Origin of the sequence: Streptomyces sp. NPDC056373 (assembly GCF_042262425.1) — a bacterium.
GTDB lineage: Bacteria > Actinomycetota > Actinomycetes > Streptomycetales > Streptomycetaceae > Streptomyces.
Genome location: NZ_JBHJPX010000001.1, coordinates 726,115 through 782,880, shown reverse-complemented (window position 1 = coordinate 782,880; position 56,766 = coordinate 726,115). Strand labels below are relative to the sequence as shown.

Below are 56,766 nucleotides of genomic sequence, written 5' to 3'. Positions count from 1 at the left end.
AGCGCCTGCTGGGTCTGGTATCCCGGCACGGGGCCGGAGTGCTGGACGAGCATGCCGCCCGCTGCCCGGACCCCGCAGACTTCGTCCCACCCGTGCTGTTCGAAGAGGCGGTCAATGCCCTAGACGCCGCTGTACGTGCCTGTGCTGCGCCGGCGTCTGACACACTCGCCCTCGAACTCGCAGATTGCGGAAATGAGTTGATCGCGACACTGGTCGGTCTGCTGGACGCGGCGGAACACGCGCTGCAGAGCGAGGGACTGCCGGGCGATCCTGCTGCCTGGCCGCCCGAGGAGTGGACCACGCGTGCCTTGCAGGACGGAATGGCGGGCCGACGGCAGCAGCTGTGGGAGGGAGTGCGGCAGGCGTCCGCCCGTGCCGAAGACGTTCAGAGCGTCCTTCAGCACACGCCCTTCGCCGTGCTCGACGTACCCGACGTGGCGCTTGCTGAGGAATCACGTCTCATCGCCGCCGGGAAGGACCTCGAACAGTACTTGCGTGCAGGTGGCAAGCTGCGCAAGTTCGCCCCGAGGTCGGTCCAGAAGGAGGCCCAAGTCCTTCTGCGAGACTGCCGGGTGGATGGGCGGCTGCCCAGCACACCGGACGAGATCTCCGCCTTGGTGGCTCATCTGGCGGCACGCCAGTGCGTTCGGCAGCTGAACGAGCGCTGGAAGAGCGTCGACGCGCCCGAGGCCGAGGGCTCCACACAGGTGGCTCTGTCGGAGCTGCTGGACCGGGTGCCGACGCTCCGCGCGGTGGACGGATTCACCCACTCCGTACGTACGCTGCACGATGTCCTGCTCAAGGCCCGGATCAAGGCCACGGTGCGGACGGCACAGCAGTGGGATGACGTCCGTACGTCGGCAAACGCCGCGGAACGGCTGCTCCGTGCCCGTGAAGCGGAGGAGAGGCTGCGATCCATCTCCGAGCAGCTGCCGCGACCCGATGCCCGCGGAGTGACCGAACTGGCAGAGGTCCACCGGGCTGTCACCGCCCGTAATCCGCGGGCGTACACGTCCGCGATCGACTCGCTGACCGAGGCGTTCCACCGTGAGGCCGATCGTCGGGAGGCCCGCAAACTCCTGGATCGACTGTCCGAGGACCACCCCGAACTGGCGCGGCGCTTCGCCGAGTCCCCAACCGAGGCGGCCTGGGAGGCCCGCCTCGCGAACCTGGACGGAGCCTGGGCATGGCGGCGAGCACGCACCTTCCAGGACACGATGCTGACGCCTGGGAGGGAAGCTCGACTGGAAGGTGAACTGGACGCGGTCGAGACACAGTTGAGGAACACGGTGACTCAACTGGCCGCTAGCAGAGCGCTGTATCACTGCCTGGACCGGATGACGGTCGGCCAGAAACAGGCACTGAGCGCCTATGCGTCGGCCATGGCGAACGCAGGCAAGGGAATGACGAAACTCGGCAAGCGGCATCTGAAGAACGCCCGTTCCGCGATGCGTGAGGCGCGTGCCGCGGTTCCGGCCTGGGTCATGCCGATCAAGCAGGTCGCCGAAATGATTGATCCCGAGCCGGATGCCTTCGACGTCGTCATCGTGGACGAGGCGAGCCAGGTCGGTCTGGACGGGCTGATGCTGCTGTGGCTCGCTCCGAGAGTCATCGTCGTGGGTGACGACAAGCAGTGTGTCCCGTTCTACACGGGTGGTAAGCACGAGCGGTTCGACGAACTCCTCGACTCACTCCTGCCCCATCTCATCGACTGGCAGCGGGACGGGCTCAGTCCAAAGTCCAACCTGTATGCCCTGTTGTCCGCCCGTTTTCCCGAGACGATCCGGCTTACCGAGCACTTCCGGTGCATGCCGGAGATCATCAAATGGTCCTCCACCCAGTTCTATCCCGACAACGAACTCGTGCCGTTGCGACAGTACGGAGCGGATCGGCTGCGGCCCCTCGAAGTCGTCCATGTCCATGAGGGCCACTGCGAGGGACGGGGAGACACCCTGGTCAACAGGCCCGAGGCAGAACGCATCGTCGCCACGTTGCAGAAACTCGCGGAGGACGACGCGTACGCGAAACGGAGTTTCGGAGTCATCGTGCTTCGTTCCGGACACCAGACAAGGCTGTTGGAAAATCTCATCGATACGCGGATCGACCCCGCGATCCGCGAGCGACACAACATACGTGTCGGCACGGCCGAACAGTTCCAGGGGGACGAACGGGACGTCATCCTGCTCTCGCTGGTCATCGACGCCGGCCACACCCGGGCCCTGACCGGCCAGGGGGACGGAAGGCGGTTCAACGTGGCCGCCAGCCGGGCGCGCGACCAGATGTGGCTGTTCACCTCCGTCACACCGGACCAGCTGCGCAGCAGGGACCTGCGCCACTCCCTGCTCACCTATATGCAGGCGCCGCCGGAACTCCAGGGCGCCTCTCCCAGCCTGTCCGCCGTCTCGCCCGACGAGCCGTGCAAGCCGTTCGAGTCCCTCTTCGAGCAGCAGGTCTTCCGAAGGATCAAGGAACGCGGCTACCACGTCGTTCCGCAGTGGAAGGTCAGCGGCAAACGCATCAACCTCGTCGTCGTCGGAGAGGCGGGCCGTCTCGCCGTGGAGTGCGACGGCAGCCCATATCACTCCAATCTTGACGACATCCGTGAGGACTACGAGCGGGAGCGCGAACTGCGGCGAGCGGGCTGGCAGTTCTGGCGCGTGCGCAGCAGCGAGTTCGCCTTGTCCCCGGAGGATTCGCTGGCCCCGTTGTGGCAGCGGCTGGACGCTCTGGGCATCAGCCCCGGAGTCACCGAGGAGGCGCATGGTGACGCGGGGAGCACATGGACTCCGGTCGACATCGACGACGCCGATGACACCGACCTCACCGCCGACGAACTCGACGCAATGCTCGATGAGGATGCGTCCGTCTCTCCCGAAGGAGCCTGACATGAGCGAAGTCTTCGACGACAGCACGCTGACGGAGATCGCCCACCTGATCTGCGGGGACGAGCCGCCGCTGCTCTACCGCAAGGGGTACGAGATCGCCGCGTTCTTCCAACGGGCGGGTTGGGACGACGTTCCGGAGTACGACGGCAGCACACCCAGGCACAAGTGGGCCCGGGAACTCCTCAAGGAACGGCAGGAGGACGGCACGGATGACGCCGAGCGCGCAATACTGCGCCTGGCGAACCGCCTTGAGTACTACAACCAGCAGCACGAGTACCGCGCCACACTAAAGCAGCTCAACGAGATACTCGTGCTCGGCGGACGCCGCATCGGCGAGGACGGAGGCCAACTGGCCCTCGTCCGCTGTGAGGCCGGATTCGAGGACGAAGTACGGCAGCTGCCGCGTGTCGAGCTGAAGGTCTCTGTGACGGAGGTGGTGAGCGACCCGGAACTCGCCGCCACCGTGCAACTCCGGCTGGACGAGGCACGCACCTGCTACGAGCACGGCGCCTACACGTCGGCGGTCATCATGCTGGGCAGCCTCCTAGAGGGTGTGCTCGCGCATGCTGCGCAGGTCCGTGCCGCAGGCGTACCCATGCCGAAGCCGTTGCGGAACATGGGGCTGAATGACTTCTTGAACTTCGCGTACGAGAACAAATGGATCGAGTACGACGCCAAGCTGACCTCGGAGCTTATCCGGCAGTACAGGAATCTCGTCCATCCCCTGGCAGAGAAACAGAAGGGACACAGCCCGAACCGCGACACCCTCGACATGTGCTGGCCGGTGGTGAATGCCACGCTGAACGATCTCGCGGCGACGGCGGCAGCGCCTCCTGTACCGCCCACTCCGCGTGCGCCCACAGAACGAGGTCGTGGTCGTAATCCCAATGCCTCCGCACAACGCCCAACGCCGGCCTCTGTTGCTCGCCGCCGTCCGGGCGGTGGAACAACGGCGGGTACATGAACCGGGGTGCACTCGATCCAACGTGGGCGGAGAAAGCGCGGAGTTTCTGATGGCGTCTCCTCCGCCTGCGCAGAACATAGAACACTGAGACTGAAGGGGGGTTACGTCGAGGCGTCCTCAGTGCTCGTGCTCTTCCTTAAACGCAGTAGGCGCATGGCCAGGACTGTTCCGTCTTCTTGGATCGAGACAGGGCCTCCCCAGTTCGGATCCCACGTCTGTCCTGGCCAGGTGCCGCGTCTTGCGTAAATTTCACTGCGGTACTCCTCGGCCTTCCCAGCTGAGAGGAGGGCGAAGAGATCGGCTGCGACGCCGGAGAACGCCTCTACACGCTTGTTGTTCAGCCGGAAGACGTGATCCGTGCCGACGAAGGGGATGCCGAGAAGCCTGTACGTCGCGTCTTGGACGCTTCCTGATGCCGCATGCGCGACACCGGCGTCGTAGCGTCGACTCCCCTGGTCGGTGGTGAGGTAGCGAGCGGTTGTGGCGCCATCGCCTGCGAAGGCAGTTGTTCCGGCTGTCGCTGTTCGTGCCACGACGTGCTGGAACCATGCTGAGTCCTCGGACTGGACATGGAAACCGGGCTCGGACTGGGGAACCCGGTCACCGCGCGTGGGAGGCTGGATGCCCGGCACGATGTTCCCTTTTTCGGCGGGACTGTTCACGCTTCGCAGCGGATGCTCGGGCGAGCCGTATAACCAGCCGTCCTCTCCTCGTGCGTGCAGGACATGGACTGTAACGGGTCCCTCCGAAGGGAACTCCGTACTGAAGACAAGGCATGGTGTTTCGTTCCACGCGCCGATGTGCATGGCCTCGACATGGGCTGAGCATGCGGCGAGTTGGGAATAGGAGGGTTTGGGGCCTCCATGGTTCCCCGTGGTCGCAATCGGGAAGACACGTGACGGCTCGCCCGGCTTCCAGACTTCGGCGAAAAAGTCGGGCCGGTAGGCGTAACCGACCGATCCCTTGGACCATCCAGCCCGTATGACTACATCGGCGCTGACGAAGGATACGAAGCGGTCTGGATATCGACGTAGGAGGGCCTGCCGTGCCAGGGCAAGGGCGAAACCCTGCCCCAACTCCCGCGACTGCAGACGCTTATAGTCCCGGGCTATCCCTTTGGCTTCGGCGGACAACTGTATGTAGCTGTCCGCTACCGCATCGAGCGCCTGGCTGTACTTGAGGCTTCCCCAATGCTCGGCGAGACCACGCCCAGCGCCTTGTCGAGAGAGGGAAAGAGCCTGCGCGAGGTCGTGCAGTACATGCCACGGAGCCAGCTCTACCGACTGTCCGAGTTCCGCCCTCGGGAGAGCCCCCAGGCCGCTCTTCCGTCGGAGCGAAGTACCTTTCTCCGCACGCTTCTTGTCATCCTTGGCCACGGCCACCTCGACGCTGCCGACCAGCGCCGAATCCGACTGAACGGCTACGTTCGACGGACGCGCGAGGTCCCGTAACACGCCTTTCGTCACCCTTGGTTTCGCCTTCAACCTGCACGCCCCCAGTATCCATGCGATCTGTACACGTCAAGACGGAAGCTATGTGCCCCGTACGGGGCGCACGCAAGTGCGCATGTCTATGTGATGGGGGCACGCGGAACTCGGTGCCGTGAACATCGCACTGCCAGCCGAACTGTCAGCCGTGTAGAGCGGCTCGGTAGGTGCTGAGTTCGTTGTTGTAGCGGCGCTCCCGAGACATGAACGCTGCGGTTCCACCCTCCAGGATGTCCTGGATGTCATGACGGACCTTCGTCACTTCGATGGGGCCCACGTGCTCCTGATCGTGGTACCCCTCAGCACCTGCCACCGCAGCGCTGGTCTTGATTCGGATCCGAGAGCCGTCGTTCTCGAGGACGATCACCCGCTCCGCGTCAGCATTCACAGGAATGTTGGCATTGTGCGTGATCACGATGACCTGCCGGTGCCACCGGCTCTTCCTGATCTCCGGCACAATGAGCTGAGAGATCCACGCAGTATCCAGGTCGTCCTCGGGCTGGTCCAGCACGAGCGGTTCCGTCCCATGGTGTAGGACGAAGCTGAGCATTGCCGCGCTGCGCTGGCCTGGCGAACCGGTGGTGACCGACTGCCAGTCGGCGTCGTTCTCGGCCTTGCCGCCGTCCTGCAGGAAGAACATCACCACGGCGTCGTCCGGGAAATTCATTGCGAGACGGATGCGTTGTGTCGACTCCAGCTTCGCCAGCTTGCTCCACCAGGTGGCTTTACCGCCGGCCTCTTGACGTAGTTGCGTGAAGTCGCACGTCAGCAGGGACCGGCGCCAGAGTTCCTGACGGCGCTGTCCGTCATTGAGTGGCGCGCTCCAAAGCCACTCAGCTAGGGCGGGGATGTCGTCGACGAACCCGCCGGATCGGACTCCGAGTTGACCACGCACGTCCTGTACCCAGCTGGTGCAGTTACCGTGCGGGACCACCTCGAAACGCAGTGATCCGCTGCGCTTGGCTACTTCTGCAAACAGCGTCTCGCGACGTCGACGCCGGCGTTCGTAGGTGCGCTTCAGGTCGGACCATGCCGCTTCCTCCGCGCTGCGTAGCCCAGGGGCAGCGGCTTCGTCATCCTCAAGCTCCCGCAGGACTCCCTGCACGGAGTTCAGTGCCTCGGTAAGCGCGAGGTAGGCCGTGGGCTCCACTCCGAGCAAGCTCAACCGTTGCTGGAACTCGATGATCTCCCTGTCCGCACGCTGCACCCGATCGGCCCAGACCCCCGTCTGCTGCCGCTGGCGGTTCTGCTCAAGTGCTTCCTTCGCCGCTATGACACTGGCTCGGACAGTCCGGTTGAGCTCGTCACGGATCTGGGCAAGTTCCGCATACAACTGCTGAGGCTCCTCGTCCAGCCCTGCTGGAGGCTTTGGCAGTGCTGCTTGCAGACGCTTGATCGTTGCCGCGCCAAGTTCGTCCACTGCGGCCTCGAACCGCGCGGCGTCGGCGCCGAGTCTGGCGTGGTCGCGTCTAATCCGCTCGCTCTCCAAACGGGAGCTCTGGCTCTCAGCATCCCCGAATGCTTCGATCTGATGGAGAAGTTCGCCGTGCCGGGCCATCTGCGAGGGGCGCTGAGCGAGCCGCGCTTCGACGCTGATCCGCTTGGCGACTCTCGTCAGGCACTGGGTCCGTGCTGCATCCAACTCGATCGCGAATCCGCCCGGAGCGGCTGCATCAGCCTCAAGGGCCGCGTCAACGAGGCTCAACAGGTGCTTGGATGCGGCAAAACGGTCCGAACGGTCATGTGCGGTCCGTTCGAACAGCTCCTTCTGGCTGAAGACACGCATCGGGAAGTGTGTTGGCAACTGCACGCCGTTGCGCTCTGTGCGTGAGCCCAGCGCGGAGCTCCACAGAGCAGTCTGCTGCTCCCGGGAGATGGCGAGTCTGTGCTGTGCGGTCAATCGTGCTTCGCTGAAGACGCCATCGACGAATGCGGTCGCCTCGTGCTCGATGGAGTCCGGCAGACTCTGGGTGCTGCCGTATAGTTGCCGCAATGCGGAGACCACGGTTGATTTACCGGCGCCGCGGCCTCCGATAATCACGTTCAGCCGTGGGTCGAAGGAGACCCGTAGCGGCTCTGTGGAGTTGCCCAACGTGCCGCCGAGTTCGATATTCCTTACCCAGGCGTGGTCGACGACATTGGGGTCTGGGTTCGCGATCAGCCGTGGGTCCCAGCTCGGCATGATGCGGGCGTCGTGGTCAAGAAATGCCTGCCGCAGTGACTCCTTCGATGGCGTATCCATTCGGATCCATGTGTAACGCGACCCTAAACCCTCCAGGCTGTAGGCGTCTGACGTCGCGAGAAACGGCATGCGCGCAAGACATGGGAATTCGCCAAGAGCCCGGTTGAGGAACCGGGCCACGAAACTCTTCCCGGCGCGCCGTTCCTCTGTTACCTCTCCGGGGTCCACCGCGCTGAGCCGGTCGTGATGGAGCGCCTTCCAACGCAGATCCCCGCGCACGGTGTTCCCCGAGGCAAGACCATTGTCGGTGAGCACGTGCGGAGCAATCGCCAGCCACTGCTCAGGAAGATCATCCAAGATCTGATTGACCGTCCGGGGAGCTGGTGCGGGGTCATTTGTCCTCGGGTTCAACCTCGGGTGATCGTCGTCGAAGCCGCAAGTGCGAGCAAGCAGCACATTGATGTCCTGCTCCGTACGGTCCAGGTCGCCGATCAGTACCAGGTGAGCCCCGTCCGACCCAGAGGCCGTCGTCACCTCGACGCCGGGGAAGACGACGATGTCGTGCCTCCGTCCCGCGGCCTGCATGACAGGCAGCCACGCACCGGTGTTGTGGTCCGCCAGCGCGATCACCTCGATGCCGGATTCGCGGAGCCTCTCCATGTAAGCGTCCGCGAAGCGGGCCCTGTCCGCCTCCAGGGAGAAGTCGTATGAGCTACCTGGGGGCAGGTTGAACTTCCATGCTGGTGTGGCCACTTGGAGGTCACACTTGTACCAACGGGACGCCTTCATCACCGCTCTCGACGGGGCACATGGACATTTCTGTGCGCCGGGTGGGACAGGAGCCCATTGTGAGGCAGCAGAGGCCGGAGCGCTGCTACTTTTGCGTGATCCTTCGGAGTTGCCTCGCGGACTCCGCCTTGGACTGAAGTGCGACGGTACGCCTGGTAGGTGCCCGAAACCTGCACTGTTCAGGCGAAGACTTGAGAACGGAACTCGTCGCGGACGCGGGTGAGCGGTTCCCGCTCGCGGCTGTAGTAGAGCTTGTTGGTGAGCAGAGTTGCCCAGCGGTCCTTCCTGGGGGCGAGCCACATGCCGGTGCCTGTGAAGCCGTAGTGCACCCAGACGTCGTCGGCTTCCGGCGTCGTGCCAGGTGCTGGGTGCCAGAACAGGCCCCGGGGCGGCGTCAGATCCCCGGTGTGGATCTGGAGAGATTCCTTGATCCAGTTAGTGCCGAATCCGGGTGATGCGCTCAGCTGGTTCGGATCGAGGACATAGCGCAGGAACGTGGCGACGTCGTCGAGGACGGAGAAAGCGCCCGCGATGCCGCACACGCCGCCGAGCAGGCGTGCGGAGAAGTCGTGGGCGAGTCCCTTGAGATGGGTTCCCGTGCTGTCGTCGAGTTCGGTCGGTGCGCAGCGGGCCGCCGCTTCGGGACTCAACGGCCCGAAGCAGGTCTGTGTCATGCCCAGCGGTCCCCAGACGCGGTCGGCCGCGAGCGCATCGAGCCGCTGGCCGGAGAGGTGTTCGGCGAGGTAGCCGAGGATGAGGGCGGCGCGGTCGGTGTATTCCACGGCCTCACCGGGCGGCCGGTGCAGGGCTTCTCGCAGGACGCCGTCGCGGACGTCCTGCGGGTCCGTGCCGTACAGGTTCTTGAGGTTGGCCCGGAGCGGGACGCCGGCGGTGTGGGTGAGCAGGCGGCGTGCGGTTACCTGCGCCAGTGGTTGTTCGCTCACTTCGCACCACAAGTCGCCTAGTGGTGCGTCGAGTTGGAGTTTCCCGTCCTCGACGAGGCTGCCGATGGTCGACCACACCGCAAGGATCTTGGTGAGGCTGGCGACGTCGAAGATGGTGTCGCACTGCATCGGCTCGTCGGGCCGTTCGGGATCTAGGACGCCTGTGCTGCCGCTGGCCTGGGTTCCTCGGCTGTCACCGACGGCCCAGACGGCGCCGGGGTAGATCTTGTCGCGGGCACCGTCGTGGAGGAGTTGGTGGATGCGGTCGGTGTCGAGGTCGAGCGCCATGGTCTCCCGATCGATCGTGGGCCGTGAGATGTCCCGATGGTCAGCGTAGTGAGGGGGCTGGTACGAAACTGGTTGCGGCGCGGGCAGGTCAGATGAGCTGTTTGCCGAGGTCGGCCAGGGCAGCGGCGGTGGCTGTGAGGGGATAGCGAGTGGCGTTGGCGCGGCCAGCGACTTGGAGAGCCGGGAGCAGGCCGGGGGTGGAGCGGAGTCGTTTGAGGTCCTGGGCGAGGGCGGCCGGGTTGGTGAAGTCGGTGGCAAGACCCGTTGCGGCGAGGGTGTCGCTCAGCCCTGGAACGGGCTGGTAGACGACTGGTAGTCCGCAGGCTTGGGCTTCGAGAGCGACCAGGCCCATGGCTTCGAGGGTGGTCGAGGGCATGACGAGGGCGTCGTGGTCGGCGAAGGCTTTCCACAGCTGTGGACGGCTGAGCCAGCCGAGGTAGCGGACGTGGACCTTGAGCAGGCGTAGGAGCGGGGTCAACCCATGGAACTGGTGACGCGGCGCCGCGATGCTCAGTTCGACGGCCTGGGCTACGGGCATCGCGCGCAGGAGCGCCTCGATGCCCTTCTCGGCGGTGAGGCGTCCTGCGTAGAGCAGACGGAGGTGTCCGGTCGGTCGGCGGGCAGGGCGCGGCGGTGGGGTGGTGAGCAGGTGATCGGGCACACCCCAGGGAATCTTCTCGATCTTCCTACGCTCCATTGTGGGCGCGATCTGAAGGAGCCGATCCGCCATGGCGCCCGTCGGGACGACGATGGCGTCCGCGAGACGCGCAGTTTCCCGCAGGACACGCATCTGGTCGCGATGGGCCTCGGCGAACAGCAGGTCGGTGCCGTGGACGAGCGCGATCCGGGGGCGTGCGGGTAGGGCGCGGATCAGGGCGGGGGTACCGCCGAAGGCGAGATGCTGGAGGTGAAGGACATCGATGCTGGCCGGGTTGATGCCCTGCGTCAGGGCCCGACGCAACGCGTTGACGTACGCCGTGAAAGGCGGCCCAGCGAGGCATTTGCCGGGCACGGTCAGCAACTCCAGCCCCGAAGGTACGTGGGGTGGAGGCGCCTGCGGGGCGAGCATGAAGGCGCGGGCCGGCACCAGCGGGTCCTCGCCGGTGTAGAGGTCGAGAAAGAGCTCGACGCTGCCGCCGGCGCTGCCGAAGGGCAGGTCGAGGACGGTCGCTACCCGAGGACTCATGTGGCACCTCCGGCGAGCTCTTCATAGAGCCGCGAGATGTCGATGCCTGCGGTCGCCGCGTACTTGAGGCCGTGCTGTTGGTAGCTGGCGGGGGTTCCGAGGCAGCGGAGGAAGACGAGCTTGCCGAAGGTCATCCGGGGATAGACGCGGACGGGTCTGGCGGCGCGGATCTCCAGGGTCCAGTGGATGGCGTGGCCTTGGTGGCCGAGGGGCGCGGAGACGTGGACCCAGATGCCGAGCGCGCCGGTGGTGCGATTGCCGTTGAGGAACTGGGCGTACGCCTCCGATCCGGTCCTCTCGTGGGTGATGCCGAGGTAGAGCACGCCGGGGTGCAGGACATATCCGGAGTCCGGGATGGCGGTCTCGGCGTACGGCGTTGGAGAGGCCGCGTCCAGATCGGTGTCGCAGATGCGCAGGGTGTCGCCGAGGCGCCAGTCGTAGGCGTTGGGGGAGAGGCGGGCCGGATCGTACGGGTCGATCACGATCTCGCCTGCGGTTTGGGCGGCGGCGATCGCGGGTCCGGTGAGGATCACGAGGCCACCGCCCGGAGCTTGGTCACGTCGCGCCAGTAGGCGGAGGGCTGCGGGCCGGTCGCTGCCTGGTACTTGCCTTCGTATGGCGAGATGGGGCCGGCGGAGGCGAAGAACATGATCTGTCCGATCCGCATGCCCGCGTAGACGCGCAGGGGGCGGATCGGCGTGAGCATCAGGGTCCACTGGCCGTGGAAGCCGATGTCCCCGATCGGGGCGGTGATCTCGACGAACAGCCCGAGCCTGCCGACGGAGGACCGGCCGAACAGCAGCGGGACGAACACGTCGGAGCCGACCTCTTCGAGGGTGTGGCCCAGGTAGAGCTCGCCGGGTTGGAGCACGTATCCGTCCGGTCCGATCGCGAACTCGGTGGTCGGGTTTGGTTGGTGGGCGTCCAGGACGCCTTCGGCGTAGGCGAGCAGGGTGGGGCCGAGCCTGACGTTGTAGCTGTTGGGGTTGACCTGGTCGGGGGCGAAGGGCGTGATCCGTAGGCGGCCGTCCTGGGCGGCGGCGGTGATCTCGGGGCCGGTGAGGATCACCGTGTGCCTCCTTGAGCGGGCGTGGTGAGGACGTGTTTGAGGGCCTGGCTGAGGAGTAGTCCTGCGGCGTGGGAGCGGCCCGCGAGGTAGTTGTCCGCGAGGTAGTCGGTGGTCAGCACCGTGGTGACGCCGTCCGGCAAGGGGTCCGGCAACACGACGAGAGGACCGGCCTGTTCTGTGAGGAAGGCCAACAGGCCGGGCAGGTCCTGCCAGAAGTCCACTGGGACGCGGGCGTGGACGAGCTGGTTGTCGAAGGGCTCGATGGCCAGCAGATCGCCCAGCGTGAGGATGTCGCCGAGTGGGACGGTCCGCAGCGCGGTGTCGTTGAGGATGATCGCGTCGGCACCGAGCCCGCTCCTCAGGCGGGCGGCCAGGTCGACGAGCAGGCCGCGGCGATCGAGTGGCTGGTGTTGATACGTCCGGGCGATCGGCCCGATAGCCACCGCCAACTCCTTCCTGGCCCGGCCGATCTCCTCGATCGCCTCCGACAGCTCGGCGGCGAGAGCAGCTGGCGTCCGGTCCGGGAAGCTCGTGGAGCCGGCACCCCAGCCCGGCCCGACCGGTGTGGCGACCGCGTACCCGTCGGCGAGTTCCTGTCCTTTGACGATGAGCGTGTCGCCCACGCGCGCCGGGCCGTACTGCTCGGTGTGGCAGTGCCCGGCGAAGATCACATCAAGGAAGGGGCAATCAGCTGCCAGTTTGAGGTCTTCGTCGAATCCGGAGTGGCTGAGCAGGATCCAGCTATCCACCTCGTGGTGGTGGGCGAGCAACAGCTCGCGTAGCGCCTGGACTGGATTGATGACGCGGTGTTCGGCGCGCTCGCCGACGGGAATCGAGTGGAAAGCCTGCTGACCGATCACCGCCGTGATGCCCACGCGTCGGCCGTCGATCTCGACGATCCGCATGCGGCGGAAGAGCGCGTCGCCGGTGTCGGCGTGAACGGCGTTGGCGCAGACGGTGAGCCGGTGGAGATCCGGTTCGAAATGGTGCGGCCAGCCGTGGTTGCCGGGCGCCAGGATGTCGTACAGCTTGAGCAGGATCTTGCGCTCGATGGCGCCGTGGGCGAGGCGGTAGTAGCCGGAGCCTTCGAAGAAGTCGCCGCAGTCCACGATGAGCGAGGTCGGACGGAGAGCGTGGAGGTGGGCCAGGAACGGGGCGGCGTTGTCGAGGGCGGAGTGGACGTCGGTGGTGGCCACGATCTGTCGCAAGGCGCGGGCGGTGGTCATGGGGTGACCTCGCAGACGTCGGCGCCAAGAGCGCGAAGCTTGCCGGGCAGATCGGCGTGGCCGCGGCGGAGTTGGTCGAGGCCGCCGACGGTGGTGACGCCTCGCGCGGTGAGGCCGGCGCCGGTGCGGATGTCGGTTGCCTCCACGCCCGCTCCGGTCAGTTGCTGAGGCCCGGTCAGGCGGCACTCAGTGGGGGCGATCTCCTCGATCTCGGCCCCCAGGCGGGCCAGTTGGGGCAGCAGGTTGCCGTGGCGGCCGGGATTGATCGCGTCGGCGAACAGATGCGTGCCGGGCAGGCCGAGGGCGAGTGCCATCAGGGGCGGTTCGAAGTCAGCGTCCAGTCCGCCGGGGCTGAGGGTGGCGATAGCTCGCAGGGGGCGGCTCGTCGGCCGTGTGTCCTGGGCGTGGACGCGGAGGGCGTTGTCCTCTGCGCTGGCCGGGATTCCGAGGCGGCGGAGGGCAGTTACGAGTGGGGTTACGTCCTTGCCGTGCACGCCGTTGACACGAGCGGTACCTCTGGTCGCGGCGATTGCGCAGGCCAGTGTGCCGGCCTCGATCTTGTCGCCGGGCACCTGCCAGACGACGGCGTCCTTCTGGCCGACAGAGGGCGGGGAGAGCGTGAGGAGGTGCGCGCTGATCTGGGTCTCCCAGCCCACCGAGCGGAGGGCGTCGAGCACGGACAGGACTTCTGGTGAGAGGTTGGGTTCGCCCAGCTGCAGGGGGCGACCGGTTGTCACGGCGCGCAGCACTGCGGCCACGGTCGCCCCACGGGAGCGGAACGGCAGCACCAGGGACACGGTGCCGGTGCGGGGTGTGACGGCCTCGATGCGGTAGCCGGAGTCGTCCTGTGCGCTCCGGTCGCCGAACGCCTCGTACACCTTGAAGTGCAGATCCATGCCGCGAGCGCCGATCCGGCAGCCACCCGGCCAGGGAAGTCGGGCCTCGCCGTGCCGGGCGAGCAGGGCGGGGACCAGGTAGTACGAGGCGCGGATGTGGGCGGCCTGCGGCAGCTCGGGATGCGTGTGTCGGCTCTCGGTCGGCATGAGTACTGCGGTTGTCTGCTCGCCGACGGGACGGGCAACGTGCCAGCCCGCCTGCTCCAACAGGGCCAGCAAGATCTTGACGTCCGTGTTCGCAGGGATGTTGCCCAGCCGCACAGGGCGGCCAAGAGCCCCTGCCGCGGCCAGCAGCGGCAGAGCGGCGTTCTTCGAGCCATCCACGGTGACGGTGCCGGTGAGCGGCGGGCCGGGGCGTACGGCGATCACCTCGGCGGCCCGCGTAGAGGTGCTGGTGGGCACGGTCAACTCCTTTGTAGGGGAAGGGAAACGGTCGTCTTCGTCGCCGGGCGGACGGGCAGGGCGATCTCGGCCCAGCACCGCTTGCCCGTCGGCGTCAGTTCGGCGGCGTACCGGTCGGCAAGAGCGGCGACGAGGAACAGGCCGCGACCGTTCTCGCCGTGCTCGTCCGGGAGGCCGGGCCGAGGCAGCACCGGACTGGAGTCGCGCACCTCAACGCGCAGGACGGCTGCGAGCAGCTGCACTTCCAGCGAGACCTGACCTCTGCCGGCGTACCGGACGGCGTTGGTGACCAGCTCGCTGATCACCAGCTCGGCCGTGTGCACCACCTCGTCGTCCAGATCCACCTCCCAGCCCTGTATCGCCTCCACGGCCTGGTGCCGGACGGAGGCGACCGCGGTGGGGGTAGCAGGTACGGACAGGGTGAGCTGGTGCGCTGCCATGAGCGGCCTCCCGACGTTGGTGCGGCCACTTCACGCAACCAGCTCGTAGCAGTGGGTGGTTAGTCCAGGTGCCAGCGGTGCATCGGTTATGCAGGAGCTGCATCACGGCGAAGTACGGCTGACCTACGCTCGGTTGAGCAGGCAGGATCGGCGACGGCAGAAGGGGCCGTGGCAGATGGCCGAAGCACACAGGGAAGCGAGACGGATCGGCGAAGTGATCCGTCAGGCACGAGTGTTACAGCGGCGCTCGCAGAAGGACGTCGCCGCCGCGCTCGGCTACCACCAGTCCAAGGTGAGTCGTCTGGAGGGCGGCCGTGGCACGGAGGACATCCGTGTCCTGCGTGCCGTCGCGCAGGAACTCAAGATCCCTGCCCAACAGTTGGGTCTTGCCACTGCTGTTCCCGACGCCTCCGCCACCGATCCCGAAGCAGACGACATGCACCGCCGTACCTTCCTCGCCGCGAGCATCGCCGCGCTCGCGCCCCCTGCCGCCTCGGCCGCCGCCCACGACGATCTCGTCCAGGCCCTCCTCCCGGGACTGAGCGCGGCAGGTACCGACGCCCCCTTGGACACGATCGCGCTCCGAGAGCGGGTCGGGACTGCCCGCAAGCTCTTCTACACCTGCGACTACGCAGAGCTGGAGCGCACCCTGCCCGGCCTGATCGCCGACCTCAGACTGGCATCCAGCAGCACGACGGACAGCGATGTGCTGTCCGCGCTGCTGGCCACGACGTACCAGACTTCCACCAGCCTGCTACTCAAGCAGCACGACCAGGGCAACGCCTGGCTCGCGGTCGGCCGTGCGATGGCCGAGGCCGAACGCTCAGGCGACCCCATAGTGTTGGCCTCCAGCGTCCGCGTACAGGCCCACGTCCTGGCCCGCGAGAAGCACACCGCCCAGGCCGTCACCCTCGTTCGCCACACGGCCGATCAGCTCACCGGCTCGTACGACCGCCGCTCTCCGAAGCATCTCGCAGCCGTTGGGCTGTTGCTGCTCCGCGGTGTGACCGCAGCCAGCGGCGGTGGCGATCGCGCGGCCACTGAGGAATTCCTCGCCGAGGCCAAAGAGGTGGCCCGGTACGTATCCCTCGACCAGCCCGATGCCTGGGCCAACTTCAGCCCGACCAACGTCGCCCTGCACGAGCTCAGCGCCCTGGTGGCCTTCGGCGACTCCGGCCTCGCACTCCAGGCCGCCCGCCCGCTCATGCGTCGGCACATCCCGGTCCCCGAGCGGCGGGCGGCCCTGTGGGTGGAGACAGCCCGCGCCTACAGCCAGCAGGGCCGCCTCTCCGACGGCTACCAAGCCCTGCGCATCGCCGAGACCTGCGCCGCCCAGGACGTCCGCCGACCCGCCGTCCGCGACCTGGTCGCCGACATGGCCGCCCGCGACCGCCGCCGTACTCTGCCGGAACTGCACCACTTCAGCCGCCAACTGGGAGTCCCTGCGTGAGTGAGCCGACCGACCCGGAGAAGAAGCCCTTCCTGTACGTCGTCGTCTGCGCCTGCGGCATCGCCGACGACGTCGGCAAACTGATCACCGCTGCGCAGGGGCAGCACTGGGACGTCGGCGTCGTCGCCACGCCGCAGGCACTGGGCTTTCTCGACACCGAGGCGATCGAGGCGCAGACCGGCTACCCCATCCGCTCCGCCTGGCGAACGCCCGGCGAGGCCCGCCCACTGCCGCCCGCCGATGCCATCGCGGTCGCGCCGGCCACCTTCAACACGGTCAACAAGTGGGCGGCAGGGATCTCCGACACCCTGGCACTGGGCATCCTGTGCGAGGCGTACGGCATGGGCATCCCGACCGCCGTCCTGCCCTATCTGAACTCGGCGCAGGCCGCCCACCCCGCCTATCGCCGCAGTCTGGACTGGCTGCGGGAGATGGGTGTGCTGATCGGTTCGTACGAGCCGCATCGTCCGAAGGCCGGGGGCGGGGCGGACCGCTTCCGCTGGGAGGAAGCGGTGGAATTGCTCACCCCCAAGCTGTCCGCCTAAGCCTGATCAGCGCTGTCGTGTCGAATGCGGCGGAGATTGGACGGGTGGGGTTGGGCGCTGCGTGCCGCTGAGCTTCGCTGCTTGGGCTTGTGGACTGGGTGCGTGGCGTTCGCCGAGGCGGCGGATGCGCCAGGTCAGGGCGCGGGCGGGACTGTGGGCGTCGTCCAGGGTGCGCTGGCCGAGGGCCTGGTCGAGGACGGTGGCTGCGTTGTGTCCTGCTGCTTCTGCCTCGGCGAGCACGGTGGCGAGTGCACCCCAGGCGGGATCGGCCAGGATGCGCTCGGCGTGTTGCGGTACTGCCTCCTGGAGGTGGTGGGCGTAGCGGCGCTTGGTCTGCAGGCTAGGGGAGCGGCGTGCGAGGTCCGTTAGGACCGGGCCGGCGACCTGCGCGTACGCGACCTGCAGATGGACGAGGGCTTGTTCCGCTGCTGCCTCCTGTTGGGCGTGCTGGCGGGTGCGGTGCCAGTGGATCGCGTAGGCGACCGCGGTGAGCGCGACGTCCAGCAGCATCGCCAGCCCGGCACCGTCCCCGTGCTGTGTGGGGTCCTTCCAGATCGCCTGGACGCTGCGACGCAGAGCGCGGGTGCTGTCGAGGTCGGCGGCGATGCGGGAGCGGGTGGCGCGCTCGAAGACGGCCGCGGCCTGTTCGAGTTCGGCCTTCAGCGTCGACGGTGCGGTGACCGGCAGGAGGTCCAGTGCCGCCCCGAGCGCGACCAGCTGTCCCTGCCCCGTCGGGTCGTCGCCGTGGGTGAGGTGGTGGGGGATGCGTTCGGTGGCGTTGGTCGCCTGGTGCCACGGGTTGCCCGGCCGGACGGTGGCCCGTTCGGGGCTGGTGGTGGCGAGACGCCGGCGGATCTGGGGGAGGGAGAGGTCGGGGGCGAGGGTGGAGCCGGAGTAGAAGACCGGCTGGCCCTTGTCGTTGGTGTCGCCGGGCAGGGCGAAGTTGCAGCCGAGTGCGTCGCCGGACGGGCCGTGCTTGAGGCGCACGTTCACGCCGGTGGCCTCCAGCAGGGCGAAGAACTCGGCCTCGTCCGCTGCGGCGGCGACGGCTCGGCGGACCCGCAGGCGCAGGACGTCGCGGGAGGTGGCGTCCTGGCCCAGGCGCTTGGCCTTGAAGTGTTCCTTGCTGGTGGGGCGTTTGGCGGCGGTGCCGTCGCCCGGCTTCAACCGCCTCAGCCCGTAGTCGATTTCGATCTTTCGGGCTTCGCGTTGGACGGCGCGCTGGTCGTAATCGCGCTGGGGGCGCCTGCCGTCTTGCCGTACGAGGGTGGCGGCGATGTGGATGTGGTCGTAGGCGTGGCGGACGGCCACCCAGCGGCAGGCTTCGTCGTCGCCTGCGGGGGCGATGCCGGCGGCGGCCACGATCCGGCGGGCGATGTCGGCCCACTGGGCGTCGGTGAGGATCGGGTCTTCGGGTGCGGCACGGACGGGGCAGTGCCACACGGTGTACTTGGGTGCCTTGTCGCCGAGCATCTTCACGGGCTGGTCGAGCTGCGCGGCGAGCTGGGCCTCTGCTTCCTTGGGGTCGCGGTGGGGGCTGCGGCCGGGGTCGGGGGCGAAGTTGTTCCAGGAGGCCACCAGGTGCGGGTCGATGTGCTCGTTGGCCCGGCCCTTGCCGAAGAGGTAGCCGATCGTGCGGCGCGTGGCCTCTGGCCCCTTGCCGAGGATGATCTTCGGGATCAAGGGCTCACCGCCCCTCGGTGATCTGGGCGACCGCGGTGTCCACCTCGGCGATGGACGCCTCGACACGCTCCAGGAGCCGTTGGACGGTGTCGGGGTGGGGCCAGGTGCCGTCCTTGTTGAGGTGCCAGGTGAGCTGGTTGAGGTTGTTGCCGATGCCGCCGAGCTGCCGGTTGGCGGCCATCAGCGTCTGCACCATGGCGCGGTAGTCGGCGACGGTGGCGGTGGGGTCGTCGGCGCGGGCGGCGGCGAGCGCGCACTCGGCGACGTAGCCGCCGGGCTGCATGCGGCTCAGGGCGGCGGCCTTCTGGACGAGGGCGAACTCGTCGTCGTTGTAACGGGGGTGGACGCGGTGCTCGCGCAGCTGTTTGTCACGCAGACGGCGACGCGGCGCAAACTGCTGTGGCACATTCGACGACGACTCGCTGCCCCCACTCCCGGTCGGCTCCCCCGGGCCGACCGACTCCGGTGCCCCTGCGCCGGATGCCTCCGCCCCCTCCAGGGCGGGAGCCGGGTAAGGACTCCTTACCCGACAACTTGCTGCGCGTGTGACGGGTGTAGTGGCCATCTGTTCCTGGGGCATGCGGTGTTCGGGGTGCAGGTCGCGCATCGGAGTACTCCGTTGTTACGGGGCGGCAGGTGTGTCACGTGCGTCGCATCCGTCCCATGCCTGGTCAGCACAGGTACGGACACTCGGGCAGGTACGGAGAAGTCCGTCCCGGCGAGGACATCCGTCCCCGCGCTGACCTGCGCGGGGACGGATGCGACGCATTGATACGGACCCTGAGGGAGGCGGGTCAGCGGGCGGGCGTGGGGCCGGTGGGGCCGCCGGGCGGGCCGACGGGCAGCTGGCCCGCCGGGGCGGCGGGCGGCTTGCCCTGGGCCCGGTGCGCAGGTGTGGCGTCGTGCGCGGGGGCGGGCGCCGTCTCGGTGAGGTCGGGGCAGTGCCGGGCCCAGCTGTCGAGGAACCGGTTCCGGGCGTACCCCTTGGCCTGCCTGCCCTTGTCGAAGCGGTAGTTGGCCGGGCTGATGCCGAAGTCCCTCAGCATGTTGCCCAGGTGGTGGGCGTTGAGTCCCTTGGTGCCGTGTTCCGCCCAGGGGGCGTCGGCGTCCTGGAGCAGGGTGGTGACCAGATCCAGGGAGGACATGGCTTCGGGGTTGCCGTGTGCCTGGAAGATGCGGTGGATGTCGCGCAGCAGCCTTGTCTTCAGGTTGGTCTGCTCGTCCTGGACGGCCTCGTAGCGGGTCATCGCGACACAGGCCGCACGGGCACGGGCGGGCCAGTGGCCGCCGGCCAGGTCGGCGATGATGACCAGCGGTTCCCAGGTGTCCGCCGCCCGGTCCTCCACCGGCATGGTCGGCGCCATGCGGCCAGCCGTGCCGCGCAGCGGTCCCAGCCAGGCGGCCAGCTTGTCCCGCAGCGCGTTCAGTTCCGGTGTGGCGTAGCGCGAGCGGAACGGGGTCACCTTCTCGCCGGGCTTGCGCTTTTGCATGCGGAGCACGACCGCCCGGTCCGTGATCGTGTCGGGCAGGTCGCCGATCGAGGCCAGTGCGGCCATGGCGAAGGTCGGATACGGGGTCGGCTTGTGCTCCGGACCGGAGATGCGCCAGGCAGGCCGGTTGCGCTGGTGTCCGGCGTTCAGCAGGCCGCGCAGTTCCTCGTTCTCGCCCGCCTTGCTGAAGATGGTGTCGGCCTCGTCCACCAGGATCGTGCGCGGGTTCTTGCCGATGACACGGAAGAGCACGGCCGTGGACATGTTCACCGTCATGATCGGCTGGTGCACGGTCTCGTGGAGCACGTCCAGCACCCGGGACTTGCCGCAGCCCTTCGTCGGGCCGACGACCGCCAGGCGCGGCGCGTGCTGCAGAACGCTCTGGATGTGCGTGGCCGCCACCCACAGGGTGACCGCGGTCAGCGCCTCGTCACTGGGCAGCACGACGTACTTGCCGATCGCCGCCCGCAGCTCATCCAGCAGTTCTGCACCCTCACCGGAACCCTGTTCCGAGGGGGCTGCCGGTCCCCGAGGAGGTCGGGGACCGGCCTCCTGATCCGGTCCCCGTGCGTCGACGGGACCGGTCCCCTCCTGCTGGGCGGTTCCCGCCACGAGGGTGTCGGTCCCCACCGACTGGCGGGGACCGTGCTCACCGTCCCCACTGCGGTCCCCTGGTGCAACTACCGCCTCTTGGGGACCGGTCCCCGATTTCCCGCCGCTGGCCTGCGGGTTTGCACCGGATGTCGATTCGGGGACCGGGACGTGCGGGGACCGAGTGCCGGGCACGTCGCGGGGACGGTCCCCAACTGCAGCATCGGCAGACGTCTGGGGACGGTCCCCGTCTGCTTCCGCTTCTGCTGGGTGTTCGGCGGTCCCCGACGCGGGGGACTGTGTGTCCTGCTGATCGCTGCGGCGCCAGGGGATGCCCTCGCCGGGGACCGCGGGAGTCGGCCAGACGGTGGGGGAGGTGTTCGTGGTGCTGGGGGACGTAGAGTCCTCCATAGGCGTTCCTCTCCGGTGAGGGGCAGGACGGGCAAGGTCCCGCCCCTCACCAGCTCGTTCGTTCAGGGATGGGCGATCGGCAGGGGAGTCTTCGGCCCTCGGCGTTGGCGCGCCGGGGGCCGCTTCGTTGTCCGCGTCAGATGCGGGATCAGGCCGTGAGGTCGTACGACGTCTGGGCGTCCAGCCACGCGTCCACCTCCGGCCAGCGGTAGCGCAGGTGACGGCCGACCTTGTGGACGCTGGGGCCGATGCCCCGGTACTTCCACTGGTAGAGCGTCTTCACCGGCACTCCGAGATAGGCGGCGACCTCCGCAGGGGTGGCAAGCGGGCCACGCTGGGCAGCCGCAGCGGTGGCAGGGGCGTTGGTGCTGCGGGGAGGGGTCTTCGGCACAGGGCTCCTTTTCGGTCTTGAACAATGGGCTGGACAACACAGCCACACCACCCGGAGAAAAGTCCAGAGTTGGTTCTGAAACTCCTCACTACTTCTTTCGGTGTGGCCGGGGAGAGGGAAACAGTAAGGGTGGATCCCCGGTTGCCGAAATCGCTCCCGCCGGGCCCGAAATTTTCTAGCGGCGAAGCAACCCGCCGAGGTGCCGGAATCCGGTACCTCTGCAGCTCAGAGGTGACACATGGCGGTCAGGGATGACGTGACTGACCCGCCGGGCATCATGGCTGATGTGTGCTCAAATCACCCATATCGAAAACGGCGAGGGAAGGTAACACGATGCCTCGGCCGAAACGCCTCGCGAGGTACCGGAATTCGACGAGACGAACGCCACTTCGCCCCCGAACGACTATTGGAGAGTTTAAGAGCTAACTCTTGCCATGGCGGCCGGCTGCAAGTTACAGCTATCTGTCATGTCCAACCGACCTGTCGAAATAGGCCCCGCCGGCCTCCACGCCGCCCGCGCCATCGAGCACCTACGTCTCGTGCGCGGCCTGACCCAGCACCAGCTCGCCGCCCGCTGCACCCAGCTGGGCCGTCCGATGGCCAACACCGCCCTCAGCCGCACCGAACGCGCCCGCCGCCGCTGCGACGTAGACGACCTCGTCACGATCGCCACCGCGCTCGGCGCCCCTCCCGCAGCCTTGCTGCTCCCGTGGCCGACGCACTCCCCGGTGTCGCACGCCACCTCCCACTTCCTCATCCCCACCCAGGAGGCCCTTCTTGGCTGACGTGTACGACCGCTGGCACAAGTCCCACCCCAAGCCCACCGAGGTCGAGTGCGGCGAGCACAAGAGCCGTACGAAGCGGATGGTCCCGACTGCCGACCACGGCATCGGTAAGCGTTGGCAGGTCCGTTACCGCGACCTGGACGACCGCCAGCGCAAGGAGAACTTCCACACGAAGGCCGAGGCGGACAATCGCGCCGCCGAGGTCGACGTCGAGATCCGGCAGGGCTCCTACGTCGTCCCCGCTGAGACGAAGCAGACGCTCGTCGCCTACGCGCAGAAGTGGCTCGACGCGAACTCCGTCGGCCCGACGACTGCGCTCCGCTATGAGGCGACGGTCCGCAACCACATCACCGAGCACCTCGGCCGACGCGAGCTGCGATCCCTCAACCAGCCCTCGGTCATCCAGGGTTGGATCCGCACACTCCAGGACGGCGGCCTGGAGGTGTCGACGATCGAGGGCATCTTCGACATCCTCTCCAGCATCCTCGGCGCGGCCGTGGAGGACGGGCTGCTGCCGAAGAACCCGTGCAAGGCGAAGTCGGTCAAGCTCCCGACCGCGACCAAGAAGAAGATCATCCCTTGGCCACTGGAGCGCGTCCGCGGGGTCATCACCGGACTGCCGAAGCGCTTCCAGGCCGGCGGCAAGCTCGCCTTCGGCTGCGGTCTGCGGCAGGGCGAGTTGTTCGGCTTCGCCGTCGAGGACATCGATTTCAAGGGCGGCTGGATCCACGTCAACCGCCAGGTGCGGCTGGTCGGTACGAAGCCCGTCTTCGCCCTGCCCAAGGGCAACAGGATCCGGTCAGTGCCGCTGTCGGCTCAGCTCGCCGCCGCCCTCAAGGCCCACATGAAGGAGTTCCCGCCGGTCGAGGTCACCCTGCCGTGGACCAAGCCGGACGGTGAGCCGAAGACCTTCCGCCTCCTCTTCGTCGACAAGAAGGGGCGGGCCTACAACCGCAGCGTCTTCAACATGGGCGACTGGAAGCGCGCCCTGGCCGCCGCCGGCGTGATCCCTCCCCGCGAGCGCGGAGCGCGCTACCTCCAAGCGGCTCCGGAAGACGGCATGCACGCCCTCCGGCACGCGTACGCCTCCGTGCTCCTGGACGCGGGAGAGAGCATCAAGGCGCTCTCCGAGTACCTGGGACACTCGGACCCGGGCTTCACGCTGCGGACGTACACGCACCTGCTGCCGTCCAGCGAGACCCGCACCCGCAAGGCGATCGACGACGCCTTCACAGAAGCCGAGGGAGAAGCCGAGGCAGAAGCCGACGCAGAAGACGAGGACGACCGGCCCGACACCCAGGGCACATCAGCGCCCCCAGCAAAACCCATGTGCCCTCAATGTGCCCTGGCCGCCTGACGGCCTCTCTCCGCACATGACGAGGGCGGGGTCAGAAACCCCGCCCGAAACCCCTGATACCCCAGGTCAGGGCCACACCAGGCAATAAGGCTGATGCCCCGCCTCATGCAACCGGTGGCTGAAGTCCTGCCACTCGTGCAGCAGTTGGTAGACGTTGAACGCGTCCCTGGGCCCGCCCCGGTCCGGGACCGTCGACCAGATGAAGGCCGCCGCACCCACCGCCTCCTCGCCGATGCCGCGCAGGGGGTCGACGACCGTCATCGGGAGCTTGACCACGGCGTAGTCGGGGTGCAGGACGACGAGCTCCAGCGGGGGAACCTTGTGCAGGGGGACGCCCTCGATGCCCGTGAGAACCATCGCCGCCATGGTTTCCGGCTTGATCTTCGTGAACATGCCGTTCATGCCGAGTTCGTCGCCGCCGAGCTCCTCGGGGCGCATCGAGATCGGGACGCGGGCCGCAGTCGCGCCGTCGGGCGCGCCGAAGTACTTGTACGTCACCCCCACCCGACCACCATTCCCGCTGCTCCCGGCCCGAAGATCGTCCGCCTGACGTTCAGGAAGATCGTCCATCTGACGTTCAGTACGTCCGGCGGTCCGCTCCGGTTCACCCGGTGCACCCTGTGTCCGACGCGGTTCCTGAGCGTCCTCCGCCTCGCGCCGGTGTCGTCCCCGCCGGGCACGTCGAGGACCCAGGTCATCGGTCCCCTCGCCCAGTCCGCCACCGCGATGCATATCTCCACCCGACTGCTTTCCCAGAACGCGTCGCCCCCGCCGCGCAACCCGATCATCGTGTCAGTGACCTCCCCCACGGCCGCCCGCCGAAACGTGCGCTTGAAACAACTGTCCGCGGGATGTCCGCAGCCTCCGACCACGCCGGGGCCGTGCGAGCTGTGTGTATCGGGTCCAGTCTCGCAGACGACGGGGACCACGGGGCCGGTTGTCCCGTGCCCCGCCCGCGCGCGCCCCTGGCCTACCCTGAACAGGTCACTGGCACCCGGAGCCCGACAGCGTCGGAGAAGGTCGGAGAAGTCGCAGGTCATGAGTGAACTGGCATATCCGTATGAAGCACCGGCCTCGCAGGCTCTGTTCGACCGCGCGGCGGCCGTCACGCCCGGCGGCGTGAACTCACCGGTGCGGGCCTTTCGAGCCGTCGGCGGCACGCCGCGGTTCATGGTGTCCGGCACCGGCCCCTATCTGACCGACGCCGACGGCAGGGAGTACGTCGACCTCGTGTGCTCCTGGGGGCCCATGATCCTCGGGCACTCGCACCCCGAGGTCATCGCCGCCGTGCAGGACGCCGTGTCCCGCGGTACGTCCTTCGGCACTCCCGGTGAGGGCGAGGTCGCGCTCGCCGAGGAGATGGTCGCCCGGGTCGCGCCGCTGGAGCAGGTGCGTCTCGTCTCCAGCGGCACCGAGGCGACCATGTCCGCCATCCGCCTCGCGCGCGGGTTCACGCGGCGCACCAAGGTGATCAAGTTCGCCGGGTGCTACCACGGGCACGTCGACTCGCTGCTCGCCGCGGCCGGCAGCGGTGTGGCCACCTTCGCGCTGCCCGACACCCCGGGCGTCACCGGCGCCCAGGCCGGCGACACCATCGTCCTGCCGTACAACGACCTCGACGCCGTGCGGGAGGCCTTCTCGGCCCACCCCGGCGAGGTCGCCTGTGTGATCACCGAGGCCTCCCCGGGCAACATGGGCGTCGTACCGCCCGCCGAAGGCTTCAACCAGGGCTTGAAGGACCTCTGCGCCGAGAACGGCGCGCTCTACGTCTCCGACGAGGTCATGACCGGTTTCCGGACCAGCCGGGCCGGGTGGTTCGGGGTCGACGGCGTCGTCCCGGACCTGATGACCTTCGGCAAGGTCATGGGCGGCGGCTTCCCCGCCGCGGCCTTCGGCGGGCGCGCGGACGTCATGGCCCACCTCGCCCCGGCCGGGCCCGTCTACCAGGCCGGCACCCTCTCCGGTAACCCCGTCGCCACCGCGGCCGGGCTCGCCCAGCTGCGGCTCCTCGACGACGCCGCCTACGCCAAGGTCGACGCCGTGTCGAAGGAGATCCAGGGGCTGGTCACCGGCGCCCTGACCAAGGAGGGCGTGGCGCACACGCTGCAGAACGCCTCCAACATGTTCTCGGTGTTCTTCACCGACCGGCCGGTGCGCAACTACGAGGACGCCAAGACCCAGGAGTCCTTCCGCTTCACCGCGTTCTTCCACTCGCTGCTCGCCGACGGCGTCTACCTGCCGCCGTCCTCCTTCGAGTCCTGGTTCGTGTCCACCGCGCACGACGAGCGGGCCGTGCAGAAGATCGCCGACGCCCTTCCGGCGGCGGCCCGGGCGGCTGCGGAGGCCACGGCATGAGCGACCAGCGCAACGACAGCGGCGAGGACATCACCGTCGTCCACGTCATGCGGCACGGCGAGGTCGCGAACCCGGACGGCATCCTCTACGGCCGTCTGCCCGGCTACCACCTCTCCGACCTGGGGCGCCGGATGGCCGACCGGGTCGCCGAGCACCTGTCCGGCCGCGATGTGACGCATGTCGTCGCCTCGCCGCTGGAGCGCGCGCAGGAGACGGCCGAGCCGATCGCCAAGGCGCACGGGCTGGACCTGGCGACGGACGAGCGGCTGATCGAGGCCGACAACATCTTCCAGGGCAAGACGTTCGGCGTCGGGGACGGGGCGCTGCGCAACCCCGGCAACTGGAAGCACCTGGTCAACCCGTTCCGGCCGTCCTGGGGCGAGCCGTACGTCGACCAGGTCGTCCGCATGATGAGTGCGCTGAGCACGGCGAAGGACCAGGCCCGCGGGCACGAGGCGGTCGTGGTCAGCCACCAGCTGCCCATCTGGATCGTCCGGTCCTACGTCGAGCGCCGCCGCCTCTGGCACGACCCGCGCAAGCGCCAGTGCACGCTCGCGTCGCTGACGACGTTCACGTACCAGGGCGACCGGATCGTCTCCGTCGGCTACACCGAGCCGGCCCGCGATCTCGTCCCGGCCCATCTGCTCGCCGGTGCCAAGCCGGTGAAGGGGCAGGCCAAGGCGTTCGGGGCGTAGTTTCCCCCGGACCGGCTCACGGGGGCGTTCGGCAGGCGCGCAAGGCCTTTCGTTCGCCCCCTTATGAGCGCTTACGACTGCTTCGTTACGGAATCTGCGCATATCTGCGGAACCTCTGTCTTCGTCACGGCCTCTGACTGAGTGACCAGCACGACGTGACGAATCGGGGATGCCATGCGCGCTCTCTCCCGCAGGGGAATGCTCGGACTCGGCGCGGGAGCCGCCGCCTTCTCACTCGCCGGCTGCGGCGGCCTCACGGGCTCGGACGACTCCGGCCACGCCGACGGTTCCGGCGGCGACTCCGCACAGGGCGGATCGAAGCCGAAGCCCACCGCCCGCCCCATCGGCGACGGATCCACCAGCCACACCGGCAAGCAGCCCCACCAGCCGGACAGGCCCCGGCCGCTGGAGCCGGGTCAGACGCCGCCGCAGTTCGTCGTGTTCTCCTGGGACGGCGCCGGCGAGGTCGGCAACGGCCTCTTCCCGCGTTTCCTGGACCTCGCCAAGGAGCACGGCGCGAGCATGACCTTCTTCCTGTCCGGGCTGTACCTGCTGCCCGAGTCGAAGAAGCGTCTCTACGACCCGCCGAACAACCCGCGCGGTGCCTCCGACATCGGCTACCTCACCGACGACCACGTCAAGGCGACCCTGAAGAACGTCCACCGGGCCTGGCTGGAGGGCCACGAGATAGGCACCCACTTCAACGGCCACTTCTGCGGCGAGTCCCACGGCTCGGTCAAGAACTGGACGCCGGCGCAGTGGCGCAGCGAGATCGACCAGGCGAAGTCCTTCGTCAAGGAGTGGCGCACCAACACCGGCTGGACCGACCTGCCGTCGCTGCCGTTCGACTACGACAAGGAGCTGGTCGGCGGCCGTACGCCCTGTCTGCTCGGCCAGGACAACCTGCTGCCCACCGCCCGCGAGCTCGGCTGGCGCTACGACGCCTCCTCGCCCGGCGGCCTCCAGGTCTGGCCCCGCAAGCGGCAGGGCATATGGGACCTGCCCTTGCAGCAGATACCTTTCCCCGGCCGCGGCTTCGAGGTCCTGTCGATGGACTACAACATGCTGGCCAACCAGTCCCTCGCCACCACGAAGGCTCCGGCCCACAACTACCCGGGCTGGCGGAAGCAGTCGGCACAGGCGTACATCCAGGGATTCAAGCGGGCATATGAGACAAACCGGGCACCCTTCTTCATAGGCAACCACTTCGAGCAGTGGAACGGCGGCATCTACATGGACGCCGTCGAGGAGGCCTTCAAGCACATCGCGCGCGAGAAGGAGAAGGGCGCCGATGTGCGTCTCGTCTCCTTCCGGCAGTTCGCCGACTGGCTCGACGTGCAGAAGCCCGAGGTGCTCGACAAGCTCCGCACGCTCGGGGTCGGGCAGCAGCCGGTCGGTGGCTGGCGGCAGTTCACGGCTCAGGCCGCCACGCCCAGCGGAGAGGCCTCGCGGAACGCCGCCTGAAATGCGGTTTTCCGCCCGCAAGGGGGGTGGGCGAGACCCCCAGAACGGGCATGCGAAACTTTTCACATGAGTGCCGACAGCGCCCCCCAGCGTTCGAACCGCACGACCCGTGCCACCGAGCGCACCCGACGTGTCCGCCGCAGTGCCGCCCTGACCGCCTCGCTCGCCGCGGCCGCTCTGCTCGTCACCGCGTGCGGCTCCGGCGGCACCTCCGGCGGGGGCGGCAACACCAACTTCGTCACCGGCACCGACGGCGTCGCCACGGTCGCCGAGGGCAAGCGCACCCCGGCCCCCGACCTGTCCGGCAAGACCATCGCCGGCAAGACGCTCGACGTCGCCGACTACAAGGGCAAGGTCGTCGTCCTCAACGTCTGGGGCTCCTGGTGCAACCCCTGCCGCGCCGAGGCCAAGTACTTCGCCAAGGTCTCCAAGGCGTACGCGGACAAGGGCGTGCAGTTCGTCGGCATCAACACCCGCGACACCTCCACCGGCGCGGCTCTCGCCTTCGAGAAGGACTGGGGCATCACCTACCCCAGCCTCTACGACCCCACCGGCAAGCTGCTGCTGCGCTTCAAGAAGGGCACGCTCAACCCGCAGGCGATCCCCTCCACGCTCATCCTCGACCGGGACGGCAAGATCGCGGCCCGCTCCCTGTCCGCGCTCAGCGAGGAACGGCTGCTGAAGATGCTCAAGCCGGTCGTCGCCGAGAAGTGAGCGGAGCACCGACGTGAGCGCAGTCACCCTCGCCGCGGTGGCGGACCCCAACGGCACGGTGCTCAAAGGCGCCCTGCTGGCGGCCCTGCCGATCGCGCTGCTCGGCGGACTCGTCTCCTTCTTCTCGCCGTGCGTCCTGCCGCTGGTGCCCGGCTACCTGTCCTATGTGACGGGGGTCGCCGGCACCGACCTCGCCGAGGCGCGGCGTGGCCGGATGGTCGTGGGCGCCTCCCTGTTCGTACTCGGCTTCACCGCGGTGTTCGTCTCCTCCGGGGCGCTGTTCGGCTACTTCGGCGCCACGCTCCAGGAGCACAAGGACATCCTGTCCACGGTGCTCGGCGTGCTCATGATCCTCATGGGTGTCTTCTTCATGGGCCTGATGCCCTGGTTCACCCAGCGCGAGTTCCGCCTGCACCGCAAGCCGGTGGCCGGTCTGGCCGGCGCGCCCCTGCTGGGAGCCCTGTTCGGCATCGGCTGGACGCCCTGTATCGGCCCCACCCTCGCCTCCGTGCTGGCCCTCTCCTCGGACCAGGGCAGCGCCGGACGCGGTGCCGTCCTGACCATCGCGTACTGTCTGGGCCTGGGCGTGCCCTTCGTGCTCGCCGCGGTCGCCTTCCGCAAGGCCCTCGGAGCCTTCGGCTGGATCAAGCGCCACTACGTCTGGGTGATGCGGATCGGCGGCACCATGATGATCGTGACCGGTCTGCTGCTGCTGACCGGCGCGTGGGACCGCATCGTGCAGGAGATGCAGGTCTGGTCCGACGGCTTCACTGTGGGGATCTGATCCATGAGCAAGACCACCGCCTCCGACCCGGCCCCCTCAGCCGCCGAGGACCAGGAGCTGGGCGACGCCGGCTCCCAGCTGTCCACCGCCCCCAAGGAGGACGCGCCCAACCTGCCCGCCCTGGGCGTCGTCGGCTGGGTCCGCTGGTTCTGGCGGCAGCTCACCTCCATGCGGGTCGCCCTGCTGCTGCTCCTGCTGCTCTCCCTCGGCGCGATCCCCGGCTCGCTCATCCCGCAGTCCGGCCAGGACGAGACGAAGGTCGCCGACTTCCGCAAGGCCCACCCGGCCCTCGGGGACGTCTACGACAAGATCGGCATGTTCCACGTCTACAGCTCGGTGTGGTTCTCCGCGATCTACATCCTGCTGTTCGTCTCCCTCATCGGCTGCATCGTGCCGCGCACCTGGCAGTTCGTCGGCCAGCTGCGCGGCCTGCCGCCCGGCGCGCCCCGGCGGCTGAACCGGCTGCCCGCCCACACCACCTGGCGCACCACCGCAGAACCCGAGCAGGTCCACCAGGCCGCCCTGGCCCTGCTGAAGAAGCGCCGCTTCCGCACCCACCTCACCGGGGGCGCGGTCGCCGCCGAGAAGGGCTACCTGCGCGAGGTCGGCAACCTCGCCTTCCACATCGCCCTCATCGTGATGCTGACCGCCTTCGCCTGGGGCCAGCTGTACAAGTCCGAGGGGAACAAGCTGGTCGTCGAGGGCGGCGGCTTCGCCAACACCCTCACCCAGTACGACGACTTCAAGTCCGGCAACCTCTTCACCCAGGACGACCTGGTGCCGTTCAGCTTCAACCTGAAGAAGTTCACCGGCACCTACGAGCGCACCGGCCCCAACAAGGGCACCCCGCGCGTCTACAAGGCCGACATCACCTACAGCACGGGCGCCTACGGCAAGGACGAGAACGACACCGTCGAGGTGAACCACCCGCTGGAGATCGGCGACTCCAAGGTCTACCTCGTCAGCCACGGCTACGCCCCCGTCATCACCGTCCGCGACGCCAAGGGCAAGGTCGTCTTCGACGACGCCGTACCGCTGCTGCCGCTGGACGCCAACGTCACCTCCTCCGGTGTCGTCAAGGTCCTCGACGGCTACCGCAACGCCCAGGGCAAGAAGGAACAGCTCGGCTTCAACGCGTTCCTCGTGCCGACCTTCGGCGGCCACGCCAGCGGCACGATGCTGTCGCAGTTCCCCGCGCTGGACAATCCGCTGCTCGCGCTGTCCGCCTACCACGGCGACCTGGGGGCCGACTCCGGCATCCCGCAGAGCGTGTACCAGATGGACCGCACCAACATGAAGGAGTTCAAGGACTCCAAGGGCAAGCTCTTCAAGAAGCTGCTCAAGCCCGGCGAGACCATGAAGCTCCCGAACGGCGCCGGTACGGTCACCTTCGGCAAGGACATCAAGGAGTGGGCCGGCTTCCAGGTCGTCCAGCAGCCCGGCAGCGGCTGGGCCCTCGCCGGTGCCCTCGCCGCGATCGGCGGCCTCGCCGCCTCCCTGTTCATCCAGCGCCGCCGCGTCTGGGTGCGCGCGGTCAAGGGCGCCGACGGCGTCACCGTCGTCGAGATGGCAGGCCTCGGCCGCAGCGAGTCCGCCAAGGTCCCCGAGGAACTGGGCCACCTCGCCGGCGACCTCTACGAGCAGGCACCGGGCGCCCCCGGCCCCGACGACCCCGCAGATTCCCCCGACCCCGATCAGGAGCCGGGTACCGAACCCCCCGTACCTGCCGAAGGGGCTGAGAAGCAGTGACTCTCGCCGCCGCCACCAACGAAAACCTCGCGAACATCAGCAACGTCCTGATCTACTCCGCGATGGCCGTCTACACCCTGGCCTTCTTCGCGTACATCGCCGAATGGCTCTTCGGCAGCCGCAGCAAGGTCGCCCGCACCGCCGCCGCGCTCACCACCAAGGCGGACGCCAAGAAGGCGGCCCCGGCCGTCACCGTGAACCAGGCCGGCGGCACCGCCGTGCTGGAGCGGCCCAAGGTCACCGTGCGGGCCGCGTCCGGTCAGCGCGACGTGCCGGACGGCCCCGGGGCGCACGGCGGGGACGAGCAGGGCGACCTGTACGGCCGGATCGCCATCTCCCTCACGGTGCTCGCCTTCCTGGTCGAGTTCGCCGGTGTCCTCACCCGCGCCCTGTCGGTGGAGCGCGCCCCGTGGGGCAACATGTACGAGTTCAACATCACGTTCTCCACGGTCGCCGTCGGCGTGTACCTCGGGCTGCTGGCCCTGAAGAAGAACGTGCGCTGGCTCGGCCTGTTCCTGATCACCTCGGTCCTGCTCGACCTGGGCCTGGCGGTCACGGTCCTCTACACCGCCAGCGACCAGCTGGTCCCGGCCCTGCACTCGTACTGGCTGTACATCCACGTCTCGACGGCGATCTTCTGCGGCGCGGTCTTCTACGTGGGCGCGGTCGCCACGATCCTGTACCTCTTCAAGGACTCCTACGAGAGCAAGCTCGCGAGCGGCGGCACGCCCGGCACCTTCGCGACCTCCGTCCTGGAGCGGCTGCCGTCCTCCGCCTCCCTCGACAAGTTCTCCTACCGCGTCAACGCGGCCGTCTTCCCGCTGTGGACGTTCACGATCATCGCGGGCGCCATCTGGGCCGGCGACGCCTGGGGCCGCTACTGGGGCTGGGACCCGAAGGAGACCTGGTCGTTCATCACCTGGGTCGCCTACGCCTGCTACCTGCACGCCCGCGCCACCGCCGGCTGGAAGGGCCGCAAGGCCGCCTACCTGGCCCTCATCGCCTTCGGCTGCTGGCTGTTCAACTACTACGGCGTGAACATCTTCGTCTCCGGCAAGCACTCCTACGCGGGCGTCTGAGCTCTCCTCCCGTGCACCGGCCCTGCCTTCGGTGCACGGGACCACGGACGGATGTGCGACGACAAGCCCTGAAGGCCGGTAGATTCAGCCATCCGGGGTATGTAACTGTCGGCGAGCGGTTGAATACGCGATGCTGTGTAGGTCACGCAGCACGCCACAACCGTCTGGGGGGTAGACGATGAGTGTGACGATTGACGAGCGGGCGATTTCGGACCACGAGGACGACATCGTGATCGTCGTGTCCGACGCCGACTACCGGGACGCCGCGCAGCGAGCCCTGGACGAGCTCGGTCTCACCTACGCCGAGCTCGAAGAGCAGGCGAAGGAGGGAAGCTTCACCTCGTCGCAGGCACATGCTCTGTGGGTGTCCATCGGCGGCACGGTTGACCTCTGACCTTTCGAAACAGGCCTACAAGTTCGCAAGGGAGTTACAGGAGACCCTCAACGGGACCGTGTGCCAGCACGTGCGGATCGCCGCCGTACTGCGACCGCGTTCCGCCGTCGGTCCTGTCTTCACTCTCGGACACGGTCTGTCCGCCGCCAACCCCACCCAGCCGACAGCGTTCCCGCTCCGCATCGACCAGAAGAAGCCGCGCTCCTGGATGAACCTCTCGTTCCAGGTCCGCTTGGACGACGAGGCCGACTTCCTGACGGTGCATTCGTCCTACTGCGGCATCTTCACCGATGAGGCGTTGGAGACGTGTCTGCTCCACTGGGACTACGAACGTGAGAAGGACAAGTACACCAGCGCGCACGTCCAGGTGTACGGCACATCGCCCGCACTGGAGGCGCTGAACAGGAACAACGATCACAAGCGGTCCCTCGACAAGCTTCACATCCCGGTAGGGGGAAGACGCTTCCGGCCTTGCATCGAGGACGTCATCGAGTTCCTGATCACCGAGCGGCTTGCCGACGGCCGGGAAGGCTGGGAGAAGCGCGTCGAGGAGGGCCGCAACCGCTATCGGCGCGGCCAGTTGCTGGCGGCGATGAGGCGCAACCCCGATGTGGTCGAGGAGTACCTCGAGAGCCGCGGCGAGTAGCCGCGCGACACGCTGCGACGCCCTGCTCGGCGGGTCCGGGCAGGGCGACGTCGTGTCGGTCCCGGCTACGGACGGCAGACCGTGCCGGTGACGACGTCCCGCAGGCGTTCCGCGTACAGCCGCAGGTTCTTGTGCGCGACATCGGTGTCCGGGTAGCGGGCCGCGAACCACAGGCCCTCGTGGAGCCGCGTGAGCCAGGCGCAGACCTGGTCGCCGTACGACACCCGGATCAGGCCATAGGCGTTGCGCTCGGTCCAGGTCGTGGACTCGGGGATGCCGCGGGCGTCGGCGAACGACACGATCGAGTACATGTCGGGGGACGTCGGCCGGAAGTCCGCCCCGAGCAGCCGCAGCACCCTGGCCAGCGGCATGCGGGCCAGCGGCCGGGTGGCGTGCAGCGCGGCGCGTACGGTCTTGAGCGCGGTGGGGAAGTCGGGCGCCTCGGCGACGGGCACCTCGATCGGCGCGCCGCCGACGTACCAGCCCACCGAGTCCGAGTACGCGGACTTCGCCCGGGTGTGGAAGGGCACCACCGTCCGGTACACGGGCTCACCGCCGATCTCGTGGACGATCAGGGCGGTCGCCGCCAGGACCCCGACCAGCGAACCGCCGTAGGGGCGGCAGTACGCCTCGAAGGCGGCGGCGGCGTCCGCGTCGACGAGCATCTCGCGCATGAGCTTCTGCGTCGGCAGCCCGCCCTCGGGATCCAGCCCCAGGTCCACGGGGAAGCTCGGCAGCCGCCCGTCGCAGCGCCGGATGAACTCCCGCCAGCGGGCGACGATCTCGTGGTCCGCGTCGAGCCGGTCCGCGTTCGCCCGCTCGGCCTCGCAGAAGTCGACGTAGCTGGAGACCGGCGACTGCTCCGGGGCGTGTCCGGTGAGATGGGCGGTGTAGAGCTCCTGGATCTCCGCAGGGATGCGGTAGATGGAGAACGCGTCGACGTTGCTGTGGTCGAAAGCCATGTACACGCTGGTGCTGTCGTCCCGGACGACGGCCGTGTAGATGAGGTTCGGCCAGCGCAGCGCGTCGGCGGTGGTGTCGAAGCGGTCCTGGAGGTGCTGGGCCAGGGCCTCGGGGTCGGTGAACTCGCCCGCGTCCTCGCGGTGCAGGGAGACGGAGGCCTCGTCGAGGGTGAAACGCCGGATCGAGTCGCCCGGGCCGCCCGCCCAGCGGAAGCCGCTGCGCAGGGTCTCGTGCCGCAGCGTCCAGCCGCGCAGCGCCTCACCCAGCGCGTCCAGGTCGACCCGCCCCGGGATGTCGAACGCCGCGCCGAGCCACGTGGGTACGAACAGACCGTCCTCGCGCACGGACCGCGCCGTCCGCAGATGCGACTCCTGGATGTAGGCGGGCGGCCGGGAGTCCTCCGGCAGGGCCTTCGCCGTCGCGACGGTGGCCGGGCTGAGCGTCCATTCGACGAGTCGCCCAGGTCGTACGTCGCAGCGCTGGATGTCGGTCATTCGCACAGGGCGTCTCCGTTCGCAGGTGGGATAGACCCGACCAAAGGAATGGCGAACCCGCCACCGGCGACACCGGGTGTCGCCACATTTCAATGGAACGGATGGCATCCCGAACGATGATGCGAACCCCGGGCGGTGCGCTCAGTTGACGCCGATGTCCTCGTTCCACAGATCCGGGGCGCCCGCGATGAAGTCCCGCATCAGGCCGACGCACTCCTCGTCGTCCAGCAGCACGATCGTCACACCGTGCTCGGCGAGCCAGTCGTGGCCGCCGTGGAAGGTCACGTCCTCCCCGATCACGACGCGGGAGATGCCGAACTGCCGCACCAGCCCGGAGCAGTACCAGCACGGCGACAGGGTCGTCACCATCGTCGTGCCCCGGTAGGAGCGTTGCCGCCCGGCCGCGCGGAATGCCGCCGTCTCGGCGTGCAGCGACGGATCGCCGTCCTGGACGCGGCGGTTGTGGCCGCGGCCCAGCAGGGTGCCGTCGGCGCCGTACAGCGCGGCGCCGATCGGGATGCCGCCCTCGGCGAGCCCGGCGCGGGCCTCCTCGACGGCGGTCGTGAGCCATGTGCGCGCCTGTGCCCGGTCCATGACCTCATCCATGACCCGACCCCGCCCTTCCTAACCCGGCCCGGCCGCTTCCTGACCAGGCCCGGCTGCTCCCTGACCGGGCTCGGTCGCTCCCTAACCCGGCCCGGCTCCTCCCTGACCCGGCCCGGCTCCTCCATAACCCGCCTCGGCGGCGGTGAGCCGGTCGAGGTGGGCGTGCAGTGCGCCCGCGCCCTCGATCATGACCCTGGTGCGCGCCGTCAGCGCCTCGCCGCGCGCCGCCACGGCCGCACGCAGCGCCGCACTGCCGCCCTCCCGCCGCAGCCCCTCCAGCACCGGCCTGATCTGGTCGAACAGATAGTGGCTGCGCCGCAGGGTGTGCACGAGCCGGGCGTCGCGCACATCCGCCGGCTCGTACACCCGGTACCCCGTCCCGCGCTCGCGTCCCGGCGTGAGCAGCCCGGCCCCCTCCCACACCCGCAGCGCAGAGGTCCGCACGCCGAGCAGCCCGGCCACCTCCCCGATGCGCAGCCCGCCCGAGCGCGGCAGCGGGGCGGGCGGCCCGGCCGCGAGCAGTTCCAGGGCCTCGCTCGCCGCCCGCAGCGACACCCGCTCCTCGTGCAGCGCGGCATGCGCGGCGTCGAGCAGCGCGAGCGCGCCCGGCACGTCACCCGCGTGCACGGCCCGCATGATGTCCGTCGCCGTCACCGGCCCGTACCCGCGCATCAGCGTCCGGTACGCCAGCAGCGCGCCGCGGTGCACCTCGCCGAAGACGCGGTAGCCCGACGTGGTCCGCGCGGCCGGCGGGAGCACACCGGCCTCCTCGTAGTTGCGGATCTGCTGCGCCGAGACACCGGCGAGCCGGGCCAGATCGACGGGGCGGAGGCGGCGGTCGTTCGTCATCGATGGAGGTCCCGGAGGTGAAGGCGTTGGGGCGGGGTGGGCTGTCGGCAGGGTGAGTCGAGACGTGGCCCCGGCAGTTGCCCCGTCAGCCCTGCCGTTCCAGCACCGCGTAGTCCGCGAAGCTGCGGCGGTAGCGCAGGTGCCTCGTCTCCTGGGTGTGCCTGCGCTGCCACTCCTCCACCTCGCCGGGCGCCCGGCACGGACCCGAACCCGCCCCGCAGTCCTCCTCTTCACCCGAGACGCACCGCGCCTCGTACTCGGGCTGCGCCGACTCGTCCTGCACGATCGTGTACGGCACGTACCGGAAGATCCTGCGGCCGGCCGGTTCCCCACCGTGCTCGTCGCGTTGGTGCTGGCGCAACAGTACGTTCGCGTCCGTCACCGCACTGCCGTCGAACGCAGCCCGCGCCCTGTCCCGCCGCAGCGCCAGCCCCTCACAGGCCGTGCACCCGGGCACCGGGGAGGGCGGTCGGGCCGGATCGGCCGACAGGCCCTCTCTGGAACGGTCGTTGAGCGCGCGTACGCCCGCGCTGAGCCGTTCGTCCGGGGTCGCCGTACGGATCCTCGCCGGGTCGGCCTGCCATTCCCGGCCGCCGCCGACCGGACGCAGCATCACGTACGGGCCGGTTCTGTCCTGGTACACACCGACCTTGCGCGTGTGGGGGTCGTAGACGAGCGTTCCCGGTTCCATTTCGCACACCTCCGTCACTCTGGGTGTAGTGAGCGTTGCGCAGGGGAACGGTCCGGATCAATGCTTTGCGTGTGACACCGGTGCTCTGTCACGGAGGGGGAGCCGTGAGCCGACGGAACGGCGGGGCGAGTACGGCGGCGGTCTTCGGGGAGGTCCTGCGGCACTTCCGCGAGGCCGCGCTGCTCACGCAGGAGGGTCTGGCCAGGCAGATCCCGTGCGACCGTTCGCATGTGGCGCGGGTGGAGGCGGGCACGCGGGTGCCGCAGGACACCTTCGCCAAGACCTGTGACGAACTGTTGGGCACAGGTGGGGTGTTGGCGCGACTGTGGGGCCGCATCGACTGGTATCCGCAGGTGGAGCATCCGGACTGGTTCCGGCGGCGGGCCGAGATGGACGAGGTGGCTGTGACCCTCCGGGAGTACCAGGAGCGGGTGATCCCAGGGCTGTTGCAGACGGGCGACTACGTCCGCGCGTTGTTCACGCGTGTTGCTAGGGGGGACGAGGTGGAGGAGCGGGCTCGTGCCCGATTGAGTCGACAGCGGCGCTTCCTGGCGGAGGGCGGCCCGCTGTACATCGTCGTCCTGGATGAGAGCTGTCTCCGCAACATGGTCGGAAGCGCGGCGATCATGCGAGATCAGTGCGCCCACCTACTCGGCGTCGGGCAGCGCCCCAACTTCCGTGTCCAGGTCGCTCCGGCGAGCTTCTCGAACCTCCTGCGGCCCAACGTTTCCATGTCCCTGATCGAGCTTCCGGACGGGCACCGGTGGGTGTACTCGGAGTCGCTGGATCGCGGCCATTTCACGGACGATCCGACCATCTACACAGGTCATAGCCACGCCTATGATGTGCTCAGGGCAGACGCTCTGTCAGTCCGCGAGTCGGTCGCCCTGATCAGCGACGCGATGGAAGGGTACGAGCAGCATGAAGAGGCACGAACTCTGCGCGGCGACCTGGATCAAGAGCAGCTACAGCGGCGAAAACGGCGGCAACTGCATCGAAATAGCCCCCGATTTCCCCGAAACCGTCCCCGTCCGCGACAGCAAGAACCCTGACGGGCCGATCCTGCTCGTCACCCGGCCCGCCTGGTCGGCGTTCGTCGACTCCGTGCGCTGACCTACTGCCCGCTCACCATCTGCAGGATCCGGTTGGCCGCCTCGGCCACCGGCTGGCCCACTGCTCCGACGGCCGCGGCGATCGCGGCGACGGCGAGCAGCGCACGGTGCCGCTCCTGCGCGGGCGCCGCGTCCGCGGCCAGCACGGGCAGGGACTCGTCGATGAGCTGCGCGCTCGGCTGCGGCAGCTGGTCGCGCAGCTCCCGTACCTCGCGGATCAGTTCGGCGAGGGCCAGCCGCAGGGCTGGGTCCGTGTCGCCCGTGGTGCCGTTCTTCACGATGCCCGTGTTGCCGCTGCCGCCGTGCATGTTGACGTTGTCGCCGTAGTGGTAGTTGTTGCCGCTCATGCCGCGATCCCCGTGTTGCCGCTGCCGCCGTACATGTTCACGCTGTCACCGAAGTGGTAGTTCGTGGGCGAGTTGATCGTCAGGCGCTCCACCGTCACCTGGAACTCGGTGTCGGGGTTCTCCAGCGCGCCCGCGACGTAGCCCACGAGCTGGTCGAGGTGCTGCGGGTTCCGGCTGGTGACCATCGCGGTGGAGGGGCCGGCCGTCTCGACGGCGAGGACGTAGTGCGACTGGGCCGTGACGACGGACAGCATGCGCATGAAGAAGTAGACCAGCGCCGCGCCCGCACAGAGCCACACGAAAGTGAGGACCCCGGTGCCCGTGGAATTGCTGTCGATGAACGTCAGGCCGCCGATGATCGACAGACCGACCCCCACGGCGAGGGTGACCGCGGCGCGGGTCAGGAAGCGGAAGACCGCCTCCTTGCGCTTGGGGTACAGGGTGAAGGTGTACACCCGGGCGATGTTGCGCAGGGGGTAGGCGGCCGTGCCGACCCATAACAGGCGCTTGTGGACCCGGAGTTCGACGTCCGTCATGGCGCGCGGCGGAGTGGACGGCGGGGGCGGTACGTCCCACTGCCCCGGTGGCTGCTGTGTCTCCATGGGCACCATTGGCGACCATGTGCTTACCGAGGGCAAGGGGTTTCACACGGGCGAAAGTGCCGGTGCCTTCAGGACTCGTCGCGCCTCGGGTCGTCGTCCCTGTTCTTGTCCTCGCTCTTGTCCTCGTCGAGGGACTTCAGGAAGTCGGGATTGTCGTCCGGCGCCACCCACTGCCGGGGGCGCTCCGCCGCGGGCACCCGCTTCTTGCCGGCGATCAGCCAGGAGATCGACCCGACGAGCGGGAACACCAGCACCAGCAGCGCCCACAGCGGCTTGGGCATGTGGCGGATCTCGTCGTCCTTCGTGCTGATGCAGTCGATGAACGCGTACACGCTGAGCGCCAGCGGCACGAGGAACATCAGTACCCGGAGCATGCGGCCTCTCAGCGAAAGCGGTGGGTGGTTCCAGGCCAGGGTAGCGGCTCGGGGATACTGGACCCCATGGCTTACGACGATCTTCGCTCCCTGCTCAGGGCGCTGGAGCGCGAGGGTGACCTCAAGCGCATCAAGGCCGAGGTCGACCCGTATCTGGAGGTCGGGGAGATCGTCGACCGGGTCCAGAAGTCCGGCGGCCCCGCCCTGCTCTTCGAGAACGTGCGCGGGTCGAGCATGCCGCTGGCGATGAACGTGTTCGGCACGGACCGGCGGCTGCTGAAGGCCCTGGGCCTGAAGTCGTACGCCGAGATCACCGAGCGGATCGGCGGGCTGCTGAAGCCCGAGCTGCCGCACGGCTTCGTCGGTGTCCGCGAGGCCTTCGGCAAGCTCGGCGCGATGACGCACGTACCGCCGAAGAAGGTGAAGGACGGGCCCGTGCAGGAAGTCGTCCTGACCGGGGACGACGTCGACCTCGACCAGCTCCCCGCCCTCTTCACCTGGCCGAAGGACGGCGGGTCGTTCTTCAACCTGGGGCTGACCCACACCAAGGACCCGGAGAGCGGCGTCCGCAATCTCGGGCTGTACCGCCTCCAGCGGCACGACAAGCGCACCATCGGCATGCACTGGCAGATCCACAAGGACAGCCGGAACCACTACCAGGTGGCCGCGCGCAGGGGCGAGCGGCTGCCCGTCGCGATCGCCTTCGGGTGTCCGCCCGCCGTGACGTACGCCTCCACCGCCCCGCTGCCGGGGGACATCGACGAGTACCTGTTCGCCGGGTTCCTCGCGGGCAAGCGGATCGAGATGGTCGACTGCAAGACCGTGCCGCTCCAGGTGCCGGCGCAGGCCGAGGTCGTCATCGAGGGCTGGCTGGAGCCCGGTGAGATGCTGCCCGAGGGGCCCTTCGGCGACCACACCGGCTTCTACACGCCGCAGGAGCCCTTCCCGGCGCTGACCATCGACTGCGTGACGATGCGGAAGCGGCCGCTGCTCCAGTCGATCGTCGTGGGCAGGCCGCCGACGGAGGACGGGCCGCTGGGACGGGCGACGGAACGCTTCTTCCTGCCGCTGCTGAAGATCATCGTGCCGGACATCGTGGACTACCACCTGCCGGAGGCGGGCGGCTTCCACAACTGCGCGGTCGTCTCGATCGACAAGAAGTACCCCAAGCACGCGCAGAAGGTGATGCACGCGATCTGGGGCGCGCACATGATGTCGCTGACCAAGCTGATCGTGGTCGTCGACTCCGACTGCGACGTGCACGACCTGCACGAGGTCGCCTGGCGGGCGCTGGGCAACACGGACTACGCCCGCGACCTGTCGATCGTCGAGGGCCCGGTCGACCACCTCGACCACGCCTCCTACCAGCAGTTCTGGGGTGGCAAGGCCGGTATCGACGCGACGAGGAAGTGGCCCGAGGAGGGCTACACGCGCGACGGCGGCTGGCCCGACATGGTCGAGTCGGACCCGGAGACGGCGGCGAAGGTGGACCGCCGCTGGAAGGAGTACGGGCTGTGACCTCCGCTTCCGCCGCGATCCCCCAGCCGGGACGTACCAAGGCCTTCCTCCGGCTGGTGATGATCGAGCACTCGGTCTTCGCGCTGCCCTTCGCCTACATCGCCGCGCTCACGGCGATGTTCCAGTGGGACAAGAACATCCACTGGGGCCGGCTGCTGCTGGTCACCGTGTGCATGGTGGGCTTGCGCACCTTCGCGATGGCGGTCAACCGGATCATCGACCGGGAGATCGACGCGCGGAACCCGCGCACGGCGAAGCGCGAGCTGGTGACCGGCGCGATGTCGGTGAAGCACGCCTGGACGGGCGCGCTGATCGCCCTGGCCGTCTTCCTGGGGGCTGCCGCCCTGCTGAACCCCCTGTGCCTGGCGCTGGCCCCCATCGCGGTGATCCCGATGGTGGTCTATCCGTACGGCAAGCGGTTCACGAACTTCCCGCAGGCCATCCTCGGCCTCGCCCAGGCGATGGGCCCGGTCGGCGGCTGGCTGGCGATCTCGGGAGAGTGGTCCTGGGAAGCGGTGCTCCTCGGCCTCGCCGTGGGCATCTGGATCGGCGGCTTCGACCTGATCTACGCCTGCCAGGACGTGGAGACCGACCGCGAGATCGGCGTCATGTCCGTCCCGGCCCGCTTCGGCATCCCGGCGGCGATCTGGGGCGCCCGCGTCTGCCACACCCTCACCACGGCCCTCTTCGTCTGGTACGCCCTCGCCACCGGCGCCGGCGCCTTCTTCTGGCTGGGGCTGGTGGTCGTCGCCGGAGCGTTCCTCTACGAACACTCGATCGTCCGCCCCCACGACCTCTCCCGAGTGAACCGCGCCTTCTTCAGCGTCAACGGCTTCATCGGCATCGCCCTGTTCGTGTGCGCGCTGCTGGATCTCCTGGCGCGTGGCCTGACGGTGTAGGGGGCAGCTGCCGAGGTCGGCGGCCCCCTGCCGGGAACGACCCGGCCGGTCCTGAACACGGACCGTCACGCCGGTAGGCTCAAGGTGTGAACGCAGGGGAAATGCAGCGCACGCCTTGGATCGTGGGGGTCTCAGGGGCCTCCGGCACGCCGTACGCGGCTGCCGTGCTGCGCGCGCTGCTGGACGCCGGCGAGAGCGTCGACCTCGTGGTGTCCCGGGCCTCCCGGCTCACCCTGCTGGACGAGACCGGGATCTCCTTCCGGGACGCCCACTGGCAGGCGGACCTGCGGGAATGGCTGTCCCGGGGCGCCGACGGCAAGCCGGGCACGTTCTCCGTCGACATCGACGCCGTACGGCACTGGAGCGCCGGCGACCTGGCCGCCGGGCCCTCCTCGGGGTCGTACCCCACCAAGGGCATGCTCATCGTGCCCGCCTCGACGGCGAGCGTGGCGGGTGTCGCGCTCGGGCTGTCGAAGGACCTGCTGCAACGGGCGGCGAGCGTGACCCTCAAGGAGGGCCGCAAGCTCATCGTGGCCGTACGGGAGACCCCGCTGAACGGTCAGACCCTGCGCCACCTGGTCACCCTCGACGACGCGGGCGCGACGGTCGTGCCCGCCTCACCCGCCTTCTACGCGGGCGCGACGCACATCCAGGACCTGGTGGACTTCGTCGCCGGACGCGTACTCGACGCGGCGGGCGTGCCGCACCGGCTCTACCGCCGTTGGCAAGGTGAACTCGGCGGCGGTGCGCACCGCGACGACTGAGCAGCACCCGAACCTCATCGGACTCAACAACTTCAGCGGAAGGCTTCGATCGCAATGGACGCGGTGGACAGGCAGCTCATCCAGGCCCTGAGGGAGAACGGCCGGGCCTCCTACGCGGAGCTGGGACGCCTCGTCGGACTGTCGGGACCCAGTGTCACCGACCGCATCAACCGGCTGGAGGCGGCCGGGGTCATCACGGGCTACCGGGCCACCGTCGACGCCGCCTCGCTCGGCCTCGGCGTCACCGCCCTGATCGGCATCTCACTCACCGACGCCACCGACCACGAGGACGTGGCGCAGCGGCTGAAGGACCTCTCGGAGATCGAGGACTGCTGGTTCATCGCGGGCGACGACTCGTACATGCTCAAGGTGCGGGCGGCGGACGTCGACGGTCTGGAGAAGATGATCCGGCGGCTCAGCGGCATCGAGGGCGTCTCCCGGACGCGTACGACGATCGTGCTCTCCACGAAGTGGGAGAACCGGGTCGGGGAGCTGCCCGAAGAGGAGTAGACGCGTAGTCGTACGGTTGGGACGTCGTCGTAGAAAGGTGTGGGCATGGATCTCGGGCTCAAGCGCGAGCTGGAGGAGAAGGTCAGGGCGGGTGAGCGCCTGACCCGTGAGGACGGCATCGCGCTGTACGAGTCGGACGACCTGGCCTGGCTCGGCGGCCTGGCGCACGAGGTGCGCACCCGCAAGAACGGCGACGTCGTGCACTTCAACGTCAACCGTCACCTCAACATGACGAACGTGTGCACGGCCTCCTGCGCGTACTGCTCCTTCCAGCGCAAGCCGGGGGAGAAGGACGCGTACACGATGCGCATCGAGGAGGCCGTCAAGCTCGCGAAGGCGATGGAGGGCGAGAACCTCACCGAGCTGCACATCGTCAACGGGCTGCACCCGAACCTGCCGTGGCGGTACTACCCGCGGTCGCTGCGGGAGCTGAAGGCCGCGCTGCCGGACGTCTCGCTGAAGGCGTTCACGGCGACGGAGATCCACCACTTCGAGACCATCTCGGGGATGAGCGCGTCGGAGATCCTCGACGAGCTCATCGACGCCGGGCTCGAGTCCCTCACCGGTGGTGGCGCCGAGATCTTCGACTGGGAGGTCCGGCAGCACATCGTGGACCACCGCACCCACTGGGAGGACTGGTCGCGGATCCACCGGCTCGCGCACGAGAAGGGTCTGAAGACCCCGTGCACGATGCTGTACGGGCACATCGAGGAGCCCCGTCACCGGGTGGACCACGTACTGCGGCTGCGTGAGCTGCAGGACGAGACCGGGGGCTTCCAGGTCTTCATCCCGCTGCGGTACCAGCACGACTTCGTCGACATGCAGGACGGCAAGGTGCGCAACCGGCTCCAGGCGCGGACGCAGATGGCGACCGGGGCCGAGGCGCTGAAGACCTTCGCGGTGTCGCGGCTGCTGTTCGACAATGTGCCGCACGTGAAGGTGTTCTGGGTCATGCACGGGGTGCAGACGGCGCAGCTCGCGCTGCAGCACGGGGCGGACGACATGGACGGATCCGTCGTCGAGTACAAGATCACTCATGACGCGGACAACTACGGGACGCCGAACAAGCTGACGCGTGAGGACTTGCTCGACCTCATTCGTGATGCCGGGTTCCGGCCCGTGGAGCGGAACACGCGGTACGAGATCATTCGGGAGTATGACGGGCCCGACCCGGAGCGTCGCGAGTCGCCGCAGCCCATGCGGGTGTGATCGCGGTGGGCTTTCCGCTCGGCGGGAGGCCGCTCACCGGGGGCTGGTGTCGGACCTGAGGGTGACGCGGGCGACGCCCTGTCGTAATAGCTAAGATTGCCGTATGCCCCTTACGCTCACGCTCGAACCCGCCGTCACGCCCGAGCTGCGTGACGGTCTGCTCGACCTGTGGACCGATGTCTCCAACGCCGGCGGAGCCGTCGGATACGTGCCGCCGGTGACGCGGGAGGAGATCCGCCCCGCGCTGGTGAACCACTTCGCGTCGATGGCCGAGGGGCGGGTCAAGCTCCTCGTCGGGCACGACGAGGAGGGGCGGGTCGCGGCGACCGCGTTTCTGACCTTCAACACGCATCACCTGATGACGCACTGGCTCTGGCTGTACACGGTGATGGTGCACCCGCGGCACCAGGGCAAGGGTTATGGCCGGGACCTGCTGGGCGCCGCCGCCGACGCGGCCCGGGGGATGGACGGGATCGAGGCGATCCGGCTGACCTGCCGGGGCGGCCTCGGTCTCGAGCGGTTCTACGAGGCCTGCGGCTACAAGGAGGTCGGGCGCATCCCCGGGGCGATCCGGGTGGCGCCGGGGGAGGACCGGGACGACGTCATCATGCTGCAGCCCCTCGCCTGACCGTCGAAGACCCCCGTGCAGGACCGGCCGCTCGGCGTGCTTCACTGGACGGTGCCCCTTTGGGGTGCGTTCCGGCCGTTCGAAACGGAAGAGTGGATTGAGATGCTCCGCTACACACTGATGCGCCTCGGAGTCTTCGTGGGCTGCCTCGTGGTCGTCTGGGGCGCCGTCTACACCGGCATCGCCCCGCGCGGGCTGGGCAACAGCAACGGGCTGTGGGTCGTCCTCCTCGCCCTGCTGATCTCCGCGCCGATCAGCTTCGTCGTCCTGCGCAAGGAGCGGGACCGCGCGTCCGTGCAGGTCGCGCAGCGCGTCGACCGGATGAAGGCCAACCTGGACGCCAACCGCAGCCAGGAGGACGCCGCCGACGACACGGCCCGCACTCAGGGGCAGACCTCGTAGGTCTCCCCCCGGCGCCCCTTGCGCCCAGCGCCCCTCGCGCGTTCGCTGCGCCCCGTTTCCGTACATGCTCGGAAACGGGGCGCATTGCGTTGTATGGGTGTGTGTGCGTCGTCACCTGTCAAAGAAAGGCTTTGGGGTCCCCAAAGTTCAGGTGTTAAGGTCGTGGTATGAAGTCAGCAGTCGCGCCCCATTCGCCCCTGAGCGCTCCGCTCGTGGCGCGGCTGCACGTGGATCTCTGTCGGTGCGCGTCCGCTTTCTGTCGTTCCTGACGTAACGCAACCCCCCACCGCCCCTCCCACGTCAGCTTTCCTACGCGTCCCCCCAACGGAGTCAGTCCGTGTCCTCACACACGAAGTCCTTCAAGGTGCCCTTCTGGGCCCAGATAATCGCCGGTCTCGTCCTGGGTGTGCTGCTCGGCTGGCTCGCCCGCGACCAGGACGTGTCCTGGCTGACCACCACACTGGAAAAGGTCGGCGACACCTTCATCGGGCTGCTGAAGCTCGCGGTCGCCCCGCTCGTCTTCTTCGCGATCCTGGTCTCGATCACCAACCTGAGGAAGGTCAACAACGCGGCCCGCCTGGCCTCGCAGACCCTCCTCTGGTTCATGATCACCTCGCTGATCGCGGTCAGCATCGGCCTGGTCATCGGCCTGCTGACCAACCCCGGCGCCGGTACCGGCCTCACGCCCAAGGACGGCGGGAAGCCCGAGGACACCGGCTCCTGGATCGACTTCCTGACGGGCATCATCCCGACCGACGTCATCACGCCGTTCACCCAGCTGAACGTGCTGCAGATCGTCTTCATGGCCGCCGTCGCCGGCATCGCGGCCCTCCAGCTCGGCGAGAAGGCCCAGCCGATCCTCACCCTGAGCGAGTCCGTCCTCAGCCTCCTGCAGAAGGCGCTGTGGTGGGTCATCCGGCTCGCCCCGATCGGCACCGTCGGCCTCATCGGCCACGCCATCGCCACCTACGGCTGGGACCTGATCGGCAAGTACGCCACCTTCACCGTCGACATCTACGTCGGCTGCGCGATCGTCCTGTTCGTGGTCTACCCGACCCTGCTCGCCACCGTCGCCAAGGCCAACCCGATCCAGTTCTTCAAGGGCGCCTGGCCGGCGATCCAGCTGGCCTTCGTCTCCCGCTCGTCCGTGGGCACCATGCCGCTGACGCAGAAGGTCACCGAGCGGCTCGGCGTGCCGAAGGAGTACGCCTCCTTCGCCGTGCCGTTCGGCGCGACGACCAAGATGGACGGCTGCGCCGCGATCTACCCGGCCATCGCCGCGATCTTCGTCGCCCAGATCTTCGACATCCAGCTGGGCGTCGGCGACTACCTGCTGATCGCGTTCGTGTCGGTGGTCGGCTCGGCCGCGACCGCCGGTCTCACCGGTGCGACGGTCATGCTGACCCTCACCCTCTCCACCCTCGGCCTGCCGATGGAGGGCGTCGGTCTGCTCCTCGCGATCGACCCGATCCTCGACATGATGCGTACCGCGACCAACGTCGCCGGGCAGGCGCTGATCCCGGTCCTGGTCTCGGCCCGCGAGAACCTGCTCGACCGCGACGCCTACGCCACGGCCGACGGCTCCTCCCTGGACGAGCCGCTCGACGAGCCGCGCGACCGGACCGAGCCGGTCGGCGCGACCGCCTGACGGCCGGACCTGCCGCACGTGTCGCACGGGCCCCCTGAGCGGTCCTCCCCCGGCTTCCCGGGCGAGGGCCTGCCCAGGGGGCCCGTACGCTAAGCGCTATGGGTGCCGTGAAGACCAAGCGGATGCCGCGCGCGGTCCGTGAGCAGCAGATGCTGGACGCCGCCGTGCGGATCTTCGGCCAGCGGGGCTACATGGCCGCGTCGATGGACGAGATCGCCGAACTCGCGGGCGTGTCCAAGCCGTTGGTGTACCTGTACCTCAACTCCAAGGAAGACCTCTTCACCGCCTGCATCCGTCGCGAGGCGAAGGCCCTCGTCGAGGCGGTACGGGCCGGGGTCCGCCGCGACCTGCCCGCCGACCGGCAGCTCTGGGAAGGGCTCGGCGCCTTCTTCGCGCACACCGGCGAGAACCCGGACGCGTGGTCGGTCCTGCACCTCCAGGCCCGTACGCACGGCGAGCCGTTCGCCGCCGAGGTCGCCGCGATGCGCGAGGAGATCGTCGTCTTCGTGACCCAGCTGATCCTGGCCGGCGCCCGCGAGGCCCACCGTGACCCGGATCTGCCGGAGCGCGAGGTCGCAGGGCTCGCCGAGGCGCTGGTCGGCGCCGCCGAGTCGCTCGCCGCGTGGGCCAACGCCACCCCGGGCGTCACGGCCCGCCAGGCCGCGGCCACGCTGATGAACTTCGCCTGGGCGGGACTCGGCGACCTGATGGAGGGGCGGCCCTGGGCGCCTGAGGAGGAGCCGCCGGGCCCTCACGTCGGGTAGACCTCCCCCGTCACATGGATGCGGTCCCGCGGGCCGCGCAGCTCGAACCGGCCGTCCCGCGCCGCGTACGTCACCGTCCCGGGCAGCAGGACCGGAGCCCGGAACTCCGCGCGCAGATGGCACCGGTGGGGGACGTCCCGTGCGGCGAGGCAGCGGGCCACGGTCCACATGCCGTGCGCGATGGCCCGGGGGAAGCCGAACAGCCGGGCCGTGAGCGGGTGCAGATGGATCGGGTTGCGGTCCCCGGAGGCGGCCCCGTAGCGGCGCCCCACATCACCGGCGAGCCGCCACTCGTCGACCGGGGGGAGCGGCTCCCGCGCCTCCGGCTCCCGGGAGGCCGCGGACAGCCGGTGCGTGCGGTGCCGGGCCAGGTACGTGCTGCTCGACTCCCATACGACGGCACCACCGCGGCGCACCTCGGTGACGACCGTGGCCTCCGTGCCGCGCCGGTGGGGAGCCAACCCCTCCACGTGCACGCCGAGTTCGTACTCTCCGCCGGGCGGCATCCGCTCGTGCCGGGTGACGGTGATCGACGTGTGGACCAGGCCGAGCAGCGGCAGCGGAAAGTCCCGGCCGCTCATCAGCCGCATGGCCAGGGGGAATCCGAGCACGTGCGGATAGGTCACCGGCAGTTCGTCCTCCCCGACGGGGAACCCGCAGGCCCGCTCGTAGGCCGCGAGCCGGGCGAGGTCGACGCGCACGCCGGGCAGGACGAGCCGGGTACGGGGGAACTCCGCTTCGGGACCGGGGCGTTTGAGGGGGGACAGCAGGGCACCGCGGGCCAGGAGCGGGGCGAGGGAAGGGGGCCGGGCGAGGGTGAGCGCGGTGAAGTCGGCCATCACGCCCCCAGCAGGCTCTGGCCGCAGACGCGGACGACCTGGCCGTTGACCGCGCCCGAGGCCGGGTGGGCCAGCCAGGCGGTGGTCTCGGCGACGTCGGCCGGGAGGCCGCCCTGCGCGAGGGAGTTCATCCGGCGGCCCGCCTCGCGGATGAACAGCGGGACGGCCGCCGTCATCTTCGTCTCGATGAAGCCGGGTGCGACCGCGTTGACCGTCACGCCGTGCTCGTCGAGCGCGCGCGGCGCGAGGGAGCGGACCAGGCCGACGACACCCGCCTTGCTCGCGCCGTAGTTGGTCTGGCCGGCGTTTCCGGCGATCCCCGCGATCGAGGCGGTGGCCACGATCCGGCCGCCGCGCCTCAGCGTGCCCTCCTTGAGCAGGGCGTCCGTGGTGCGCAGCACGCTCGCCAGGTTCACCTCCAGCACGGAGATCCAGCGTTCGGCGGGCATGTTCACCAGGCGCCGGTCACGGGTGATGCCCGCGTTGTGGATCAGCACGTCAAGGCCATCGGGAAGGGCCTCGGCGATCCGGGCACCCGCGTCGGCGGCCGTCATGTCGAGCGCCAGCGCGGTGCCGCCGAGCCGTTCGGCGACGCGCCGGGCGTCCTGCTCGGCCTGCGGCACGTCGAGCACCACGACCCGGGCCCCGTCCCTCGCCAGGGTCTCGGCGACCGCTTCGCCGATGCCCCGGGCGGCGCCGGTGACCAGAGCGGTGCGGCCGGACAGCGGGCGGTCCGGGTCGGCGGGGGTCGGCTCTTCGGTGGCCGGCTCCCGGGCGGCTCCCACCTCGATCACCTGCCCGCTGACGTAGGCCGACTTGGGCGACAGCAGGAAGCGCAGGGTGGACTCCGCGGCGGCGGCGTCCGTGAGCCGGACCAGGTTCACCGTCCTGCCCCGGCCGATCTCCTTGCCGAGGGAGCGCGTGAAGCCCTCCAGGGCCTGCTGGGCCGCGGCCTGGTGGTGGTCGGCGGGGTCGAGCGGCGCGCCGAGCACGACCACGCGTCCGCTCGATGCGACCGACCGCAGGACGGGGTGCAGTGCGGCGTGCACCTCCGCCAGGGCTTCGACGTCCCGCACCCCGGTCGCGTCCAGGACGACGGCGGCCGTGCTGCCGGAGCCGGCCGGGCCGATTCCCGTACGGGCCAGGGCCGGAGCCAGGTCGAGGGCGGAGCGGCCCGCCGTGAGGTGCAGCAGGCCGCCGTCCAGGGTGGGGCGCTCGGCGGACCAGCGGGTCAGCGCCGCGGGCTGCGGCAGCCCGAGCCGACGGGTGAGGAAGCGGCCGGGCGCGGTGCCGGTCAAGCGCAGATAGCGGTCGGCCATGGACGACTCCCAGTTCCCGAGGACGGCTCACGAAGCCCCACTCCTGCTTACTCTGGAGTAAGGTTACCGGGGGTAATGCTACGTCACGGACGAGGAGCGGGTCGAGATGAGCTGGTCGAGATGAGTTCCCAGCAGCTGTCGCAGTCGGTGCGGCGCGTGGCGGTCGTCGGCGGGGCCCGCATCCCCTTCGCCCGTTCCGACGGCCCCTACGCCACCGCCTCCAACCAGCAGATGCTCACCGCCGCCCTGGACGGCCTCGTCGAACGGTACGGGCTCCAGGAGCCGGGCGTGGTGGGCGAGTTCGTCGCCGGGGCAGTGCTCAAGCACGCCCGCGACTTCAACCTCGCCCGCGAGACCGTCCTCGGCTCCCAGCTCCACCCGAGCACCCCCGCCTACGACGTCCAGCAGGCCTGCGGCACCGGACTCCAGGCCGTCATCGCCGCCGCCAACAAGATCGCCCTCGGCCAGACCGGGTCCGCCGTCGCGGGCGGTGCCGACACGGCCAGCGACGCCCCCCTCGGCGTCAACGACTCCCTGCGGCGCATCCTGCTGGAGGTCCGCCGCGCCAAGTCGCCCGGCGCCCGCCTGAAGGCCCTGGCGAAACTGCGCCCGGGCCACCTCGTGCCCGACATCCCGCGCAACGCCGAGCCGCGCACCGGCCTGTCCATGGGCGAACACGCCGCCGTCACCGCCCGCGCCTGGGGCATCGCCCGCGAGGCGCAGGACGAACTCGCCGCCACCAGTCACCGGCGGCTCGCGGCGGCGTACGAACGCGGCCTGTTCCAGGACCTCGTGGTCCCCTTCCGCGGACTGGCCCGCGACCAGAACCTGCGCCCCGGCTCGACGGTGGAGAAACTGGCGTCCCTGAAACCCGTGTTCGGGCTCGGCCACCCCGAGCCGACCATGACGGCGGGCAACTCCACCCCGCTGACGGACGGCGCGGCGACCGTCCTGCTGGCGAGCGAGGAGTGGGCCCGCGAGCGCGGGCTGGAACCGCTGGCGTACCTCACCGCGTACGAGACGGCCGCCGTCGACTTCGTCGGCGGTGACGTGGCCGACGGCGAGGACGGACTGCTCATGGCACCCGCGTACGCGGTCCCGCGCATGCTGGAGCGGGCCGGGCTCGGCCTGGACGACTTCGACCTCGTCGAGATCCACGAGGCGTTCGCCTCCCAGGTGCTGGCGACGCTCGCCGCCTGGGAGAAGCGGGGCCTCGGCAGGGTCGACCGCGCCCGGCTGAACGTCGCCGGATCCTCCCTCGCCACCGGCCACCCCTTCGCCGCCACCGGCGCCCGGATGGTCGCCACCCTGGCCGGACTCCTCGCCGAACGGGACGCCCCCGCCCGCGGGCTGATCTCCGTCTGCGCGGCGGGCGGACAGGGGGTGACGGCCGTCCTGGAGCGTGCCTGAGGGCAACGGTGTGCAGAACCTGAAAGCCCCTCACGTAATCCACGAGATTGCACAGGCCTGGCTCCGGACCATTCCCGAACCCGCACAAACCCGCCACGTCAGCGCCGTACGATCCCGTTCCTACCGTCAGTAACCCCTTAAGGGCCTCTCAGGGGGGATTGAGCCGGTTGAGCGCCTCGGCGTGCGAGGCACGTACGTCATGCAGCAAGCAGTCCTTCGCTGCACGCCCCAGGAGCCGCCCGTGTCCACTGCGTATCCCTCCTCCGCCTACGGCGACGCCTACGGGGGGCCGAGGCTCGTCGAGCCCGAGGTACGGCGGCTGGACGGGGCGGTCCGGGAGGCCTCCGTCCCGGCGCTGGCCCCGCCGTGGGCCCACGGGTCGCTCGCCGACCTGCCCTTCGACAACGCGAGCGCCCACCCGGACTCCGTGGCACTCAGCCGCAAGGACGCCGACGGCAACTGGAGCGACGTCACGGCGGCACGGTTCGCCGACCAGGTGAGAGCCGTCGCGAAGGGCCTGATCGCCGAGGGCCTGATGCCGGGCGACCGGATCGCCGTGATGGCCCGCACCATCTACGAGTGGACCGTCCTGGACTTCGCCGCCTGGGCGGCCGGACTGGTCACCGTCCCCGTCTACCCCACCTCCTCCGTCTTCCAGGCCCGCTGGATCCTCCAGGACTCCGGCGCGGTCGCCCTGGTCACCGAGACCGCCGCACAGGCCGCCGCCCTCGGCCCCGAGCGGGAACGGCTGCCCGACCTCCAGCACATGTGGGTCGTGGAGAAAGGCCACGTCAACCGGCTCGCCGAGGCCGGGGCGCACCTGCCCGACCAGGAGGTCGAGGTGCGGCGCGGCATGCTCGGCCCCGACACCCTCGCCACCCTCGTCTACACCTCGGGCACCACGGGCCGCCCCAAGGGCTGCGCGCTCACCCACGGCAACTTCTTCGCCGAGGTCGACAACGCCATCGAGCTGCTCTACCCCGTCTTCCGGGCCAGGACCAGCGAAGAAGCCTCCGTCCTGCTGTTCCTGCCGATGTCCCACGTCTTCGGCCGCATGGTCGCCATCGCCTGCATCCGCGCCCGCGTCCGGCTGGGCCACGCCCCGAGCATCAAGGCCGACCACCTGCTGCCGGACCTCGCCAGCTTCCGGCCGACCTGTCTGCTGGCCATCCCGTACATGCTGGAGAAGGTCTTCAACTCGGCCCGCGCCAAGGCCGAGACGGGCGGCCGGGCCTCGTCGTTCGACCGCGCGGTGGCCGTGGCGCAGCGCTACGGAGAGGCCCTGGAGGCCCAGCAGACGGGCACCGGACCCGGCCCCTCCCGCGCCCTCAAGACCGCCCGGGCCTTCTACGACCCCCTGGTCTACCGGCGCCTGCGCAACGCCATGGGCGGCAGAGTCCGCTACGCCATCTGCGGCGGCTCCCCGCTCGGCCGCCGCCTCGCCGCGTTCTACGCCGGTGCCGGCATCGAGATCTTCGAGGGCTACGGCCTGACGGAGACCACCGGCGCGAGCACCGTCACCCCGCCCCTGAAACCCCGGCTCGGCACCGTCGGCTGGCCGCTGCCCGGCACCCGCGTGCGCATCGCCGCCGACGGGGAGATCCTCGTCGGCGGCGACCACGTGCTGCGCGGCTACTGGGACCCGCAGGCCGGCGGCGTCGTCCCCGCCGCACCCGACGGCTGGCTCGCCACCGGCGACCTCGGCGAACTGGACGACGAGGGCTACCTGACGATCACCGGCCGCAAGAAGGAACTGCTGATCACCGCGGGCGGCAAGTCCGTCGCCCCGGCCCCGCTGGAGAACTGGCTGCGCTCCCACCCGCTGATCTCCCAGTGCCTGGTCCTGGGCGACGGCCGGCCCTTCGTCTCCGCCCTGATCACCCTCGACCCGGAGGGCATCACCCACTGGCGCCAGATGAACGGCAAACACCCCGTGCCGGCCACCCTCCTCGTCGACGACGAGGAACTGCGCGCCGTCCTGCAACGCGCCGTCGACGAGGCCAACAAGCTGGTCTCCCGCCCGGAGTCCATCCGCCGCTTCGCCATCCTCCCCGAGGACCTCACGGAGGAGGCCGGCCATCTCACCCCGTCGATGAAGCTCCGCCGGGAGGCCGTGCTGCGCGCGTTCGCCACGGAAGTAGAGGGTCTGTACGCCCGGTGATTCACCTTTGCGATGTCTTCACACGTGGTTCTTGACGACGCACGGCGTCTGCCCGTTGGCTTTCGACCACCTCGTCACGATGCTCCCCCCATCGGAAGGCACCACCAGTGATAGCGCGTAACACCCGTCAGGCCGCCGTGCGGCGCATCTCCATCGCCCTGGCGGTCTCCGTGTCGGCCCTGTCCCTCGCCGCCTGCGGCGACGGTGGGAGTGACGACGCCGCCGCCAAGAAGGGCAACGACATCACGGTGGGCCTGCTGCTGCCCGACCGGGACACGGCACGCTTCGAGAAGTTCGACTACCCGCTGATCAAGGAGGAGGTCGCCGAGCTCACGGAGAACAAGGGGACCGTCCGCTACGCCAACGCCGAGGCCAGCGTGGCCAGACAGAGCGAGCAGTTCCAGAAGATGATCGCCGACAAGGTGGACGTCATCCTCGTCGACGCGCTGAACTCCAAGAGCATCGCCACCGACGTGCAGAAGGCCAAGGACGCCGGCATCCCGGTCATCGCCTACGACCGGCTCGCCGAGGGCCCCATCGACGCCTACGTCTCCCACGACAACGAGCTCGTCGGCCAGGTCCAGGGCCGCGCCATCATGGGGGAACTCGGCGACAAGGCCCAGAAGAGCAAGGTCGTCATGATGAACGGCGACCCGGCGGACCCCAACACCGCACGCTTCAAGGACGGCGCGCTCAGCGAACTCCAGGGCCAGGTCGACATCGTCGCGCAGTACGACACCAAGGAGTGGAAGCCCGCGATCGCCAAGGCCAACATGAAGAAGGCGATCCAGAAGGTGGGGCTGAACAACATCGCCGCCGTCTACTCGGCCAACGACGGCATGGCCGGCGCCGTCATCGAGGCGCTGAAGGAGGCCGGAGCCACCAGGATGCCGCCGGTCACCGGGCAGGACGCCAACCTCGACGCGGTGCAGCGGGTCGTCTCCGGCGAGCAGTACATGACCGTGTACAAGTCCTTCCTGCTGGAGGCGACCAACGCCGCGAAGATCGCGGTGGCCAAGGTCCAGGGCCGGGCGATCGAGTTCGCCGCGCTGACCCGGGACACGGTCGACAGCCCGACGCAGAAGAACATCCCGGCGATGCTGGTGCCGGTGGTCGCCCTCACCAAGGACAACATCAAGGACACGGTGATCACCGACGGCGTGTACACCATCAAGGACATCTGCACCCCGAAGTACAAGGCGGACTGCGCGGCCATCGGCCTGGAGTAGCGGACGCGGCGCGTGGGGCCGTCGAATCCGGGTTGCGGGGTTCCTCTTCGTCGTCCGCGGGCTGCCGGTGGCTGATCGCGCAGTTCCCCGCGCCCCTGGAAGAAGGACGTTGCCCCGGCGCAGGTTCGGGTGGTGGACGCGCGGTGGGTGCCGCACGGGTCTTGACTTCGCAAGGGCCGCGCGCGACATTCCCCACCCCTTTCGCGTTCACGTCGGGCTGGAGCGGCCATGACCACACCCACGGACACCCCGGGCACCGCCGGAGCCCCGTCCCGAAGACGACTGCTGGCCGGGGCCGCCGGCGCCGGGCTCGCGGTCGCCGCGGGAGTGCAGCAAGGCGCCCGGGCGGCCGACTTACCCCCGCTCGGGACGTACGACGTCGTCGTCATCGGCTCCGGCGCCGCCGGCATGACAGCCGCCCTGACGGCCGCCCGCCAGGGCCTGAGCTGCGTCGTGGTGGAGAAGGCTCCGACCTTCGGCGGCTCGGCGGCCCGCTCGGGCGCCGGGATCTGGATTCCCAACAACTCCGTGATCCTCGCGGCCGGGGTCCCGGACACCCCCGCGAAGGCCGCCTCCTACCTCGCCGCGGTCGTCGGCCCGGAGGTCCCCGCCGACCGGCAGCGGGCCTTCCTGACCCACGGCCCGGCGATGATCTCCTTCGTCATACGGAACAGCCCCCTGCGGTTCCGCTGGATGGAGGGCTACAGCGACTACTACCCCGAGCTGCCCGGCGGCCTGCCGAACGGCCGCTCCGTCGAACCGGACCAGCTCGACGGCAACCTCCTGGGCACCGAACTGGCGCACCTCAACCCGCCGTACATGGACGTCCCCGCCGGCATGGTCGTCTTCAGCGCCGACTACAAGTGGGTCGCCCTGGCCGCCGTGAACGCCCGGGGCGCGGCCGTCGCCGCCCAGTGCCTCGCCCGCGGCGCGAAAGCGGCGACGCTCGGCCAGAAGCCCCTGACGATGGGCCAGGCGCTGGCCGCGGGCCTGCGGGCCGGCCTGCGCTCGGCCGGGGTCCCGGTGTGGCTGAACACGCCCCTGACGGACCTGCACGTCGAGAACGGCGGCGTGACGGGAGCCGTCGTCACCCGCGACGGCGCACCCGGACTGCTCCGCGCCCGCCGGGGCGTGATCGTCGGCTCGGGCGGCTTCGAGCACAACGCGGCGATGCGGCAGCGCTTCCAGCGGCAGCCCATCGGCACGGAGTGGACCGTCGGGGCGAAGGAGAACACCGGCGACGGCATCCGGGCGGGGGAGCGGCTGGGCGCGGCGCTCGACCTGATGGACGACGCCTGGTGGGGCCCGGCGATCCCGATCCCCGGGCAGCCCTACTTCTGCCTCGCCGAACGCACCCTGCCCGGCGGGCTGCTGGTGAACGGCGCGGGCCGCCGCTTCGTCAACGAGGCCGCGCCCTACAGCGACGTCGTGCACACCATGTACGACGAGCAGGGGGCGATCCCGTCCTGGCTGATCACCGACCAGAACTACCGCAACCGGTACCTCTTCAAGGACGTCCTGCCGGCTCTGCCGTTCCCCGACGCCTGGTACGACTCCGGCGCCGCGCACAAGGAGTGGACCCTGGACGCGCTGGCGGCCTCGATCGGCGTCCCGGCGGCGGCCCTGCGCACCAGCGTGAACCGCTTCAACGCCCAGGCGCTCCAGGGCGAGGACCCCGACTTCCACCGCGGCGACAGCGCCTACGACCACTACTACACGGACCCCTCGGTCGTCCCCAACCCCTGCCTCGCGCCCCTCTGGCTCCCCCCGTACCACGCCTTCCGCATCGTCCCCGGCGACCTCGGCACCAAGGGCGGCCTCCGCACGGACGCCCGCGCCCGGGTGCTGAGGGAGGACGGCTCCGTGATCCCGGGCCTGTACGCGGCGGGGAACGCGAGCGCGGCCGTGATGGGCCACAGCTACGCGGGCGCGGGGTCGACGATCGGCCCGGCGATGACGTTCGGGTACATCGCGGCGAGGGATGCCGCGGGGGTGCTGTAGTCCGTGCGTCTCCTGGCCGGAGGGCGGCGGTCCAAGGGCTGAGCGTGAGCCGGTCGCGGTGCGCCTGGGGGGTGAGCGTGGGTCGG

Annotated in this window: 53 protein-coding genes and 1 pseudogene (1 of these 54 only partly in view); 31 read left to right on the top strand and 23 right to left on the bottom strand. The window is 69.2% G+C overall.

The window, feature by feature from the left end:
* Together ACFCXS_RS03665 and ACFCXS_RS03660 are read left to right on the top strand one after the other, a co-directional pair.
* Positions 1-2,885 carry the 3' portion of an AAA domain-containing protein gene (locus ACFCXS_RS03665; RefSeq protein ID WP_376641428.1) on the top strand. 1,594 nt of this gene lie to the left of the window's left edge, so the window shows 2,885 of its 4,479 coding nt (coding positions 1,595-4,479); its start codon lies beyond the left edge, outside the window; the stop codon is at positions 2,883-2,885.
* A gap of 1 nt (position 2,886) precedes the next feature.
* Entirely contained in the window at positions 2,887-3,849 is a 963-nt protein-coding gene (locus ACFCXS_RS03660; RefSeq protein WP_120051350.1) for a hypothetical protein, read from the top strand.
* A 101-nt stretch (positions 3,850-3,950) separates the two neighbouring features.
* On the opposite strand, the gene ACFCXS_RS03655 is transcribed toward ACFCXS_RS03660, so the two are convergent.
* From ACFCXS_RS03655 to ACFCXS_RS03615, 9 genes are all read right to left on the bottom strand, one after another.
* Positions 3,951-5,315 (bottom strand): hypothetical protein, encoded by a 1,365-nt coding sequence (locus tag ACFCXS_RS03655; protein ID WP_376641427.1) that lies wholly within the window; start codon positions 5,313-5,315, stop codon positions 3,951-3,953.
* A gap of 163 nt (positions 5,316-5,478) precedes the next feature.
* Positions 5,479-8,307, bottom strand: a complete 2,829-nt coding sequence (locus ACFCXS_RS03650) for a TrlF family AAA-like ATPase (protein WP_376641426.1) — start codon at positions 8,305-8,307, stop codon at positions 5,479-5,481.
* A gap of 179 nt (positions 8,308-8,486) precedes the next feature.
* A complete protein-coding gene (locus tag ACFCXS_RS03645; RefSeq protein ID WP_376641425.1) occupies positions 8,487-9,539 on the bottom strand; it encodes a serine hydrolase domain-containing protein in 1,053 nt (350 codons plus the stop codon).
* Positions 9,540-9,627: 88 nt separating this feature from the next.
* Positions 9,628-10,725, bottom strand: a complete 1,098-nt coding sequence (locus tag ACFCXS_RS03640) for a glycosyltransferase family 4 protein (protein ID WP_376641424.1) — start codon at positions 10,723-10,725, stop codon at positions 9,628-9,630.
* A complete protein-coding gene (locus ACFCXS_RS03635) occupies positions 10,722-11,258 on the bottom strand; it encodes a deoxycytidine triphosphate deaminase (protein WP_120051345.1) in 537 nt (178 codons plus the stop codon). Before ACFCXS_RS03635 ends, ACFCXS_RS03640 begins: the two co-directional genes overlap by 4 nt.
* Positions 11,255-11,794: a dCTP deaminase gene (gene dcd, locus ACFCXS_RS03630; RefSeq protein ID WP_120051344.1), complete on the bottom strand. Its 540-nt coding sequence runs from the start codon at positions 11,792-11,794 to the stop codon at positions 11,255-11,257. The genes ACFCXS_RS03635 and dcd overlap by 4 nt, the downstream gene beginning before the upstream one ends.
* Positions 11,791-13,020, bottom strand: a complete 1,230-nt coding sequence (locus ACFCXS_RS03625) for a metallophosphoesterase (protein WP_376641423.1) — start codon at positions 13,018-13,020, stop codon at positions 11,791-11,793. The genes dcd and ACFCXS_RS03625 overlap by 4 nt, the downstream gene beginning before the upstream one ends.
* Complete coding sequence (locus ACFCXS_RS03620) at positions 13,017-14,285, bottom strand: UDP-N-acetylglucosamine 1-carboxyvinyltransferase (RefSeq protein WP_376641521.1); 1,269 nt, start codon at positions 14,283-14,285, stop codon at positions 13,017-13,019. Before ACFCXS_RS03620 ends, ACFCXS_RS03625 begins: the two co-directional genes overlap by 4 nt.
* 35 nt (positions 14,286-14,320) lie before the next feature.
* Positions 14,321-14,758: an ATP-binding protein gene (locus ACFCXS_RS03615; RefSeq protein ID WP_120051342.1), complete on the bottom strand. Its 438-nt coding sequence runs from the start codon at positions 14,756-14,758 to the stop codon at positions 14,321-14,323.
* A gap of 175 nt (positions 14,759-14,933) precedes the next feature.
* On the opposite strand from ACFCXS_RS03615, the gene ACFCXS_RS03610 reads away from it, so the two are divergent.
* Both ACFCXS_RS03610 and ACFCXS_RS03605 read left to right on the top strand, forming a co-directional pair.
* Positions 14,934-16,208: a helix-turn-helix transcriptional regulator gene (locus tag ACFCXS_RS03610; protein ID WP_361285147.1), complete on the top strand. Its 1,275-nt coding sequence runs from the start codon at positions 14,934-14,936 to the stop codon at positions 16,206-16,208.
* Complete coding sequence (locus ACFCXS_RS03605; protein ID WP_120051340.1) at positions 16,205-16,753, top strand: flavoprotein; 549 nt, start codon at positions 16,205-16,207, stop codon at positions 16,751-16,753. The genes ACFCXS_RS03610 and ACFCXS_RS03605 overlap by 4 nt, the downstream gene beginning before the upstream one ends.
* A gap of 6 nt (positions 16,754-16,759) precedes the next feature.
* Here ACFCXS_RS03605 and ACFCXS_RS03600 read toward each other — a convergent pair whose 3' ends face one another.
* The 4 genes from ACFCXS_RS03600 to ACFCXS_RS03585 all read right to left on the bottom strand — a co-directional run bounded on the left by ACFCXS_RS03600 (position 16,760) and on the right by ACFCXS_RS03585 (position 21,319).
* Complete coding sequence (locus ACFCXS_RS03600; RefSeq protein WP_376641422.1) at positions 16,760-18,436, bottom strand: mobilization protein; 1,677 nt, start codon at positions 18,434-18,436, stop codon at positions 16,760-16,762.
* A gap of 4 nt (positions 18,437-18,440) precedes the next feature.
* Complete coding sequence (mobC, locus tag ACFCXS_RS03595; RefSeq protein ID WP_376641421.1) at positions 18,441-18,842, bottom strand: plasmid mobilization relaxosome protein MobC; 402 nt, start codon at positions 18,840-18,842, stop codon at positions 18,441-18,443.
* Between the two features lie 388 nt (positions 18,843-19,230).
* Positions 19,231-20,397 (bottom strand): DUF3631 domain-containing protein, encoded by a 1,167-nt coding sequence (locus ACFCXS_RS03590; protein ID WP_376641520.1) that lies wholly within the window; start codon positions 20,395-20,397, stop codon positions 19,231-19,233.
* Between the two features lie 679 nt (positions 20,398-21,076).
* On the bottom strand, positions 21,077-21,319 hold the full coding sequence (locus ACFCXS_RS03585; protein WP_189783312.1) for an AlpA family transcriptional regulator: 243 nt from the start codon (positions 21,317-21,319) through the stop codon (positions 21,077-21,079).
* A 467-nt stretch (positions 21,320-21,786) separates the two neighbouring features.
* Here ACFCXS_RS03585 and ACFCXS_RS03580 point away from each other — a divergent pair, with 467 nt between their 5' ends.
* A complete protein-coding gene (locus ACFCXS_RS03580) occupies positions 21,787-22,104 on the top strand; it encodes a helix-turn-helix domain-containing protein (protein WP_376641420.1) in 318 nt (105 codons plus the stop codon).
* A 1-nt stretch (position 22,105) separates the two neighbouring features.
* On the top strand, positions 22,106-23,461 hold the full coding sequence (locus ACFCXS_RS03575; RefSeq protein ID WP_361286210.1) for a tyrosine-type recombinase/integrase: 1,356 nt from the start codon (positions 22,106-22,108) through the stop codon (positions 23,459-23,461).
* A 66-nt stretch (positions 23,462-23,527) separates the two neighbouring features.
* Here the strand turns inward: ACFCXS_RS03575 and ACFCXS_RS03570 are convergent, their stop codons facing one another.
* Complete coding sequence (locus tag ACFCXS_RS03570) at positions 23,528-23,965, bottom strand: hypothetical protein (RefSeq protein WP_003974483.1); 438 nt, start codon at positions 23,963-23,965, stop codon at positions 23,528-23,530.
* 534 nt (positions 23,966-24,499) lie between these two features.
* On the opposite strand from ACFCXS_RS03570, the gene hemL reads away from it, so the two are divergent.
* From hemL to ACFCXS_RS03525, 9 genes are all read left to right on the top strand, one after another.
* The gene (gene hemL / locus ACFCXS_RS03565; RefSeq protein ID WP_376641419.1) at positions 24,500-25,816 is read left to right on the top strand and encodes a glutamate-1-semialdehyde 2,1-aminomutase; all 1,317 of its coding nucleotides are present in this window, start codon (positions 24,500-24,502) and stop codon (positions 25,814-25,816) included.
* A complete protein-coding gene (locus ACFCXS_RS03560; protein ID WP_376641418.1) occupies positions 25,813-26,511 on the top strand; it encodes a histidine phosphatase family protein in 699 nt (232 codons plus the stop codon). Before hemL ends, ACFCXS_RS03560 begins: the two co-directional genes overlap by 4 nt.
* A 174-nt stretch (positions 26,512-26,685) precedes the next feature.
* Entirely contained in the window at positions 26,686-27,975 is a 1,290-nt protein-coding gene (locus ACFCXS_RS03555; protein WP_376641417.1) for a hypothetical protein, read from the top strand.
* A 66-nt stretch (positions 27,976-28,041) separates the two neighbouring features.
* On the top strand, positions 28,042-28,689 hold the full coding sequence (locus ACFCXS_RS03550) for a TlpA family protein disulfide reductase (RefSeq protein ID WP_376641416.1): 648 nt from the start codon (positions 28,042-28,044) through the stop codon (positions 28,687-28,689).
* 13 nt (positions 28,690-28,702) lie between these two features.
* On the top strand, positions 28,703-29,473 hold the full coding sequence (locus ACFCXS_RS03545) for a cytochrome c biogenesis CcdA family protein (protein WP_376641415.1): 771 nt from the start codon (positions 28,703-28,705) through the stop codon (positions 29,471-29,473).
* A 3-nt stretch (positions 29,474-29,476) separates the two neighbouring features.
* Positions 29,477-31,222 carry a cytochrome c biogenesis protein ResB gene (locus ACFCXS_RS03540; protein ID WP_376641414.1) on the top strand — a complete coding sequence of 582 codons (1,746 nt, stop codon included), beginning with the start codon at positions 29,477-29,479 and terminating at the stop codon, positions 31,220-31,222.
* Complete coding sequence (ccsB, locus tag ACFCXS_RS03535) at positions 31,219-32,301, top strand: c-type cytochrome biogenesis protein CcsB (RefSeq protein ID WP_376641413.1); 1,083 nt, start codon at positions 31,219-31,221, stop codon at positions 32,299-32,301. The genes ACFCXS_RS03540 and ccsB overlap by 4 nt, the downstream gene beginning before the upstream one ends.
* A gap of 178 nt (positions 32,302-32,479) precedes the next feature.
* Positions 32,480-32,695 carry a hypothetical protein gene (locus tag ACFCXS_RS03530; RefSeq protein WP_376641412.1) on the top strand — a complete coding sequence of 72 codons (216 nt, stop codon included), beginning with the start codon at positions 32,480-32,482 and terminating at the stop codon, positions 32,693-32,695.
* A 58-nt stretch (positions 32,696-32,753) separates the two neighbouring features.
* A complete protein-coding gene (locus ACFCXS_RS03525) occupies positions 32,754-33,341 on the top strand; it encodes a hypothetical protein (protein WP_376641411.1) in 588 nt (195 codons plus the stop codon).
* A gap of 65 nt (positions 33,342-33,406) precedes the next feature.
* On the opposite strand, the gene ACFCXS_RS03520 is transcribed toward ACFCXS_RS03525, so the two are convergent.
* From ACFCXS_RS03520 to ACFCXS_RS03505, 4 genes are all read right to left on the bottom strand, one after another.
* Complete coding sequence (locus tag ACFCXS_RS03520) at positions 33,407-34,804, bottom strand: condensation domain-containing protein (RefSeq protein WP_376641410.1); 1,398 nt, start codon at positions 34,802-34,804, stop codon at positions 33,407-33,409.
* Positions 34,805-34,939: 135 nt separating this feature from the next.
* A complete protein-coding gene (locus ACFCXS_RS03515; protein WP_376641409.1) occupies positions 34,940-35,392 on the bottom strand; it encodes a nucleoside deaminase in 453 nt (150 codons plus the stop codon).
* Between the two features lie 93 nt (positions 35,393-35,485).
* The gene (locus ACFCXS_RS03510; RefSeq protein ID WP_376641408.1) at positions 35,486-36,253 is read right to left on the bottom strand and encodes a MerR family transcriptional regulator; all 768 of its coding nucleotides are present in this window, start codon (positions 36,251-36,253) and stop codon (positions 35,486-35,488) included.
* 85 nt (positions 36,254-36,338) lie between these two features.
* Entirely contained in the window at positions 36,339-36,944 is a 606-nt protein-coding gene (locus tag ACFCXS_RS03505; RefSeq protein WP_376641407.1) for a hypothetical protein, read from the bottom strand.
* A 104-nt stretch (positions 36,945-37,048) separates the two neighbouring features.
* Between ACFCXS_RS03505 and ACFCXS_RS03500 the strand changes: the two genes are divergently transcribed.
* Together ACFCXS_RS03500 and ACFCXS_RS03495 are read left to right on the top strand one after the other, a co-directional pair.
* Complete coding sequence (locus ACFCXS_RS03500) at positions 37,049-37,996, top strand: Scr1 family TA system antitoxin-like transcriptional regulator (protein ID WP_376641406.1); 948 nt, start codon at positions 37,049-37,051, stop codon at positions 37,994-37,996.
* On the top strand, positions 37,944-38,057 hold the full coding sequence (locus ACFCXS_RS03495; RefSeq protein ID WP_376641519.1) for a DUF397 domain-containing protein: 114 nt from the start codon (positions 37,944-37,946) through the stop codon (positions 38,055-38,057). Before ACFCXS_RS03500 ends, ACFCXS_RS03495 begins: the two co-directional genes overlap by 53 nt.
* A 1-nt stretch (position 38,058) precedes the next feature.
* Here ACFCXS_RS03495 and ACFCXS_RS03490 read toward each other — a convergent pair whose 3' ends face one another.
* From ACFCXS_RS03490 to ACFCXS_RS03480, 3 genes are all read right to left on the bottom strand, one after another.
* On the bottom strand, positions 38,059-38,403 hold the full coding sequence (locus ACFCXS_RS03490; RefSeq protein WP_376641405.1) for a hypothetical protein: 345 nt from the start codon (positions 38,401-38,403) through the stop codon (positions 38,059-38,061).
* Positions 38,400-39,005 carry a DUF6232 family protein gene (locus tag ACFCXS_RS03485; protein WP_376641404.1) on the bottom strand — a complete coding sequence of 202 codons (606 nt, stop codon included), beginning with the start codon at positions 39,003-39,005 and terminating at the stop codon, positions 38,400-38,402. Before ACFCXS_RS03485 ends, ACFCXS_RS03490 begins: the two co-directional genes overlap by 4 nt.
* A 68-nt stretch (positions 39,006-39,073) precedes the next feature.
* Positions 39,074-39,379, bottom strand: a complete 306-nt coding sequence (locus ACFCXS_RS03480; RefSeq protein ID WP_376641403.1) for a PLD nuclease N-terminal domain-containing protein — start codon at positions 39,377-39,379, stop codon at positions 39,074-39,076.
* A gap of 66 nt (positions 39,380-39,445) precedes the next feature.
* On the opposite strand from ACFCXS_RS03480, the gene ACFCXS_RS03475 reads away from it, so the two are divergent.
* The 10 genes and pseudogenes from ACFCXS_RS03475 to ACFCXS_RS03430 all read left to right on the top strand — a co-directional run bounded on the left by ACFCXS_RS03475 (position 39,446) and on the right by ACFCXS_RS03430 (position 47,721).
* Positions 39,446-40,897, top strand: a complete 1,452-nt coding sequence (locus tag ACFCXS_RS03475; protein WP_376641402.1) for a menaquinone biosynthesis decarboxylase — start codon at positions 39,446-39,448, stop codon at positions 40,895-40,897.
* Positions 40,894-41,796 (top strand): menaquinone biosynthesis prenyltransferase MqnP, encoded by a 903-nt coding sequence (mqnP, locus tag ACFCXS_RS03470; protein WP_376641401.1) that lies wholly within the window; start codon positions 40,894-40,896, stop codon positions 41,794-41,796. The genes ACFCXS_RS03475 and mqnP overlap by 4 nt, the downstream gene beginning before the upstream one ends.
* Positions 41,797-41,897: 101 nt before the next feature.
* The gene (locus tag ACFCXS_RS03465; RefSeq protein ID WP_376641518.1) at positions 41,898-42,560 is read left to right on the top strand and encodes a UbiX family flavin prenyltransferase; all 663 of its coding nucleotides are present in this window, start codon (positions 41,898-41,900) and stop codon (positions 42,558-42,560) included.
* A gap of 54 nt (positions 42,561-42,614) precedes the next feature.
* A complete protein-coding gene (locus ACFCXS_RS03460) occupies positions 42,615-43,070 on the top strand; it encodes an Lrp/AsnC family transcriptional regulator (protein ID WP_376641400.1) in 456 nt (151 codons plus the stop codon).
* 45 nt (positions 43,071-43,115) lie between these two features.
* Positions 43,116-44,279: an aminofutalosine synthase MqnE gene (gene mqnE / locus ACFCXS_RS03455; protein WP_376641399.1), complete on the top strand. Its 1,164-nt coding sequence runs from the start codon at positions 43,116-43,118 to the stop codon at positions 44,277-44,279.
* Positions 44,280-44,382: 103 nt separating this feature from the next.
* On the top strand, positions 44,383-44,907 hold the full coding sequence (locus tag ACFCXS_RS03450) for a GNAT family N-acetyltransferase (protein WP_376641398.1): 525 nt from the start codon (positions 44,383-44,385) through the stop codon (positions 44,905-44,907).
* A 102-nt stretch (positions 44,908-45,009) separates the two neighbouring features.
* Positions 45,010-45,309, top strand: coding sequence for a DUF4229 domain-containing protein (locus ACFCXS_RS03445; RefSeq protein WP_104787322.1), 300 nt, complete (start codon positions 45,010-45,012; stop codon positions 45,307-45,309).
* Between the two features lie 209 nt (positions 45,310-45,518).
* Positions 45,519-45,578: pseudogene (locus ACFCXS_RS03440) on the top strand (putative leader peptide); the annotation flags it as partial.
* 68 nt (positions 45,579-45,646) lie between these two features.
* Entirely contained in the window at positions 45,647-46,957 is a 1,311-nt protein-coding gene (locus tag ACFCXS_RS03435; protein WP_376641397.1) for a dicarboxylate/amino acid:cation symporter, read from the top strand.
* A 98-nt stretch (positions 46,958-47,055) separates the two neighbouring features.
* Positions 47,056-47,721, top strand: coding sequence for a TetR/AcrR family transcriptional regulator (locus tag ACFCXS_RS03430; RefSeq protein ID WP_376641396.1), 666 nt, complete (start codon positions 47,056-47,058; stop codon positions 47,719-47,721).
* Here the strand turns inward: ACFCXS_RS03430 and ACFCXS_RS03425 are convergent.
* Together ACFCXS_RS03425 and ACFCXS_RS03420 are read right to left on the bottom strand one after the other, a co-directional pair.
* A complete protein-coding gene (locus ACFCXS_RS03425) occupies positions 47,709-48,560 on the bottom strand; it encodes a MaoC family dehydratase (protein WP_376641395.1) in 852 nt (283 codons plus the stop codon). The genes ACFCXS_RS03430 and ACFCXS_RS03425 overlap by 13 nt on opposite strands.
* A complete protein-coding gene (locus ACFCXS_RS03420; RefSeq protein WP_376641394.1) occupies positions 48,560-49,879 on the bottom strand; it encodes a 3-oxoacyl-ACP reductase in 1,320 nt (439 codons plus the stop codon). Before ACFCXS_RS03420 ends, ACFCXS_RS03425 begins: the two co-directional genes overlap by 1 nt.
* A 120-nt stretch (positions 49,880-49,999) precedes the next feature.
* On the opposite strand from ACFCXS_RS03420, the gene ACFCXS_RS03415 reads away from it, so the two are divergent.
* From ACFCXS_RS03415 to kstD, 4 genes are all read left to right on the top strand, one after another.
* A complete protein-coding gene (locus ACFCXS_RS03415) occupies positions 50,000-51,289 on the top strand; it encodes an acetyl-CoA C-acetyltransferase (protein WP_376641393.1) in 1,290 nt (429 codons plus the stop codon).
* A 241-nt stretch (positions 51,290-51,530) separates the two neighbouring features.
* Positions 51,531-53,450: an AMP-dependent synthetase/ligase gene (locus tag ACFCXS_RS03410; protein WP_376641392.1), complete on the top strand. Its 1,920-nt coding sequence runs from the start codon at positions 51,531-51,533 to the stop codon at positions 53,448-53,450.
* Between the two features lie 107 nt (positions 53,451-53,557).
* On the top strand, positions 53,558-54,679 hold the full coding sequence (locus ACFCXS_RS03405; RefSeq protein WP_376641390.1) for a sugar ABC transporter substrate-binding protein: 1,122 nt from the start codon (positions 53,558-53,560) through the stop codon (positions 54,677-54,679).
* Between the two features lie 228 nt (positions 54,680-54,907).
* Positions 54,908-56,680, top strand: coding sequence for a 3-oxosteroid 1-dehydrogenase (kstD, locus tag ACFCXS_RS03400; RefSeq protein ID WP_376641388.1), 1,773 nt, complete (start codon positions 54,908-54,910; stop codon positions 56,678-56,680).
* Positions 56,681-56,766: the final 86 nt, after the last annotated feature.

Bases quoted from the DNA above. Each gene is read 5' to 3' on its own strand.
- ACFCXS_RS03555 (WP_376641417.1), top strand. From the start codon at position 26,686: ATGCGCGCTCTCTCCCGCAGGGGAATGCTCGGACTCGGCGCGGGAGCC.
- ACFCXS_RS03650 (WP_376641426.1), bottom strand. From the start codon at position 8,307: ATGAAGGCGTCCCGTTGGTACAAGTGTGACCTCCAAGTGGCCACACCA.
- kstD (WP_376641388.1), top strand. From the start codon at position 54,908: ATGACCACACCCACGGACACCCCGGGCACCGCCGGAGCCCCGTCCCGA.
- ACFCXS_RS03415 (WP_376641393.1), top strand. From the start codon at position 50,000: ATGAGTTCCCAGCAGCTGTCGCAGTCGGTGCGGCGCGTGGCGGTCGTC.
- ACFCXS_RS03420 (WP_376641394.1), bottom strand. From the start codon at position 49,879: ATGGCCGACCGCTATCTGCGCTTGACCGGCACCGCGCCCGGCCGCTTC.
- ACFCXS_RS03660 (WP_120051350.1), top strand. From the start codon at position 2,887: ATGAGCGAAGTCTTCGACGACAGCACGCTGACGGAGATCGCCCACCTG.
- ACFCXS_RS03610 (WP_361285147.1), top strand. From the start codon at position 14,934: ATGGCCGAAGCACACAGGGAAGCGAGACGGATCGGCGAAGTGATCCGT.
- ACFCXS_RS03580 (WP_376641420.1), top strand. From the start codon at position 21,787: ATGTCCAACCGACCTGTCGAAATAGGCCCCGCCGGCCTCCACGCCGCC.
- ACFCXS_RS03625 (WP_376641423.1), bottom strand. From the start codon at position 13,020: ATGACCACCGCCCGCGCCTTGCGACAGATCGTGGCCACCACCGACGTC.
- hemL (WP_376641419.1), top strand. From the start codon at position 24,500: ATGAGTGAACTGGCATATCCGTATGAAGCACCGGCCTCGCAGGCTCTG.
- ACFCXS_RS03505 (WP_376641407.1), bottom strand. From the start codon at position 36,944: ATGGAACCGGGAACGCTCGTCTACGACCCCCACACGCGCAAGGTCGGT.
- ACFCXS_RS03530 (WP_376641412.1), top strand. From the start codon at position 32,480: ATGAGTGTGACGATTGACGAGCGGGCGATTTCGGACCACGAGGACGAC.
- ACFCXS_RS03510 (WP_376641408.1), bottom strand. From the start codon at position 36,253: ATGACGAACGACCGCCGCCTCCGCCCCGTCGATCTGGCCCGGCTCGCC.
- ACFCXS_RS03475 (WP_376641402.1), top strand. From the start codon at position 39,446: ATGGCTTACGACGATCTTCGCTCCCTGCTCAGGGCGCTGGAGCGCGAG.
- ACFCXS_RS03465 (WP_376641518.1), top strand. From the start codon at position 41,898: ATGCAGCGCACGCCTTGGATCGTGGGGGTCTCAGGGGCCTCCGGCACG.
- mqnE (WP_376641399.1), top strand. From the start codon at position 43,116: ATGGATCTCGGGCTCAAGCGCGAGCTGGAGGAGAAGGTCAGGGCGGGT.
- ACFCXS_RS03460 (WP_376641400.1), top strand. From the start codon at position 42,615: ATGGACGCGGTGGACAGGCAGCTCATCCAGGCCCTGAGGGAGAACGGC.
- ACFCXS_RS03540 (WP_376641414.1), top strand. From the start codon at position 29,477: ATGAGCAAGACCACCGCCTCCGACCCGGCCCCCTCAGCCGCCGAGGAC.
- ACFCXS_RS03425 (WP_376641395.1), bottom strand. From the start codon at position 48,560: ATGGCCGACTTCACCGCGCTCACCCTCGCCCGGCCCCCTTCCCTCGCC.
- ACFCXS_RS03445 (WP_104787322.1), top strand. From the start codon at position 45,010: ATGCTCCGCTACACACTGATGCGCCTCGGAGTCTTCGTGGGCTGCCTC.
- ACFCXS_RS03490 (WP_376641405.1), bottom strand. From the start codon at position 38,403: ATGAGCGGCAACAACTACCACTACGGCGACAACGTCAACATGCACGGC.
- ACFCXS_RS03430 (WP_376641396.1), top strand. From the start codon at position 47,056: ATGGGTGCCGTGAAGACCAAGCGGATGCCGCGCGCGGTCCGTGAGCAG.
- ACFCXS_RS03645 (WP_376641425.1), bottom strand. From the start codon at position 9,539: ATGGCGCTCGACCTCGACACCGACCGCATCCACCAACTCCTCCACGAC.
- ACFCXS_RS03450 (WP_376641398.1), top strand. From the start codon at position 44,383: ATGCCCCTTACGCTCACGCTCGAACCCGCCGTCACGCCCGAGCTGCGT.
- ACFCXS_RS03485 (WP_376641404.1), bottom strand. From the start codon at position 39,005: ATGGAGACACAGCAGCCACCGGGGCAGTGGGACGTACCGCCCCCGCCG.
- ACFCXS_RS03640 (WP_376641424.1), bottom strand. From the start codon at position 10,725: ATGAGTCCTCGGGTAGCGACCGTCCTCGACCTGCCCTTCGGCAGCGCC.
- ACFCXS_RS03560 (WP_376641418.1), top strand. From the start codon at position 25,813: ATGAGCGACCAGCGCAACGACAGCGGCGAGGACATCACCGTCGTCCAC.
- ACFCXS_RS03550 (WP_376641416.1), top strand. From the start codon at position 28,042: ATGAGTGCCGACAGCGCCCCCCAGCGTTCGAACCGCACGACCCGTGCC.
- ACFCXS_RS03615 (WP_120051342.1), bottom strand. From the start codon at position 14,758: ATGGCAGCGCACCAGCTCACCCTGTCCGTACCTGCTACCCCCACCGCG.
- ACFCXS_RS03480 (WP_376641403.1), bottom strand. From the start codon at position 39,379: ATGCTCCGGGTACTGATGTTCCTCGTGCCGCTGGCGCTCAGCGTGTAC.
- ACFCXS_RS03515 (WP_376641409.1), bottom strand. From the start codon at position 35,392: ATGGACCGGGCACAGGCGCGCACATGGCTCACGACCGCCGTCGAGGAG.